Below are 55,711 nucleotides of genomic sequence, written 5' to 3' on the forward strand. Positions count from 1 at the left end.
ATCGCGATGCGCCCCTCTCAGTGCGGGCGGGATGGCGGGAAATGTGCAGGTGATTTGCCCGACGACCCAAGGGGAATCAGCACGACGGGCAGTTTGTACAGGGCTGGGATACGCTGGCCGACATACGAGTTGGCAGAAACAGCGCGAGCAGCTCAGAGACATCGCCATTGCTTGACGTATGTATCATTAAATGATACATACGTTGGCACATGATCAGAAGCTTCCGCGACAAGATCACCGAGGCTGTCTTCGACGGCGAGAACCCGAAGGGCTTTCCGTCGGATCTGTCAAAAGTGGCCCGCCGGAAGCTGCGTTACCTCAACGCTGCAGCCGATCTCCGCGACTTGCGATCGCCTCCGGGCAATCGGCTGGAGGCGCTGACGGGGGATCGTCAGGGGCAGCATTCGATTCGCATCAATGATCAATTTCGGGTGTGCTTCGTTTGGACGGCGGAAGGTCCGGCGGACGTCGAGGTCGTGGACTATCACTAAGAGGCACTGCAATGACCAAGAAGCTGAAACCCATGCATCCCGGTGAGGTTCTGCGGGAGGAGTTCCTCGATCCTCTCGGGATCTCCGCGGGCGCTCTCGCCAAGGTGTGTGGCCTGCCGCGGACACGAATCGAGCGGATCGCGAGCGAGCAGAACGGCATCACCGCCGACACCGCGCTTCGGCTCGCCAAGGCGCTCGACACGACGCCCGAGCTTTGGCTCAACCTGCAGACGGACTATGACGTCCAGATCGCGAAGCGCGACCTCGGCAAGACTCTCGACCGGATCGAGACGGTGAACAAGCCGCGAGCGGCGTGACCGGGCCACGGCCGCCGAGCGGTCGCGCACTGCGGCCCGGAGTTTCATGCAGCGTCACCGTAATGCGCAGCTTGAAACTCGCGAGAGCGCGGGTGCTATCAAAACGAAAATCAAAGACGCAATCTCACCCGAGCATCACGACACGCGAACTGACGAAGATGATTGAGGGAGTTTCGACCGTCACGATGTCAGCAATCAGGTCCAAGTTCAGGGCGGACCTCAAACGACCAAGAGAACGAGGCGTGCCGGTGTGCATGTAACGTCGAATTCGTTACCAAGTGTGCACTCCGGAATCACGGTGATTTCCTGAATGCCCTTCTTTTTTGTTGCATGCACGGCCACACTTTGGACACGGCTCTCCGCACCTTATCTCAGGAAACTCCTTCTTGGTTTGTTTCTTTGCAGTGGAGGCCTTCTTGGTAGCGGAGGTCTTCTTTGTAGCGAGGCCGCGTTTGACGCTCCTTTTGGTTGAATTCTTCATTTCAAATACTCTTCATTATTATCGTTGCAACTTTAAGTTCAATTTTGCATTCGCGTATTGATGTAGGTCAATATTTGTCGGGGCAGGGCTAGACGTCGATGTGATCTTTCTCACAGCCCGCCACGCGATGGCGCGTCAATGTCGTCCCATGTGGTCCTGGCACGCCGAACACGCGAGGTGATGACATGCGCTGGAGTGACTCAGCCAAGGGATTTGCGGTCGTTCTGGTGGTGACCGTCGCGGGGTACGTGTCCACGACCTATGTCGACCACCGGTTTGCCGCGCTTGACGCATCCGCGGATGCGACAACGAACCCGCCTCCGACATCCTCCGCTTGCGTCGGCGAAGATGGGCGCTGGCACAATTGGCCGTGGGCGAACGTGCCGATGCTCTCGCCGGCGTGTCGGCAGAATCGATAGCACGTGGCGGATGAGCGGAGCGTCATCCGCTATGCGGGATCATCGATGTCGGCCTGGACCGTCGGCCGCAAGCTCGATGAGCAACCCCTCGCCGATCAAGCTGGTTCACGGCAGGAACGAGCTTCCGCCAGGAATGAGCGCCGACGACTGTTGGCAAGCAGCGTAAGCTGGCGGATGACGCTTCGCTCATCCGCCCTACGAACTACGAACGGTCGGACTCTTTCTGACTCAAAGTCTCAGGCATCCCACGGCCGACCGCGAATCCGCCTTTGACTCCAGGTTGTCGAAGTGATCATCTTCTCCATTGACGGGAGAGGCAGGCTCCAGCCAATCACACGCACCCAGGGAGGCGATGATGAACGGCAACAACAACAAGCTCGTGGCGGAGGCGATCGGGACGTTCTGGCTGACGTTCGGCGGTTGCGGCAGTGCGGTGATCGCGGCCGGCGTGCCGGATGTCGGGATCGGCATGCTCGGCGTGGCGCTGGCGTTCGGGCTCACCGTGGTGACCATGGCCTATGCGATCGGGCACATCTCGGGCTGCCATCTCAACCCGGCCGTGACGGTGGGGCTGGCGTGCGGCGGGCGGTTCCCGACCAGCTTGATCGTGCCCTACATCATCGCGCAGGTGGTCGGCGCCATCGTTGGCGCGGCCGTGCTGTATGCGATCGCCAGCGGGGCGCCGGACTTCAGCACGGCGAGCGGCTTTGCCGCCAATGGCTATGCGGAGCATTCGCCCGGCAGATATGGGCTCGGGGCCTGCCTGCTCAGCGAGGTCGTGCTGACGATGATGTTCCTGTTCGTGATCATGGGCGCGACCCATGGCAAGGCGCCGGTGGGATTTGCGCCGCTGGCGATCGGGCTGGCGCTGACGCTCATTCACCTCATCAGCATCCACGTCACCAACACCTCGGTGAACCCGGCGCGCAGCACCGGGCCGGCGCTGTTCGTCGGCGGCTGGGCGCTGGCGCAGCTCTGGCTGTTCTGGGTGGCGCCGCTGCTCGGCGGCGCGGCCGGCGGCTTCATCTATCGCTGGCTGAGCCCGGAGCCGGCCGGCGAGGTGACCGGCGAGCGGACGGGGCAGGGCGCGGTCGCGAAAAGCGCCTAGGAGATCTCCCCACGCAGTTGGATCGGGCCGCGTCACGGCGTGGCCCGTTGCCGCGGTCGCGCCGCTCTTGATCGCCGCCGGCTCTGTTGGACAATGCGCGCCTTGTCAGCGTGCACGATTTTGCAGGTGTCGTGATGAGCCGGAGGAACAACGAGCCGCTGTCCGATCGGGTGGCGAGGGCGGCCGAGGCGCTGCTGGCCGAGGAGCATCATGTCAGCGTCGTCGACGTGTTCTGCGACCTCGGCTGGCTCGATGCGTCGATGCTGGAGCAGTGGCGGCGCGGGCAGGTTGGGTCGCTGGAGGAGGTCACACGCTCCGGACTCCCGCGCATCAGGGAGGCGATGACGCATGTTCGTGCCTGGGCGCTCGCCAAGGGGCTGAGCCCGAGCGAGACCGCCTATGTCGCACAGACGCCAAGCCGGCAGCCGCTGCGGTTCAGCCGCAGCAATGATCCGGGACTCGAGGCGCTGTTTCGGACGCATTGGGTCTCCTCTCAGCTCTCCGAGAAGAAGTACGCGCGTGTTGCGGCGAAGGCTAGCCGGGCGCCCGGAGCTGGTGGCGATCGCGCCGGCGCGGGACGGCTGGAGCTGTCATCGCTGCGGCGGGACCGGCGATGTCCTCATGATGGAGGATGGCGGTCCGGCGTGTCTCTCATGCGTCGGTCTCGGCGATCTCGTGTTTCTGCCCGCCGGCAACGCGCTGCTGTCGCGGCGGGCCAAGGCGAAGAGCAAACGCCATGCGGTGGTGGTGCGCTTCAGCCGGACGCGCGGGCGCTATGAGCGGCAGGGGCTGCTGGTGGAGCCGCAGGTGCTGGCTGAACCCGGTGAAGCCATCGCCTGAGCGATCCTGTCCGGAGACGGGTTGCGCTCACACCTTCATGTCGATCACGGTGCGGCTCATCTCGTCGCTCGCCTTCAGCACTTTCGCGTTCGCGGCGAAGCTGTATTTGGCGACGAGCTGACTGATCATCTCCTGCGCGAGATCGACATTGGGCGCGGCGACGAGGCCATCCTTGTTGGCGAACGGCGCGGTGGGATCGTAGCTCGCGGACGTACCCGAGCTCGAACGCGCGATGGTCGTCTGCGTGCCGCCGCCGGCGACGTCGCTCTGCACCAGCTCGAGCGGGTCGTAGGCCTTCGGCGCGCCGGCCGGCAGCGTGCCGTCGGCATTGGGCAGCGCGCCCGTGCTCCTGGCATTGGCGACGTTCGAGGCGGACACCTCGAGCCGGCGCGAGGCGGCTTGCATGCCGGAGACTGCGATGGTGGCGGTGGGACTCATGGCGGCGCTTGCTGATGATGTGATGCGCCAGCTAAGCCCGCGGCGCACCAAGCAAGTGTCAAGACCGCCGATGAGACTCGAGCGTCCGGCTCAAGGTTTTGTTCACCATCACGAACTCAACGCGGCCGGCTCGGATCGTCGCGCAGCAGCGCCAAGGCGCTGGGCACATCCCCGGCTGCCGAGACGAGCACATATTCGCCGCGTGCCGCGTGGACGCCGCCGGTGACCACGACCGCCCGCTTCGGACAGAGGCCGAAGCAGCTCGTCGCGATGACGCGGGCGGGCTTCTCGCCTGCGCGGTTGCCGGGGCTGTCGTGGGATTCCAGCGCGTGCTTGAGGGCCTTCTTCAAGGCCTTGTTCAATGCTTTGGGGTCATCGCTGCGCTTCAGGCAATTGCGGCAGACGAACATCGGAGCGGCGCGGTGGGGGCGGACGAGAGAGGGGAGGGCCAAGCCTGCGAGCTAAGCGGCCGGCCGAGCCGCCGCATCCCTCGGGGATGCGCAGCCGTCGTGCGCCGAGCGAGGATCCGCGACGCTGGGCGCAACCTGCCGAGATTGGGCTATTGCCCACGATCAGAGCATATGATCTGGTCTGGATGACCCTGCCGCGTTCCTCCTGGGGATGGTGGCGCGCCTCGGTTCCCGGCGCCGTGAGCGCCATGGCATAGTGCAGGCCGATCAGCGTCGGGCCGCGCTCGGCCGGGAAGACATGTTCTGAAAGGGAGGCCGGCTCGGCGTCATGGCGGGCGACAGCGACAAATCACGGCTCGACGATGCCGCTCGCGCCGGCTGGCTGTACTTCATCGCCGGCCATACCCAGGACGAGATCGCCCGGATGCTGCAGGTGTCGCGCGCCTCGGCGCAGCGGCTGGTGTCGCTGTGCCTCGCCGAGCGGCTGATCACGTTCCGGCTCGAGCATCCGATCGCCTCGTGCATGGCGCTGGCCGCGCAGCTCAAGGAGCGCTTCGCGCTTGTGCACTGCGAGGTGGTCCCGACCGATCCGGCCGCGCCGGCCGGCGCGGCGGGGATCGCCGAACGCTGCGCCAACCTGCTGGAGACGACGCTGCGCGCCGAGACGCCGGTCATCATCGCGCTCGGCACGGGCCGGGCGGTGCGCGCCGCGGTCGAGCGCGTCTCGCCGGTCGACCGGCCCGAGCACCAGATCGTCTCGCTGGTCGGCAACATCCTGGCCGACGGCTCCGCCAGCTTCTTCGACACCGTCGGCCGGCTCGCCGACCGCACCGGCGCGCGGCATTATCCGATGCCGCTGCCGTTCCTGATGGGCACCGAGGACGAGCGCGACCGCATGGTCCGGCTCGATGCCATCGCCAAGGTCAAGGCGGTCGCCGACAAGGCCGACCTCAAGCTGGTCGGCATCGGCCAGATGGACCAGAAGGCGCAGATGCATGTCGACGGCTTCGTCACCCGCGACGAGCTCACCGAGATGATGCGGCTCGGGGCCATCGGCGAGATCACCGGGTGGGCCTATGACGCCAACGGCAGGGTGATCGCCGGCGGCACCAACCGCAGGCTCACCAGCATTCCGCCCGAGGTGCCGGCCCGCGCGATGACGATCGCGGCGGCGCTGGGACCGGCGAAGATCCCGGCCATCCGCGCCGCGCTGACCGGGCGGCTCATCAACGGCCTGATCACCGACGAGGCCACGGCGCGCGCCATCCTGGCGTGAATGCCCGCGGCGCTGCTGCGCATTGTTCTATCAAAGGTCGGATCCCCGTCGCGCCGCACAACCTGTGGGCGCCGGCGCATGCTTGACAAAGCCCGATCAGTGTTGTGAACATCAGCTCAGCCCGTGAGCATATATTCAATAACCGCGGGAATGGGAGGAGACCGTGAAGACCATCTTCACTCGGACGAGCACGCTTGCCGCCCTGCTGGGCGCCGCCACGCTGCTGACACATGCGCCCGCACTGGCGGAGACGAGTCTGACGATCGCCACCGTCAACAACGGTGACATGATCCGGATGCAGGGCCTTACCAGCGAGTTCACCAAGGCCAACCCCGACATCTCCGTGAAATGGGTGACGCTGGAAGAGAACGTGCTGCGCCAGCGCGTGACGACGGACATCGCCACCAAGGGCGGCCAGTTCGACATCCTCACCATCGGCACCTATGAGGTGCCGATCTGGGCCAAGAAGAACTGGCTGGTGCCGCTCGACAAGCTCGGCGCCGACTATGACGCGGGCGACATCCTGCCCAAGATCAAGGACGCCGTGTCGGTCGACGGCAAGCTCTATGCAGCGCCGTTCTACGGCGAGAGCTCGTTCGTGATGTACCGCACCGACCTGTTCGACAAGGCCGGGCTGAAGATGCCGCAAAGCCCGACCTGGGACTTCGTCGTCGACGCCGCCAAGAAGCTCACCGACAAGCAGGCCGGCGTGTACGGCATCTGCCTGCGCGGCAAGGCCGGCTGGGGCGAGAACATGGCGTTCCTGACCGCGATGTCGAATTCGTTCGGCGCGCGCTGGTTCGACGAGAAATGGCAGCCGCAGTTCAACACGCCGGAATGGAAGAAGACGCTGACGACGTATGTCGAGCTGATGAAGGAGGCCGGCCCTCCCGGCGCCAGTTCGAACGGCTTCAACGAGAACCTCGCGCTGTTCAACTCCGGCAAATGCGCGATGTGGATCGACGCGACCGTGGCGGCCTCGTTCGTGACCAACCCGAAGGAGTCGAAGGTCGCCGACAAGGTCGGCTTCGCGCTGGCGCCGAACACCGGCCTCGGCAAGAACGCCAACTGGCTGTGGGCGTGGAGCCTCGCGGTGCCCGCCGGCTCGCAGAAGGTCGAGGCGGCGGAGAAGTTCATCGCCTGGGCGACCAGCAAGGACTATCTGAAGCTCGTCGCGTCGAAGGACGGCTGGGCCAACGTGCCGCCGGGCACGCGCACCTCGCTCTACAAGAACGAGGAGTACCTGAAGGTCGCGCCGTTCGCCAAGCTGACCCTGGCCTCGATCGATGCCGCCGATCCGAACAAGCCGACGGTCAAGCCGGTGCCTTACGTCGGCGTGCAATACGCCGCGATTCCTGAATTCCAGGGCATCGGCACCGCGGTGGGGCAGCAGTTCTCCGCTGCGCTGGCCGGCTCGATGACCGTCGATGCGGCGCTCGCGGCGGCACAGTCCTCCACCGAACGCGAGATGAAGCGCGCCGGCTACATCAAATAGGCGCGCAAAGTTATCAGCTCGACACGAAACTCCTCCCGAGCTGATCACTGGCGGCCATCCCTCCCCACAGGGATGGCCGCATTTTCTCTCCAACGTTGTTCGAGCTCTCGCCCGGACGACGGTGCGCTCCCTCTCCCCGCTTGCGGCAGGGCTATCGCATATGACCGAGGAGCTCCAAAAGGAAGCTGTCGTCCCATCCCGCGCGCTTGATTTTGCGGCGTATCGAGGCCGGGTTTGGGGATGCCTGCAAGATGTTGAGGGCGATCCTGCGCATGATGGCGAGGTTTTCCGGGGCGTTGTCTTTTCGTGCCCGATTGCTGTCTTCGGCGAAGTGCACGTCGAGGACCCAATGAAGCTTGTTCTCGATGCCCCAGTGACCGCGCGTGATCTGCAGCAGCTTTTTCGGCGCCATGTATTTCGACAGAACGTAGTAGCGCACGAGCGGCGCGTCGGCGGGTTGTCCCCGCACGCGTCGGCGCGACGTAACCCGGCCGATGGCTGCGATCCCAGGAAAGTCGTGCAGCGCGGCCAGGCTGGTGTTGCGAATGACCGTGGCACGACGGGTCTCGCTGCGGTCGTGGCCCGAATGCTCGGCTTGCTGGATGCTGCTTCGCTTGCCGGAGCGCGTAAACTGCTGGATGATCGCCTCGTGCAAGGGCGCGCGATTGCCCTTGGCTGCCAAGACATAATCGCCGCCCCGTTCGAGCACCTTGGACGCAAAGGCCCTGGTACAATGCAGGGCATCGGCCGTGACGATGCAGCCCTGGAGATCGAGCAGCGCGAGCACCTCCAGAGCGCCGGCCGTCTCGTTGCGACCGGGTGCCTTCTTCTGCGCCAGCGCCATTCGGGCGTCCACCGCGAAGACGTTGACCAAATGCAGCGGCGTGGCTTTGGAGCCGCGCTCGTAGGCTCCTCGCAAGGCTTTGCCGTCGACCGCCAGCACGCCCGACAGTTCGATCTTGTTGGCCTTGGCAAACGCCGCCATGAACTTGCGGAATGCTCGTTCGAAGGCCATCGGATCCAGCTGCCGAAAGACCCGGCTGAACGTATCGTGGCTCGGGATGCCGTGGTCGAGATCGAGAACGAGCCGCAACAGCTCTTCCTTCGCCTCTCCGAACTCGGCCATGTCGGCGCAAGACTCTGCCCCGCACAACGTGGCGGCCAGAGCGATGAACACCACCTCCAGCAGCGTGTACCTCGCGTTCCCGGCACGCGGGTCCGGCACACGCCCAAAAATCCTCGCCAACTTCCCCATCCGACGACCTCCACGGCAATGGAGTCGTCTTCAGAATCTCTCTTGCGGAACAATGCAATAGAGGCCGAAAAATCATATGCGATTCCCCTGCCGCTTGCGGGGAGAGGGTTGGGGTGAGGGGGACTCTCCACGAATACCGCGCTCGCGGAGAGTCCCCCTCACCCGGATTGCATCTGCCGATGCAATCCGACCTCTCCCCGCGGGCGGGGCGAGGTGCACCGAGCCCGAGGCTTTATTCTCACGGCGGCGTGGTCATTGCGAGGAGCCGAAGGCGACGAAGCAATCCAGAGTCCCCCCGTGATTGTGGATTGCTTCGCTTCGCTCGCAATGACGGCAGTGTTCATCGAGCAAATGGACAGCGGCAATGGCCACCAGACAGACGCAACTCCTCGCCCGCGCGCTGATGTCGCCAGCGATCATCCTGCTGTTCATCTGGATGATCGTGCCGCTGGCGCTGACGATCTATTTCTCGACCCTGCATTACAGCCTGCTCGATCCCGGCTCGGAGAGCTTCGTCGGCTTCGAGAACTTCACCTACTTCCTCACCGATCCCGCCTTCCTCGCCTCGCTGCAGAATACGCTGGTGCTGGTCGGTTCGGTGCTGCTGCTGACCATCGGTCTCGGCATTCCCCTCGCGATCCTGCTCGACCAGCCCGTGATCGGCCGCAATATCATCCGTCTGATGGTGATCGCGCCGTTCTTCGTGATGCCGACGGTCAGCGCGCTGGTCTGGAAGAACCTGCTGATGCACCCGGTGTCCGGCCTGTTCGCCTGGATCGCGACCTCGCTGGGGCTGACGCCGATCGACTGGTTCACCGACGCGCCGCTGCTCGCGGTCATCTTCATCGTCGCCTGGCAGTGGCTGCCGTTCGCGACCCTGATCCTGCTGACCGCGCTACAGTCGCTCGACGAGGAGCAGAAGGAGGCCGCCGAGATGGATGGCGCCGGCGCGCTGTCGCGCTTCATCTATCTGACCGTGCCGCATCTGGCGCGCCCGATCACGGTGGTGATCCTGATCGAGACCATCTTCCTGCTCACGGTGTTCGCCGAGATCTTCGTCACCACCGGCGGCGGGCCGGGGTTGCAGACCACCAACATCGCCTTCCTGGTCTATTCCCAGGCGCTGATCCAGTTCGACGTCGGCACCGCCTCGGCCGGCGGCCTCGTCGCGGTGGTCATCGCCAACATCGTCGCCTTCTTCCTGGTCCGCATCGTCGGCCGCAATCTGGAGGCCTGACCATGGCGCGCAAGGTCACTGGACGTCATGTCGCGATCTCGACCGTGGCCGCGTGGCTGGCCGGTTTCGTGATCTTCTTCCCGATCCTGTGGATGGTGCTGGCGAGCTTCAAGACCGAGCTGGAGGCGTTCGCGACGCCGCCGTCGTTCCTGTTCTTCCACTGGACCACCGAGAACTACGTCACCGTGCAGGAGCGCAGCGACTATCTGCACCACGCGCTGAACTCGCTGATCATCGCCGGCGGTTCGACCCTGATCGCGATGCTGATCGCGATCCCTGCGGCGTGGTCGATGGCGTTTGCGCCGACCAAGCGCACCAAGGACATCCTGCTCTGGATGCTCTCGACCAAGATGATGCCTCCGGTCGGCGTGCTCGTGCCGATCTATCTCATCTACAAGAATTTCGGTCTGCTCGACACCCGCACCGGGCTGGTCTTCATCCTGTGCCTCGGCAATTTGCCGATCGTGATCTGGATGCTGTTCACCTACTTCAAGGAGATCCCGAAGGACATCCTCGAGGCGGCTCGGATGGACGGCGCCACGATCGGGCGCGAGCTGATCTACGTGCTGACGCCGATGGCGATCCCGGGGCTGGCCTCGACCCTTCTCCTGAACCTGATCCTGGCCTGGAACGAGGCGTTCTGGACCTTGAACCTGTCGACCCTGAATGCGGCGCCGCTGACGACCTTCATCGCGTCCTATTCGAGCCCGGAAGGCCTGTTCTGGGCGCGGCTGTCGGCGGCCTCCACGCTCGCGATCGCGCCGATCCTGATCATCGGCTGGTTCAGCCAGAAGCAGCTCGTGCGCGGGCTGACCTTCGGCGCAGTGAAGTAACGAAAGGTCTGACCATGGGACGGATCACGCTGGAAGGTGTGCAGAAATCGTTCGGGCCGGTCCACATCATCAAGGGCGCCGATCTCGACATTCCCGACGGCGCCTTCGTGGTGTTCGTCGGCCCCTCCGGCTGCGGCAAGACTACGCTGCTGCGGCTGATCGCGGGACTCGAGGACGTCTCCGGCGGACGGATCCTGATCGACGGCAACAATGTCGTCGATGTGCCACCGGCCAAGCGCGGGCTGTCGATGGTGTTCCAGTCCTACGCGCTGTATCCGCATATGAGCGTGCGCGGCAACATCGCCTTCGGCCTGAAGATGGCCGGGCTGCCGAGGGCCGAGATCAACCAGAAGGTCGAGGCGGCCGCGGCCACCTTGAACCTCACGCCCTATCTCGATCGAAAGCCGCGCGAGCTTTCCGGCGGCCAGCGCCAGCGCGTCGCGATCGGCCGCGCCATCGTGCGCGAGCCCAAAGCCTTCCTGTTCGACGAACCGCTGTCCAATCTCGATGCCGCGCTGCGCGTGCAGATGCGGCTCGAGGTGACGCGGCTGCAGAAGCAGCTCGGCACCACCGCGATCTACGTGACGCACGACCAGGTCGAGGCCATGACCATGGCCGACAAGATCGTGGTGCTGAACGCCGGCCGCATCGAGCAATATGGCTCGCCGATCGAGCTCTATCAGCGCCCCGCCAATCTGTTCGTCGCCAGCTTCATCGGCTCGCCGAAGATGAACCTCATCACCGGCGCGGAAGCGGACAAACACCATGCGACCACGATCGGCGTGCGGCCCGAGCATGTCGCGGTCGTCGACGACGGCGGCGAGGGCTGGCCCGGCAAGGTGGTGATCGCCGAGCATCTCGGCAGCGACACCTTTCTCTACGTCGATGCCGGCGCGCTCGGGACGCTCACCGTGCGCGTCGTCGGCGAGAAACGACTCGGTGCCGGCGACACTGTGACGCTGCGGCCCGAGCCCAGCCGCATCTACCGCTTCGACGAGAGCGGCAATTCGATCTTCGCATGAGAGGTGACGTCCCCTCCGGGCGTCAACGACAACAACGGACCACGACGATGTATCTCGAAAAATTCAAACTGAACGGCAAGACCGCGTTGGTCACCGGCGGCGGGCAGGGCATTGGCCTGGCTTGCGTCGAGGCGCTGGCGGAGGCGGGCGCGCATGTCGTGATCGCCGATCGCGACGCCAAGGCGGCGGCGGACGGGCAGGCGGCGATGAAGGCCAAGGGCTATGACACCGAGACCGCGCTGATGGACGTCACCAACTCGGCTCAGGTCAACGAGGTGGCCGACGATCTGGTCGCGCGCTACGGCGGCATCGACATCCTCGTCAACAATGCCGGCATCGCGCGCAGCGAGACGCCGGCCGAGACCGTCACCGACGAGCACTGGCTGAACGTGCTGGACGTCAATCTCAACGGCACCTTCTGGTGCTGCCGCGCCTTCGGCAAGCACATGCTGGCGGCCAACAGTGGCGCCATCGTCAACATCGGCTCGATGTCCGGCTTCATCGTCAACAAGCCGCAGGAGCAGTGCTTCTACAACGCGTCCAAGGCTGCGGTGCACCATCTGACCAAGTCGCTGGCGGCCGAATGGGGCGCGCGCGGCATCCGCGTCAACGCGGTCGCGCCGACCTATATCGAGACGCCGCTGAACGCCTTCGTGAAGAGCAATCCGCGCATGTACGACGCCTGGATCGGCGGAACCCCGATGGGCCGCATGGGTCAGGTCGAGGAGATTGCCTCGGTGGTGTTGTTCCTCGCTTCCGAGGCGGCAAGTTTGATGACCGGCAGCGTCGTCGTTGTCGATGGCGGCTACACTTGCTGGTAAGCTCGCGTCAGAATTGACGGGAGCGAAACATGCGGCAGGCGTTCATCGGTGTCGATGTCGGCACAACCAGCACGCGCGCCGGGATTTTTGACGGCAACGGCCGGCTGCTTGCCGCGGCGCGGCATCCGATCCAGACTTGGCACGAGGCCGGTGATGTCGTCGAGCAGTCGTCCGACGACATCTGGCGTGCGTGCTGCGCGTCGGTCAAAGCCGCGCTAGCGGAGGCCGCGATCGCGCCGGAGCTGATCAAGGGGGTCGGCTTCGATGCCACCTGCTCGCTGGTGGTGCTGGACCGCCAGGGCGCGCCGGTCACCGTCAGCGGCTCCGGCGACGCCAGCCGCAATGTCATCGTGTGGATGGATCATCGCGCGCTGACGGAGGCGCGCGACATCAATGCGACCCAAGACGAGGTGCTGTGCTATGTCGGCGGCTCGATCTCGCCGGAGATGGAGATGCCGAAGCTGCTGTGGCTGAAGCGGCATCTGCGCAAGAGTTTCGATGCGGCCGGCCATTTCTTCGATCTCGCCGACTTCCTCACCTGGCGTGCGTCAGGCTCTCTGGCGCGCTCGATGTGCACCGTCACCTGCAAATGGAATTATCTGGCGCACGAGACGCGCTGGAGTGCGGCCTTCTTTCGCCGTATCGGGCTGGAGGATTTCGTCAGCGAGGATTATGCGCGGATCGGCACCGAGATCGTCGCGCCCGGTACGCCGCTCGGCCGTGGGCTGTCGCAGGACGCGGCCGAACAACTCGGGCTCGTCGCGGGTACGCCGGTCGGAGCCGCGCTGATCGATGCCCATGCCGGCGGCATCGGCGCCATCGGTGGCCGCGCGGCTGACGGCGGCGAGGTCGATGTCTGCGACCGCCTCGCCTACATCATGGGGACTTCGGCCTGCATCATGGCGACGACGCGGGTGCCGTCCTTCGTGTCCGGCGTGTGGGGACCGTATTATCAGGGCATGGTGCCTGGGTTCTGGCTCAACGAGGGTGGCCAGTCTGCCGCGGGGGCGGCGATCGATCATCTGCTGCGCTCGCACCCGGCCGCGGCCGAGGCGACCGCTGCGGCGCGCGCGGAAGGGCTCGACCTGATCACCCTGCTCGAAAAACGGATCATGGCGCGGGTGCCGAATGCCGGCAGCGCGGCGCTGCTGGCGCGTGATCTTCACATTCTCCCGGAATTTCTCGGCAACCGCTCGCCCTATGCCGATCCGGACTCGCGCGCCGTCATTGCCGGCCTCGATCTCGATGCCGATGTCTCCGCGATGGAGCGGCTGTTCATGGCCGCGTTGTGCGGGCTCGCCTATGGCCTTGCCGACGTCATCGATGCCTTCGCCGCCAACGGTGTTACCAGCCGGACGCTGGTCATGGCGGGTGGCGCCTCACGCAGCCCGCTGGTACGCCAGATCATGGCAGATACGACCGGGATGGCGGTGGCGCTGCCGGGCACCCAGGAGCCGGTGCTGCTCGGTGCGGCCATGCTCGGCGCAGTCGCCAGCGGCGCTTTCCGCTCGATCGGCGATACGATGGCCTCGATGTCCTCGCTAGGGCGTCTCAGCGACCCGACCGATCCGAACATCGCGGCCTTCCATCGCCGCAAGCGGCGCATCCACGGCATGCTGCGGACGCTTGATCGCGACAGCCGTTCCGTGATGCATGGCGTCCATGGGGAGGCATGACCATGATCCTGAGCTGCGGCGATGCGCTGATCGATTTCGTCCCGGCCAGATTGGCCGACGGGCGCGATGCCTTGCGGCCAGTGGTCGGCGGCTCCTGCCTGAACGTCGCCGTCGGCGTGGCGCGGCTCGGCGCGCCCACGGGCTTCGTCGGAGGCATCTCGACCGACCTGTTCGGCACCATGATCGCGGCGCATGCCCAAGGCTCGAACGTCGACCTCGGCTACGCCACGCGCAGCCCGGACCAGACCACGCTCGCTTTCGTGCGCCATGTCGGCAGCGAGGCGCAGTATGCCTTCTACGACGCCGAGACCGCCGCGCGGAAGTGGACGTTCCGGCCAGGCAGTATTGCCTTTGGAGACATCGACGCCATCCATGTCGGATCGACCACGCTGATCCACGATCTCGGTGCCGCGGAGACCCGTGCGCTGATCGCCGCCACGCAGGGCGCGGTGACGATCTCCTTCGACCCGAACTGCCGTCCGAATCTGGTGACTGATAAGGCCGGCTACCGCGCTGACATGGATGTGTTCGCCGCGAGCGCCGACCTGATCAAGATGTCGGATGTCGATTTCGACTATCTGCATGGCCACGATGACTACGCTGCGCGGGCGGACGCGCTGCTGGCGCGCGGCACCAGCCTGGTCGTCGTCACGCGGGGTCCCAAGGGGGCGCTCGGCTGGCATGCGCAGGCCGGCGCGGTCGAGGTCGCGGTCCCCGCGATCGAGGTGGTCGATACGATCGGCGCCGGCGACTCCTTCCAGGCGGGGCTGTTGTTCGCGCTGCGCAAGCTCGGCCGCATCGACCGGGAGGCCCTGAGCGGATTGAGCCAGACCGAAATGCGCAAGGCGCTCGCCTTTGCCGCAGCCTGTGCGGCCGTGACCTGCACCCGCGAGGGCGCCGACCCGCCGCGCTGGGACGACGTGGCTGCAACCTGGGATCGCCTGGGCTGAAGCTCCCCATTGCACTCGTCATTGGGAACTGGTTGGCTGTTCCCCCGTCATATGTGAGTACCGGACGAGGAAGCGCGATCGCGAGACTCCTCTGCCCGGGCCGCGGAAATCTTGACGCGACAAAGAGTTGCAGGGAGGAGAACCATGGCACCCGCCGCACGGACCGAGCCGCTGTCCCGTCACGCGCTGGCCTTCGTGTTGGCTGGCGGACGCGGCAGCCGGCTGCTGGAGCTGACCGACCGGCGCGCCAAGCCCGCCGTCTATTTCGGCGGCAAGTCGCGCATCATCGATTTCGCGCTGTCGAACGCCGTCAATTCCGGCATCCGGCGCATCGCCGTGGCGACACAGTACAAGGCGCACAGCCTGATCCGGCATCTGCAGATGGGCTGGAACTTCTTCCGCCCCGAGCGCAACGAGAGCTTCGACATCCTGCCGGCGAGCCAGCGCGTCTCCGAGACGATGTGGTACGTCGGCACGGCCGACGCCGTGTACCAGAACATCGACATTCTCGAGACCTACAACACGAAATACATCGTCGTGCTGGCCGGCGACCACATCTACAAGATGGACTACGAGCTGATGCTGCAGCAGCATGTCGACCAGCGCGCCGACGTCACCGTCGGCTGCCTGGAGATGCCGCGCGAGGACTCCTCAGGCTTCGGCGTCATGCACATCAATGAGGACGACACGATCCGCGATTTCATCGAGAAGCCGGCCGATCCGCCGCCGATGCCGGGCAAGCCCGACAAGTCGCTCGCGAGCATGGGCATCTACGTGTTCGACGCCAAATTCCTGTTCGAGGAGCTGAAGCGCGACGCCGCGGACCCGAACTCCAACCATGATTTCGGCCGCGACATCATTCCCTACATCGTCAGGAACGGCCGCGCCGTGGCGCACCAGTTCTCGCGCTCCTGTGTCCGCGCCGCCCACGATCAGGGCAGCTACTGGCGCGACGTTGGAACGGTGGACGCGTATTGGGCGGCCAATCTGGATCTGACGGACGTCGTGCCCGAGCTCGATCTCTACGATCGCTCCTGGCCGCTCTGGACCTATTCTGAGATCACGCCGCCGGCCAAGTTCGTCCATGACACGGATGGACGCCGCGGCGAGGCGACCTGCTCCCTGGTGTCCGGGGGCTGCATCGTCTCCGGCGCCCAGGTGCAGCGCTCGCTGCTGTTCACCGGTGCTCATCTGCATTCCTATGCCAAGCTGCAGAACGCGGTGCTGTTGCCCTACGTCAACGTCGCGCGCCATGCGCGCCTGACCAACGTGGTGGTCGATCGCGGCGTGCAGATTCCGGAGGGGCTGGTGGTCGGCGAAGATCCGGAATTCGACGCCAAGCGGTTCAGGACCACGGAGAACGGCGTGACCTTGATTACCCAGCCGATGATCGACGGGCTCAATTCATGACGCCACTGCGCGTTCTGTCGGTTGCGTCGGAGGTCTATCCCATCGTCAAGACGGGCGGCCTCGCCGATGTCGTCGGCGCCCTGCCGTGGGCGCTGATGGCGGAGGACGTCGAGGTCCGCACGCTGATCCCGGGTTATCCCGCAGTCATGAAGGCGCTGGAGCAGGCCAGCGAGATCAGCTCGCTGCCGAACTTCTTCGGCGGCAACGCCCGGCTGCTCGGCGGCAGCCATGGCGCGCTCGACCTGTTCGTGCTCGACGCGCCGCATCTCTACGACCGCGAGGGCAACCCCTATCTGGGGCCCGACGGCAAGGACTGGCCGGACAATGCGTTCCGCTTCGCGGCACTGGCCCGCGCGGCGTCCTATATCGGGCTCGGCGCGGTGCCGGCTTTCGTGCCCGATGTCGTCCACGGCCACGACTGGCAGGCTGGGCTGGTGCCGGCCTATCTGCTGTACAGCCACCGGCCGCATCCCGGCACGGTCGTGACCGTGCACAATCTGGCGTTCCAGGGCCGCTTTCCGCGCCACTTCCTGCCGCCGCTCGGCCTGCCGCCGGAATCCTTCTCGATCTACGGCCTCGAATATTACGGCGACATCAGCTTCCTCAAGGCGGGACTGCAATTCGCCGACAAGATCACGACGGTGTCGCCGACCTATGCGCGGGAAATCCAGAGCGACGAGCAGGGCATGGGCCTCGGCGGCCTGCTGCGTCAGCGTGCGTCCGACCTCGTCGGCATCCTGAACGGGATCGACACGGCGGTGTGGGATCCCGGCAGCGATCCGGCGATCGCCTCGCATTTCGGCATCGACCGGATCGAGGCGCGGGTGCCCAACAAGGCCGCGCTGCAGGCGCGCATGGGCCTGCAGGTGGCGCCGGAGACGTTCCTGCTCGGCGTCGTCAGCCGGTTGACCTCGCAGAAGGGGCTCGACCTGCTGCTGTCCTGCCTGCCGACCTTGACCAGTAGCGGCATCCAGCTGGCGCTGCTCGGCGACGGCGAGGCCGAGCTGCGCGACGCGTTCCGTGCCGCGGCCGCGAACGATCCCGCAAAGATCGGCGTCGTCATCGGCTACGACGAGGGCTTGGCGCATCTCATCCAGGCCGGCTGCGATGCGCTGGTGGTGCCGTCGCGGTTCGAGCCGTGCGGGCTGACGCAGCTCTGCGCCCTGCGCTACGGCGCGCTGCCGATCGTCACTGCGGTGGGCGGTCTTGCCGACACCGTCATTGACGAGACCGAGGCCGGCGTCGCCGCAACCGGGTTCAAGTGCGCGTCCGTGACAGCGGAGGCGCTCGATCAGACCCTGCGCCGCGCCGCTGCGGCCTTCTACGCCGCGCGCAGCAACGCCTCGAACTGGACCCGCATGCAGCTCAATGCGATGCTGACCGACGTCTCCTGGCGCCACCGCGCCGGCCGTTACGCCGAACTCTACCGGCAGATCGTCGCGCAGCGGCGTCCGGCAGGCTGAGCGCCACGGCGTACGGGTCGGGAGGCCTATGCCTCGATGAGAACCTTCAACGCATGGGTCTTGGCCGCGGCGCCGAACGTCTCGTAGGCATCGAGGATCTGATCAAGCCTGAAGCGATGGGTGATCAGCCGCTTCGGTTCGAGCTTGCGCGACTGCACCGTCTTCAGCAGCATCGGCGTCGTCACCGTATCGACCAGCCGCGTCGTGATCGCGATGTTGCGGTCCCACAGCTTCTCCAGATGCAGGTCGGCCTTGACCCCATGCACGCCGACATTGGCAATGGTGCCGCCGGGGGCGATGATGTCCTCGCAGGTCACGAACGTGGCGGGCATGCCGACTGCCTCGATCGCGGTGTCGACGCCGCGGCCATTCGTCAGCGCCAGGACCTTCTCGACGGCCTTGCCGTCGGCGTTGTTGACGACGCTGGTGGCGCCGAAGCGAGTGGCGACCTCGAGCCGGTTGTCGTCGAGGTCGATCATGATGATCTCGGCCGGCGAATAGAACTGTGCCGTCAGCAGCGCCGCCAATCCGATCGGGCCGGCGCCGACGATCGCCACCGCCGATCCCGGCTCGACCTTGCCGTTGAGCACGCCGCATTCGAAACCGGTCGGCAGGATGTCGCTCAACATCACCAGCGCATCCTCCTCAGTCCCAGGAGGCACGTGGTAGAGGCTGGTGTCGGCGTGAGGGGTGCGAACATACTCCGCCTGCGTGCCGTCGATCTTGTTGCCGAGGATCCAGCCGCCATGGCGGCAATGCGAATACATGCCGCGCCGGCAATAGTCGCAGGTTCCGCAGGCCGAGATGCAGGAGATGATGACGTGGTCGCCCGGCTTGAACGCGCGCACGGCGCTGCCAACCGCGTCGACCACGCCGACGCCCTCGTGGCCGAGAATGCGGCCCGGTGTACATGTCGGCACGTCACCCTTGAGAATGTGAAGGTCGGTGCCGCAGATCGTCGTCTTCAGGATTTTGACCACCGCATCGCCAGGCTCGATGATGGTCGGCTTCGGGCGCTCGTCGAGAGATTTCTGGCCGGGACCATGATAGACCAGGGCTTTCATGACGTACCTCCGCAGGTTGCTTCCCGGAGGATGGATGGCGCCAGAGAGGTCGCGCGCCGTTGAGGCGTATCAATCCTGGCCAGAGTCCCTATCACTATCGTGTGTCCCGGGTGGCCAGGACGAAAGGCGACGGCGGACGCGCGTCGCGCCTCCAATGCAGTCCAGCCCGGCTCGGATCACATGCGCATCGCTCTGGACGCATCGGTGCGGCTCGCGGATAGTCTCCCGGCTTCCTACAATTCCGCGTGAGATTTCATGACCGACAACCAGCCTTCGTCCGAGTCCTTCGACCTGATCATCCGCGGCGGCACCGTCATCGACGGCACGCGTGCGCCACGCTTCGAGGCGGATGTCGGCATCAAGGACGGCCGCATCGTCGCCATCGGCGGGCTTGACGGCCGGCGAGCCAGGCGGGAGATCGACGCCACCGGCCTCATCGTTGCTCCGGGCTTCATCGACTCCCACACCCATGACGACAGCGCCGTGCTGGTCGATCCCGACATGACCTGCAAGGTCTCGCAGGGGGTGACCTCCGTCGTGACCGGCAATTGCGGCGTCAGCATCGCGCCGCTGAAGCCGGGCTCGCCGCGGCCGATGCCGCTCGGCTTGCTATCGCCGAGCGAGGGACAGGTGGTCGAGTATGCCGCGTTCGCCGACTACGTCGCCGCGCTGCGCACGGCGCCCGCGGCGGTCAACGTGGCGCCCATGGTCGGCCACACCGCGCTGCGTGCGTCGGTCGTGAGCGACCTCGGCCGGGCCGCGACGGACGTGGAGATCGCCGAGATGCGCGCGCATGTGCAGGAGGCGCTCGACGCCGGCGCCATCGGCGTCTCGACCGGGACGTTCTATCCGCCGGCGGAGGCGGCGCCGACCGAGGAGATCATCGAGGTGTGCCGTCCGCTCACAGGCAGCGGCGGCGTCTATGCCACGCATATGCGCAACGAGGCGAACGAGGTGATCCAGTCGCTGGAGGAGAGCTTTGCCATCGGCAAGGCGCTCGACGTCCAGGTCGTGATCTCGCATCACAAGGTGGTGGGGCCAGCGAATTTCGGCCGCACCAGGGAGACGCTGCCGCTGATCACGAAGGCGATGAGCTGCCAATGCGTCGCACTCGACTGCTATCCCTACAACGCCTCGTCGACCATGCTGCACACCGACCCGGCCAAGCTGCAGGTCAAGGTCGTCGTCGCGGCCTCCGGACCCCATCCGGAAATGGCGGGTCGGGATCTCGCCGACATCGCCGCTGGCTGGGGCGTCGAGCGGCTCGAAGCCGCCAAGCGGCTGCAGCCGGCGTCGGCGATCTACTTCGCGATGGACGAGGCCGACGTGCAGACCATCCTCGCCTTCGAGCCCACCATGATCGGCTCCGACGGCCTGCCGTTCGGCGAGCGTCCGCATCCGCGGCTCTGGGGCACGTTCCCGCGCGTGCTCGGCTACTACTGCCGCGAGCTCGAGCTGTTCTCGCTGGAGACCGCGGTGTGGAAGATGAGCGGGCTGACCGCGCAGAATTTCGGCGTCGAGGGACGCGGCACGATCGCGGTCGGCAACCATGCCGACATCACGATCTTCGATGCCGCCAGCGTCCGGGACAGCGCGACCTATGATGCCCCCTGCGTGCCGGCCGCCGGCATCGAGGCCGTCATCGTCAATGGCGCGCTGACCTGGTGGCAGGGCACGCACCAGAAGGCGCGTGCGGGGCAGGTGATCACGCGCGGATCACGGCAGTGATCTAGCTAGATCGTGAACGGGCGCTGGCTGTCGTACTCACGATCTTCCTTGCCGATCCTGTAATGGTTCGGCGATTGCGTCGGCAGCATCTTGCGCTGAATCTGAAGGTGGAAATCGTTGTAGTTGCCCTTGAATTGACCGTTCGCCCAGACCAGCAGCAGCGCCGCGGTGAAGACGCTGTTGATGGCGCCATCGAATGACACCTGATTGTCCTGGCAGCCCGAGATCAGACGGATGCTGGCCTTGGCGACATCCCTCGACTCCGCACCCGGCGCGCCCTTTGCGGCCCGGCCGATGGCTTCATAAAATGCGCGGTTCTGCTCATAAGTACGAAGGGCGATATCCTGCGGCAAGAACTTGGGCGCATAGCTGATCCCTTTCGTCGCGGCCCTGCCGGCCACGGCGATATCCAAATTCCCCGCGAAGCCGGCGGCCTGCGCCATCTCGTAGTAGCTCACCTTGGCCACAGTGCCGCTATGGCAGGAATCGGAGAGAATCAGAACACGAACACCATCGGCGATCGCGCCGTACACGCGATAGAGTTCATCATCGATCATCTGTCCGTCATAGAGGCACCAGGTCTCATCGAGTGCGTCGATCTCGTCACCATCGAGGTCCGGAACCTGGCTGCCGTGGCCCGAATAGGTCAGCAGCAGAATGTCTCCGCTGTTCAAGTCGCGGGCGGCCATCGTCAGCATGTCGGTCACGGCGCCGCGCGTGGCCTGCTCGCTGAGCAGAATGCCGGTCCGATAGCCCGCCGTCTTCGCAATCGCCTCCATTGCGCGCGCATCATTCTCACAGGCGTTCAGCTTGCCGTCCCACCCAGCATAGTGCTTCGGATCCAGCCGATTGAGACCGATATGCAGCGAAATGCCCTTGGCCATTTCCGTCCCCCTGATGTCTCGGCTCGCAAACATCAAGCCGGCGGTTCGAGCCGATTGCCGCTTTCCGTGACCACCCAGGCGCAGACCGCGCAGATCGCATCGCCGTAGTCGCCGTGCCAACGGCAGTTCGCGCGGATCGAACACCGCGGCAGCGCCACGGTCCGCTCATTCGGCAAGAGCTCCAGCCCGTGCTCGTTCAGGATCTTGGCGACACCACAGCGCTTGCCGTCCCACTTTCCGCAGCCGCGCGCGAGGCACGGCGACGAGAAGCGGAAGCGCTGTTCCGGCGGACGTCCCTGCCGGGCGATCGCGACGAAGGCGGCGTCGACCTCGAAGCGCTCGGGAATGAAATCGATCCGGCCCTCGGCATTGACGATGCCGAGCAGCGTGTTGCCGTCGGCGCAGCGCGAACTCGGGCACATCGGCACCGACTTCGGCTTCACGGATGCTGCATCGGACATCGCCTGAACGCCTCTCGATTAGCTCTCGCCTCGCCCGGCTTGCTTGGTCTGGACATCGCCGTGATCCGAACGTGTGCCGGGCATTCGACCGCACTCAGGGATTATCCAGCTTCGGTCGATAGACAGCTCCGTAAATGTGGGAGCCAGGTCCCGCTCCGAACGCCTTGATCTGCGACAGCGGCGTCGCAACCATGTCGCCGCGCGTATCGAGCTTTGCGATTTCAGCCGTCACCGCCTTCTGAATGGCTTGCTCGATCTCAGACTTCAACTGGCCGGAGAGCGGACCGCCATCGATCTGAGCGACGAAGCGCTCCATCTCCGGCGCCGGCGCCGCCTTGGCGCCTCCACGCTTCGCAATCTCAGCGTCCAAAGCGGCCAGCGCAGCGACAAGATCACCCTGGACGCCGACGATCTGGCGCGCATGGTCGCGCAACGACACCAGATCGTCGATGGATGCGGGCCCTTTGACGGCCGCCGCCAACGCGTTGCCAATGGCAACGCCATAGACCATGATTGCTCCACCGGCGAAGGATGCGATTCCGCCAGCTGTACTCTTCTCGGTCATGATGTCCTCCTCCAGACCTTCAAGGCGCTGACTGAAGATCGATCGTGGCGATCAGACCCGCAGTGGCGCCGCCGTGCGTTCCCCCGAACGATTGGATTTGAGACAACGCCGTGATCTTCAGGTCGCCGCCGCTATCGTGAGCGGCAATGGCAGCCTTCACCGCATTATTGACGGCCTGCTCGATGCTCTGTCTCGCCTGTGGCTCGATCGGAAGGCCGGTGATCTGCACGGTGAAGCGTTCGGATGGCACGACCTCGGCAGGCGCCGCGCCCTTGGCGGCCGCCTGTCCGCCGCGCTTGACGATTTCCTCGTCGAGCGCGTTCACCGCAGAAACCAGATCGCCTTGAGCGTCGACGATCGCCTTCGCGTGCGAGCGCAATGTGACCAACTCGTCCAGAGTGATACCGCCACTTGCGAGCGCATTGCCGATCGCAAGGCCGTACAGAGGCACCACTCCGCCTGGAACGCCTTCCTTCGCCAAATTCGCCTCCCTCGTCCTCTATACAATCTAAGGTTAGTATTTTACGATACCAATCGTCAACGATGTCGCGGCAAATTTCATGTTCTCTCGTGTACCCCACGCCGATACCGAGATGCCGGTCCGATCAATCCCTTCCGGCGGCTTGCCTACCGCTCAACCGCGCTATGTGGTCTGGGAGATCACGCTCCTCTGCAACCTGAAGTGCAGCCATTGCGGGTCCCGGGCCGGCGCACCTCGCAATGACGAACTGACCACCGCGGAATGCATCGCTCTGATTGGCGAACTTGCGCGCGCTGGCACGAAGGAGATCGTTCTGATCGGCGGCGAAGCTTACCTCCGCCCCGATTGGCTGGTCCTCGTCGAGGAGATCACTCGCAACGGCATTGTCTGCGGCCTGCAGACCGGCGCCCGGGCACTCACGGAAGCGAAGATCGAAGCAGCCGCGCGCGCCGGACTCAAGACCGTCGGCGTTTCCATCGACGGCCCGGCCGCTACACATGATCGGCTCCGCGGTATCAAGGGCAGCCACGGCCAAGCGGTGGCCGCGATCCGGAACGCGCGAAAGCATGGGCTGATGGCGACCGCCAACTCGCAGGTCAATCGTCTTACCCTGGGCGGCCTGCGCGACATTTTCGATACGATCATCGACGCCGGGGCCTCCGCCTGGCAGATTCAGCTCACCGTGCCCATGGGCAATGCGGCCGATGCTCCATCCTTGCTGCTGCAGCCCTTCGATCTCGCTGCGCTGATGCCGGAGCTGTTTGCACTGTTCGAAGAGGGCCTCGATCGCGGCCTGCAGCTTATGCCCGGTAACAACATCGGGTATTTTGGCCCATACGAAGCGGCTTGGCGCAGTACCTCCGGACGATTCGAATACTACGGCGGCTGCCAGGCCGGACGGGCTGGCCTGGGAATCGAGGCTGACGGCGCCATCAAGGGCTGCCCGTCGCTCCCCACGGCCGCCTATGTCGGCGGCAATATCCGCGATCGATCATTTACCGACATCTGGAACGACAGCGCCGAACTGCGTTTCATGCGCGATCTCGACGAGAGCCGCGGGCGCCGCTGGGGGTTCTGCGCCAAATGCTACTACGGTCCGATGTGCCGCGCCGGGTGCAGTTGGACCACGCACGTGCTGTCGGGACGGCCTGGCAACAATCCGTTCTGCCACTACCGGGTATTGCGGCTGGCCGAACGCGGCTGGCGCGAGGTGATCGTGCAGCGGACGAGGCCATCGGGACGACAGCCGTTCGACCATGGCTGCTTCGACATCATGATCGAGGACGCCCACGGCCGCCGATACGGCCAGGAAGTGTACGCGAGCGACGAGTTCCAGGATCTCGCGCCTGACGCGGCGGCGAGGCTGGACCAGCTGCTGCTCTGCGAGTCCTGCAAGCACTTCTTCTATCAGGGAGAGCCGGAATGCCCGCATTGCCACGCAGGCGCGGACGCAACGAACAGTGCCGATGATCACGTGCGGGTCGTGCAACGCGTCATGCACCACCACAACGAGATCGAACAAATCCTGCGCCGTATCGCGGCGCCCGCCTGACCGAAGGGCGCCTCCGCAGGTTGAGCGGAGTCGTTCGTCGGTACCTGCGGCCGCGGGAAGGCGCTGGCGAAAGTCGTCTGGTCCAATCAAACCCAACCGAGGAGAGTATCCCATGAATGCAAATGAAGACGTCAGAGCCGCGCTGGCGAACATTCCCGTGTCCTGGCTGCACATGCCGGCTCTGGCGTTCGCTGAAGCAGGAGCAGCGGGCGCGAAGGAATTCGGGCCGAAGATCGCGCCCGCCGTGCTGGCGCTCGGCGCTGCAGCCGCAGGAGCGATCATCGGCGGTGGCCTGCAACTCACGCATCAATACCTTCACGACAGCAAAGCCGGACCTGTATCGTATCAGGGCATCGACAAGGTGATCTGCACGGCGACCTTCGCCGAGATCGAAGCAGCCGCAACGCGCATCTACCAGGAGTCCGCCCAGGCCAAGGACGGCAATGCGCTGCAGCAGATCATCGATACTGCGGCAGGCGCGAAGTTCGTTCCGGCGCTGGCGCCCGTTGCCGGAGCGGCGGCGGCCTTCATTGCCGGTGTCTATGCCGGTGCTGCGGCGGCACGTCACTGATCAACAGTGAAACTGATCAACGCTGAAGGCGGCGCGCGGCTTGCCCGTGCGCCGGTTTCACCGGCGCGGCATCGCATGATGCCGACCGAGTCGACGGGCGGCTTTGGCCCCCCGGGCATCGTGGACGGCGCGTGCGCCAGACCCGCCGCTACCAGTGGCGGCAAACCGTTCCGGTCGCAGCATAGCTCAGCGGAATGGCGATGGGCCTGAGTTTTCTTACTCGTTCGTCCATTTGAGCCTTGGCGGATTTGCCGAGTTCAAAATGCCCGCCCCGCGGCGCGCGGTGGCCTATCCATCCAATTGGCGATCCAATTTTGGCGTCGGCACCAGCATGAACAGGCGTAGCCTGGATCGCTAGCTAAGCCGCTGCAGCCATCGCGCGCGCGAATTCCGGATAGCATTCGGCGAGCTCGTCGAGGATCCGGCCGCGGATCAGCTCGACCGTCGCCCGGTCCGGCGCGGGCGTGGGCGGCACGATCTCCGGCACCGTATAATCGAATCCGGTGCGATCGCGCACGTCGTCGGCGGAGTAGCCTGGGTGCACCGAGCGCAGCCGGAAGCTGCCGCGCTCGCGGTCGAAATCGAACAGCGCCAGATTGGTCAGCAGCGCCTGCGGGCCGCCGCGCCGCTTCACCTCCGGCGTGGTCGCGGCGGCGCTGACGAAATCCACCTTCGGCACCAACACGCGCGGCGAATGCTCTTCGCGAAACAGGATCACCCGCGGAATGAGATGGTAGAGATAGGCCGAGCCGAACGAGCCCGGCCAGCGCACATCCATCCGCGGATAGTCGCCGGTGCCGACCAGGTTGATGTTGCCGCTGCCGTCGATCTGACCGCCGCCGAGAAAGAACGCGTCGACGCGGCCCTGCGCGGCGCAGTCGAACAGCTCGACGCCACCATTGGTGAAGAAATTGTGCCGGCTCGAGCCGAGGATCGAGATGCGGACCGGCGGCTTGCCCGCTTGCGAGTTCCGTGCGCGCAGCAGCATCGCGCCGGCCGCCGGGATCGGCGACGAGGCGCCGACAGCGACATGGCGGATGCCATCGAGCAGGTCGGCGATGGTGGTGATCAGCAGCTCCTTGCGCGCGCGTTCATCGTGCATGGTCATGCCACCTCCTTGCAGCGGGTCAGGAAGGCGGAGAGATAGCTGCGAAAGCCCTCGTCGGTGCGCGCCATCGCGGCGTAGCGCGCCAGCTCTGCGCCATCGGTCTCGTATTCATCCCACAGCGGCAGCGGCCAGGCCCCGTTCGCGGCCACCGCGATGGCATCGACATACAGCGCCGGCAGCACGCCGGCCGCCGAGTCTTCGGTTGCCATCAAATCGCGATCGACGATGCGCTCGACGGTGACCAGCGTGCGCTTCGCCGCATAGGCCATCGTCGCCAGCTCGCGGTAGCGACCGATGCGGACATTGCCGAAGCGGTCGGCCTCGGGAGCATGAAACAGCGCCACGTCGGGCGTGATCGCCGGCACCACGACCACCTTGCCGGGCTCGCCGACCGGACTGTCGATCACCTTCCAATCGGGGCGGACCTGCAGCAGATCGCTGCCGATGATGCCTGCGATCGGCATGAACGGCACGCCCTTCTGCCCGGCCAGCAGGCCGGCATGGATCGCAGGGCAGGTGGCATCGCGCAGGCGGATGCTGCCGTCGCGCACGGCCGAGACGAAGCGCGGTGCGCCGCCGGCCTCGCCGAGCGAGACGGCGCTGGTTTCCACCACCGCGGCCACGCCGGCGCCGATCAGCAGATCGGCCTGGAGGCCTGATATCGGCACGCAGACGAGATGCAGTCCGGTGAGGCCGGCCTCGATCATGGCCGCCGTCGCCGCCATCGAGACGCCGGCACGGTCGACCGGGATCGCGATCGATTGCCCCGGTGCGATGGATGCGACGAGCGCCTCCAGACCGACCATCTCCGTCATCGGCGTATCCTCCCGTTGTTGCTTTGCCGCGCAGTTTAGCGATGCCCCGCGGACCTGTCAGTGCTGGTATGCGATCGTCGAGCCGCGGATGATGAGCTCCGGCGCCAGGACGATGTGGTCGGTCGCTGCCTCGCGCCCGGCAAGGCGGTCGAGCAGCAGCCGCGCCGCGGCTTCCCCCATGTCGCGCTGGGCGATCCGCACCGTGGTCAGCGGCGGCGCGACCATGTCGACGAACGGCATGTCGTTGTGGCCGACCACGGAGATATCACCGGGGCAGGTCAGGCCGCGCGCGGCGAGCGCGTCATAGACGCCGAGCGCCAGCAGATCATTGGCGGCGACGATCGCGGTCGGACGCGTCCGCCGCGCGAGCAGGCGCAGCGCAGCCTCGCGACCCGCCGCCCGCGTATAGGCTTCGACGGCTTCGACCGGCGCATGGCGGGCGGACAGTCCCGCGACCCTGATGCTGGCCTCGAAGCCGGCGCGGCGCCGTGCACCGGTCGAGATGTGCTGCGGGCCCGCGACGTGACCGATGCAGCGGTGGCCGAGCGCGACGAGATGCTGGACGGCGAGACGCATGCCGGCGGCATCGTCGCTGGCTGCCGAGGGCAGGAGTCCGGCGGCATCGACGCGATTGACCAGCACCACCGGTAGCGCCGCGTCCAGGCAGTGCTTCACGACATCGTCGCGCAAGCTCACCGTCGCCAGCACCAGACCGTCGACGCCGCGGGCAATCAGCCGGTCGACCAGATCCTGCTCCGAGCCCTTGCTGCCGACGTCGACGACGATCGTCGCATAGCCCTCGGCGTTGAGATGATCGGCGATGCCGGACAGCACGGGCGGGAAGCCGGGATCGGCGATATCGGGCGCGAGCACACCGATCAGGCCGCTGCGCCCGGTGCGCAGGCCCTTGGCGGCCATGTTCAGCCGATAGCCGAGCGCGTTGGCGGCGGCCTGGATCCGCTCCACGACATCGCCCGCCACCAGATGCTTCATGGCCGGGCTGAGCGCGCGCGACACCGTGGAGGGATGCACGTCGCAGCGCGCGGCGACGTCCTTGATCGTCGGGCGTGAGGACGCCGTTGCGCGCGGGCTCCTTGTCGATGGCGACGTCCGTTTCATCCCCGCTCCCCGATGCCGCAGCGCAACGACGTTTTGATCGCGCGGTACCTTGACACATTTTGTGTGCGTGCAATAAATCCGGCTCTGCAATCGATTGCAACAGCACAATGGGAAACGTCCACATGACAGCCAGCGCGTTGAAGCCGCATCTGGTCAGTCCGGAGCATCTCGATCCGCATTGGCGCTGGGGGCGGGCGATTCCGTCGCATGGCCATGTCTCGGTGGATTTCGAGCGCCGCGTCGATTTCGACAGGTTGCGGCGCTACCGACTGGCGCGGGCGCGCGCGGCGCTGAAGGCGTCGGGCTATGGTGCGCTGCTGCTGTTCGACGTCAACAATATTCGCTACGTGTCCGGCACCAAGATCGGCGAATGGGAGCGCGACAAGCTGTGCCGTTTCGCGCTGCTGGCCGGCGACGGCGAGCCGATCGTGTGGGATTTCGGTTCGGCAGCCGTCCACCATCGTCTGTTCTGCGACTGGCTGGCGCCGGAGAACTGCCGCGCCGGCATGCTCGGGATGCGCGGCACCGTGCCGCCCGCGGTCGGGCTGATGAAGGCGCATGCCGAGGAGGTCATGAGCCTTTTGCGCGCTGCAGGTGTTGCCGACATGCCGGTCGGTGTCGACCTTGCGGAAACTGCGATGTTCTTCGAGCTGCAGAAGGCCGGCATGAAGGTGGTCGATGGCCAGCAGGTCATGCTGGACGCGCGCGAGATCAAGAACATCGACGAGATCATGCTGCTCAACCAGGCCGCGGCCATGGTCGACGGCGTCTATCATTCGATCTACGAGCACCTGAAGCCGGGCGTGCGTGAGAACGACATCGTCGCGCTTGCCAACAAGATGCTCTACGAGATGGGCTCCGACGACGTCGAGGCGATCAATGCCATCTCCGGTGAGCGCTGCAATCCGCATCCGCATAATTTCACCGACCGCATCCTGCGTCCGGGCGACCAGGCGTTCTTCGACATCCTGCAGTCCTATCAGGGCTACCGGACCTGCTACTACCGCACTTTCAACGTCGGCCGCGCCACGCCGGCGCAGCACGACGCCTACAAGCAGTGCCGCGAATGGCTCGATCATGCGATCGCGCTGATCAAGCCGGGCGTCTCGACCGACACCGTCGCCAAGGTCTGGCCTAAGGCCGAGGAGTTCGGCTTTCCCTCGGAGATGGCCGCCTTCGGCCTGCAGTTCGGCCACGGCCTCGGGCTCGCGCTGCATGAGCGCCCGATCATCTCGCGGCTGGTCTCGCTGGACAATCCGATGGAGATCAAGACCGGGATGGTGTTCGCGCTCGAGACCTACTGTCCGGCGACCGACGGCTTCTCGGCCGCGCGGATCGAGGAGGAGGTGGTGGTCACCGACAAGGGCTGTCAGGTGATCACGCTGTTCCCGGCCGAGGAATTGCCGATCGCCAACCGCTATTGAGCGAACGGACGGTGCGACCAGGAGAGTGGTCTTCGTGTTTTCGTCATTGCGAGCGAAGCGAAGCAATCCAGGGCGGCATCCGTGACTCTGGATTGCTTCGTCGCTTCGCTCCTCGCAATGACCGCATCCGTGATAAGTAGGACGAGGAGACGACAATGACCACGACGCATTCGCTCGGCTGGATCGGCATGGGGCGCATGGGCTATCCGATGGCCGAGCGCCTGCTCAAGGCCGACCACAAGGTGTCGATCTACAATCGCACCCGTGCCAAGGCCGAGCCGCTGGCGGCGAAAGGCGGCGTGATCGTCGATCATCCCCGTGATCTCGCCGCGTGCGACATCGTGTTCACGATGGTGTCGACGGGCAAGGATCTCGAGCAGGTCTATTTCGGCGACAACGGCCTGGTGGCTGCCAGTTCCGGATCGCGTCCCCGGATCCTGGTGGACTGCTCCTCGATCGGCATCGAGCAGTCGGAGGCGATCGCCGCCAGGCTCGTTCGACTGGGCTGTGAGTTCGTGCGCGCGCCGGTGTCCGGCAACGGCAAATGCGTCAAGGCCGGCAAGCTGTCGTCGGTCGTCTCCGGCCCCAAGGCCGCATTCGAGGTCATCGCACCCTATCTGGCGAAGATCGCTGTCTCCGGCGTGTCCTATGTCGGCGAGGGCGAGCTCGCGCGCATCTGCAAGATCGCGCACAATGTCTTCCTCGGCGTCGTGATCCAGAACCTCGCCGAGATCACCATCCTGGCGCAGAAGGCCGGCGTGCCGCGCCATGCCTTCCTGAACTTCATGAACGCCAGCGTCATGGGCTCGACTTTCACGAAGTACAAGAGCAACGCGCTGGTCAATCTCGACTGGACCACGACCTTCACGCCGCCGCTGCTGCGCAAGGATCTCGATCTCGGCCTGTCGGCGGCGCGCCAGCTCGACGTCGCGATGCCGGTGACGGCCGCGACGCGCGAGGCATTGCAGGCCCATGTCGGCGCGGCCTCGCTGCAGGCCGATCCTGCCGGCTATCTGGAGAAGGATTTTGCCGCGCTGCTCGAGACCGTGGCGCTCGCCGCCGGCCTCAAGCTGCAGCCCGAGAATGTGCCGATGCCGACCGGGCTGGAGACCGAGGGATAATCCGGCTCAGCTCGCGGTGAGCGCCCGCCAGCGGGTGTCGCGCGCGGAGGGGCGGCGGTGCAGGCGGGCATCGAGCAGGTCTCGCGCCTGGGCCAGCGCGCCGCTGCGGATCAGCGCCAGGATGTAGGTGTCCTCGATCACCTCGCGCTGGGCGTGGCTGCCGCCGATGCGGGGGAGATCGCCGATGACGGGCGCAAGCTCGCGCGCGCATCCGCGCCAATTGTCATCGGCGAACGCACGCAGTGCCCGCAACATGTGCGGCACGATGCGCCCGGCCGGCAGCCTGCCCTCGGCCTGCCGCCGCTCGATCGCGGCAAGGCGTCCCTTGAGCGCGGCGCTGTCATGCGTTGCTGCCGCGATCATCACCAGATGCATCTCGGCGAAGGCGAGGGTCGAACCCGTGAAGCGCGTGCTCGCATAGGCCGCCGTGTCGGCCCATGCGTTGGGCGGCACCGGTTGCTCGTCAGCCATCAGCCGCCACAGCAGCGAGGCGCAGTCGGACAGGGTGTTGAGCGGGGGCGCCGAGTCCATCGTCGGCACCAGCACGTCGGTATAGACCGCCCGCGCCTTGTCGGTATCGCCCCGGTCCAGCGCGCCGAGCGCCTGGTGCCAGCAGATATGGCCATGCAGCATTCCCGTGCGGTCATAGTCGCCGATCCACCCCTCGACGAGCGCATCGGCCTCGTCCACCGCGCCTTCCTCGAACATCGCATGCAGCAGCGCATGCACGGCATAGGCGTTGTGCCGGCGCAGCGCGAAGCTGCGCTCGGTGACGGCGCGGCCCTTCGCCAACTCGCCGGCCTCGGTCAGGGCCCAGCCATGGTTGGACATGAACCACCAGTCCTCGCCATAATCAGCGGCGAAGCGGTCGCAGAGGTCGCGGCGGGCGGCATCGTGATCGGCGCGGCCGGAGAAGGCGAGCAGGCCGAAAGCGCCGAGCGGGAGCGCCATGATCATGGCGTCCCGCGGCCAGTTCGCCAGATGCGCCAGGGTCGATGTCAGCGCGTCAGTGCCGCGTCCCTCGATGGCGAGCACCAGGGTCGCGACATGGCTCTGCTCGCGCGGGGTGCCGCGCTTGGCAGCGAGATCGCGGGCGCGTGCGATGGTCTGCAGCGCCGCCTCGCGCTGCATGTAGATCGCGTGGATGCGAGCACGCGCCGCGTGCGCCAGCGCGAACTCCGGATCGAGCATGATCGCCCGCTCGAACGCGTCAATGGCCCCGGGCCAGAATGCGAGCAGCAGATCCATGCCCTCGCGATAGGCTGCGGCCGCGTCAGTGGAGGCGGTCGACAGTGGCAGGCCGTAGCGATCCTCCTCCATCTTTAGCCCACCCGCGGCCTGCGGCCCTCGATCGGATAGGCCGGATCGTTGTAGCCCGGCGTCGAGGCGTGACCGGTCACGACCAGCCGGTCGATCAGCGCCTCGTCGTCGGCGGCAAAGGGATAGTCGAGCGCGCGGATGTAATCGTCCCATTGCGCCTCGGTGCGCGGACCCGCGATCACGGAGCTGATGAAGGCGGAGTTGAGCACCCAGGACACGGCGAACTGTCCCGGCGTGAAGCCCTTCGTCTCGGCGTGACGCTTGATCTCCTGCGCCAGCTTCAACGATTCGGGCCGCCACTCGGTCTGCATCATTCGCGTATCGTTGCGGCCGGCGCGGGTGTCCATGTCCGGCGGCGCATCGGGGCTGTACTTTCCGGTGAGCACGCCGCGCGCCAGCGGGCTGTAGGGCACGACGCCGAGGCCGTAATAGCCGCAGGCCGGCAGGTGCTCGACCTCCGGCATCCGGTTCATCGCATTGTAGTACGGCTGGCTGACGACAGGGCGGTCGATGCCGATGGCGTCGCAGAGATTGCAGATCTCGGCGAGCCGCCAGGCGCGGTAGTTGGAGACGCCGAAATAGCGGATCTTGCCGGCACGCATGAGATCGCCGATCGCGCGCACGGTTTCCTCGAGCGGCGTCGCGTGATCTTCCTTGTGCAGGTAGTAGATGTCGATGTGACCGGTGCCGAGCCGCCGCAGGCTTTCGTCGGCAGCCCGCAGCACCCAGCGCCGCGACAGGCCGGCGCGGTTGGGATCGTCGCCCATCGGGTTGGCGAGCTTGGTGGCGACGATCCAGCGGTCGCGCTCGCGCGCGATGGCGCGGCCGACCACCTCTTCCGAGACGCCTTTATTGTAGGCATCCGCGGTGTCGATGAAGTTGATGCCGGCGTCGCGCGCTTTGGCGATGATGCGGGCGGATGCCGGCTCGTCGGTGGGACCGCCGAACATCATCGTGCCCAGGCAGATCGGCGACACTTTCAGGCCGGAACGGCCGAGCTGGCGATAGTCCATTGATGCCTCATTCTTGCCACACGCGCGCATGGGTTTGATAGGACGATAAACCCATCAACGCGTCATTGCGAGCGCAGCGAAGCAATCCAGAGTCCTTTCCGCCACCCTGGATTGCTTCGTCGCTGCGCTCCTCGCAATGACGGCGGAGCGAGTGACCCCTATTCGCTCTTCAAGATCTTGAACACGCCCGAGGCCATCGCGATCACGCGAGGTCCGGCCGTGACCTCGGTGGTGATGAACACCAGGCTGCGGGTGATCCGCACCACATGCGGCCGCGACACCAGGGTCTCGCCGATCTTGCCGGACTCGACGAAATGCGTGTCGAACTGGATCGTCGCCATGTGCTCCTTGCCCGCGGCGTAGCGGGCCGTCATGCCACAACTGCGGTCGGCCAGCGTCATGATCACGCCGCCCTGGACCAGGCCGCGGCGGTTGTGGTGCTTGTCCTCGGTGACGATGGCGTACTCGTGGACACCGCCGACGACCCGCTGCCACAGCGGGCCGATCAGATGCAGGAAACCGGAGGTGTCGACGATCTCCCAGCCGTCGGACGTCATCCTGGCCGCGGCCGATTTCGTCATCGCTGAAGACCCTTCCCGTTGTGGCCCGAGCCGGCCTGGAGGTCGTTTCATCTGTCGCCGGCCTGGTGTAGTCAAGCTGCATGCCGATGCCGTTCGACGATGCCACCAGGCGGAAAATCGCAAGCTGCTGCGCGGGCTTCGTGCGGCTGGAGGCGACTGCGGCGGCGGCCTCGCTGAAGCGCGCGGCGGTGGTGATCGCGCTGGCCCCCCACCACGAGACCGGCAACACGGCGCTGCTGCTCACTCTGCGTGCCGCAGGGCTGCGCAGCCATGGCGGGCAATGGGCACTGCCGGGCGGACGCTGCGACGCCGGCGAAACGACGGTCGAGGCCGCCCTGCGCGAGCTCGCAGAGGAGCTCGGGCTGATCCTGGCGCCGGATGCGGTGTTGGGCCTGCTCGACGACTATCCGACACGGTCCGGCTATCTGATTACCCCGGTCGTGGTATGGGCGGCCAATGGCCGCACGCTGCGGCCGAATCCGGACGAGGTCTCCTCGGTGCACCGGATCGGCCTGGATGCGATCACGGCGGACGACGCGTTCGACTTCACCGTGATCCCCGAGAGCACGCGGCGCGTGATCCGCTTTCACGCCCGCGAGGGCCTCATTCACGCGCCCACCGCAGCGCTGATCTATCAGTTCCGCGAGGTGCTGTCCGGCCGCGACACCCGGGTGCATGAGCTGGAACAGCCGGTGTTTGCCTGGAAGTAGCCGCCGTTTCGGCTACAAGGGCGGCATGCTTCATCAGCCGATTCGCACGCTTGTCCTGATTGTCGCCTGCGCGGTCGCGGGCGCACCGCCATTGCTGGCCGGGGAACCCGCGCCAGTCGCAGCTCCGCGCGATGCCTTGGCCCAGATGGCCTCGCCCGCCGCGATCGCGGAGTACCAACGCAGGCTCGCCGAATATCAGCAGGCGCGGGCGGTGTTCGACCAGGAGGCGGGCGCCTATTGGAAGGCGATCTCCGATAAGCGCCGCATCCGCAACGCCAAGCGTCGCGACCGCCAGCCGATTGGGCTCGACGACTATGTGCTGGAGCAGCCGCCGGTCTACACCGGGCCGAAGCGGCCGGTGAACCCCGAGCCGGAACCTGAGGGCGAGCCGCGCGAGCGCAAATACATCCCCGTGGTCGCCGACCTCGTCAAGGCGGCACAGGAGCATTTCCAATGGTCGCCGCAGCGCCCTGCCAACGACATCGATTTCAAGCGCGCCTATGCGCGCTTCGCCGCGGCGTCGGGACTGACGCGCGAGCAGGCGGTGCGCGTCTATGCCTTCGAGACCGGCGGCAACGGCAAGCACGACTCGCAATCGGGCTTCAAGGGCAACCGCGCGATCTCGACCGCGATCGGCTACAATCAGCTCTTGACCACCAACAGCGTCGAGCTGCTGGCCGAGCAGGGCCCGCTGTTCATCCGCCTGCTCGGCGAACGCGTGGCGCGGACGTCCGGCCCGGCACGCGGCGCGATGGAGCACAAGCTCGCGGTCCTGAAGAAGATGGTCGCGATCGCGCGCTCCGTGCCGGACGACTGGTCGGCGCATGAGAAGATCGGCAACACGCCGCAAGGCTGGGCCATGCATGCGATGGTGCTCGACATCGACGTCGGGCCGATGCTGCAGACCCACAAGCTCTTGACCTCGGTGCTGTTCGCACGCGCCAAGGGCTACACGCGGCCGCTTTCGGCCGCCGAGCTCGAGATGATGAATCTCACCGGCGACGGCACGGGCTTCGACATGGTGACGATGCCGCTCGAGATGCGCGATCAGGTTCCGACCGCCAACTTCTTCCAGCGCGGCGGCTACGAGCGCAATCCGGTCGCCGTTCGCCACAACACCGTGGCGAAGCTGCTTGCGGTGACGGATTCCAGGATGGACTCGCTCAGCAGCCTGCCCGGCGCCAAGGAGCTGGCGGCCGCGTTCTGAGGCTGCGCTCGCTCGCCCTTACTCATCCGCGCCGAACGAGAAGCTGCCGTCGCCGTCGAGATAGGGGGCCGTCCGCATGTAGAGCTGACCGTTCTGGCCGACGAAGAACAGCGTGCCCTTCGGTACCTTCTTGGCGCCCTTGAGCAGCATGTCGGCGTTCTTGGTGCCCATCTTGTAGGCGAGCGTCCGGCCATCCTTGCCATAGGCGTAGCCCATGTCGGGCTTCAGCTCCCACGGCTCCGGTGGCGCCGCGCGCACCGCGCTGGTCAGTGCACCCAGCGCACCGAGGGCGATCAGGGCTTTCAGAACCAAGCTCTTCATGTCCTCCTCCAATCGATGTCGCCTCGAACAAATCACGAACGCTGACGCGACGTCAACGTCGCCCCGTCGCAGTGCAGTGATCGTTGGGCGGATTTTCCATTCGCCGATCTCGCGATTATCCTGCAGCGTGGTTTAGAAACATAGGCCAAGAAAACAATTTGGGGATGATTCGGATGAGCCTTGTCACGAAGATCGGTTGGGTTGCGGCGTTGTCGCTGGTGACGTTGGCATCCGCCCGGGCCGACGACTTCAAGCTGTCCAACAACCAGCGCATCGCCTGCAGCCGCGGTCTCTCCGCCGGCAAGCTCAATACGGCCGTCTGCAAGTCCTACGCCTACCTCTTCAACGTGAAGACCTCGGAATATTTCCGCTGCCAGGTCTCACTGTCGCTGACCCGGGACAACAAGGAAGTCATCAACGTCCAGACCGACGGCGGCTGCACCAGGAAGCCGCGCGTGTTCGACACCGATTCCAAATATGAGTTCGACGCCACCGAGACCGAGCCGGCGAACACCAATTCCTTCTTCGGCAATGGCGGCTATTCGATCTGGGTGGCGGATACGACCCAGCAGAAGGTGCGCGGCTGCATGACGATCTCGTCCGGGCTCGGCTCGGACATCTCCAAGTGCCTCGACATGACGTTCCAGTGACCGGCGGCCTTGCGAGCGAGGCGGCCCGCTCCTCTGGGCTGCACCTGCGGTTCAAGCTGGTGGTGCTGTCAATGTAAGATTGAACGCGGGGCGCATCGGTCCCGGCCTCGCGCCGTGGGAGCGGGAGAGGCTGGTGCGCCAGTCTTTCGGATGGGTTGACCCCGCGCCCGCAGCCGTCCAATTTGCGGCAAAATCAATGGGAGGATCCATGCGCTTCTCGAAAATCTCTGGCACTGCAACCGGTTTCATTCTGGCAGCCGCCTGTCTGCTCGCGGCGCCAGCGGCGCAGGCCCAGAGCTTCATCAACGTGCTCACCGGCGGCACGTCGGGCGTCTACTATCCGCTCGGTGTCGCGATCGGGAAGATCTACGGCGACAAGATCCCCAATGTGAAAACCCAGGTGCAGGCGACCAAGGCCTCCGTCGAGAACCTGATCCTGCTGCAGCAGGGCCGCGGCGAGCTCGCCTTCGCGCTCGGCGACTCCCTGAAGGCCGCCTGGAACGGCGAGGAGGAGGCCGGTTTCAAGACCAAGCTGGACAAGCTGCGCACGATCGGCGCGATCTATCCGAACTACATCCAGATCGTCGCGACGGCCGAGTCCGGCATCAAGACGCTGGCGGATCTCAAGGGCAAGAGTCTGTCGGTCGGCGCGCCGAAGTCCGGCACCGAGCTCAACTCGCGCGCGATCCTCGCCGCCGCCGGCATGAGCTACAAGGATCTCGGCAAGGTGGAGTATCTGCCGTTCGCCGAATCGGTCGACCTGATGAAGAACCGGCAGCTCGGCGCCACCTTGCAGTCGGCTGGCCTTGGCGTCGCATCGTTGAAGGATCTGTCGACCTCGTCGCCGATCACCGTGGTGTCGGTGCCGAAGGAGGTCGTCGACAAGATCGGGCCCCCGTTCGTCGCGGCGACCATCCCGGCCAACACCTATACCGGCCAGGACAAGGACGTGCCGACCGCGGCCGTGATCAACTATCTCGTCACCAGCTCGGCGGTATCCGACGATCTCGCCTATCAGATGACCAAGCTGATCTTCGAGTCGCTGCCGGAGCTCGCCAATGCGCACGCCGCCGGCAAGGAGATCAAGCTGGAGACGGCGGCGCAGGACAGCCCGGTGCCGCTGCACCCCGGCGCGATCCGCTACTACAAGGAAAAGGGCATCCTGAAATAAGGACGCTGCTCGCCCGGCCTGCCTTGTAGGCCGGATCATTCGCAACCGGCTGCGTGGGAAACATTCCGCGCAGTCTTGTCGTTCAGGTGATTGCGGCCATGGTCAGCAGCGCCTGATGGGCGCGTTGGGGGGATCATGACGATCGAAGCCGTGAACATGGAAACGCCGGTCAAGGTCGAGTTCGACAATTTCGAGCACGGCTTTCCGGAAGGCTTCGGCCCCGGCCGCTGGGGCTATCTCGCCTACGGCATCGGGCTCGCCTTTGCGATATTCCAGCTCTACGTCGCCGCCTTCAACTATCTGCCGAGCCAGGTCGTGCGCGGCGTCCATGTCGGCTTCCTGCTGCTGCTGACCTTCGGCCTGATCGGCAACTTCACCGCCAAGACCGACGCCGGGCGCATCGCCGGCTGGACCATCGGCGCCATCGGCTTCCTGTGCGGCCTCTATCAGTGGATCTTCTATGCGGACCTGATCGCGCGCGACGGCGATCCGACGCGCACCGATCTCGTGGTCGGAACCCTGCTGGCGATACTGATTTTCGAGGGCACGCGCCGGCTGATGGGACTCGCGCTGCCGCTGATGTGCGGCGCCTGCCTGTTGTACTGGTTCTTCGGCCAGTATCTGCCGGCGCCGCTCAACCATCGCGGCTATGATTTCGATCAGGTGATTACACACCTCTCCTTCGGCACCGAGGGCTTCTACGGCGTGCCGATCTACGTCTCGGCGACCTACATCTTCCTGTTCATCCTGTTCGGCTCGTTCCTCGAGCATGCTGGCATGATCCAGCTGTTCACCGACGTCTCGCTCGGCCTGTTCGGTCGCACCCGCGGCGGTCCTGCCAAGGTCGCGGTGTTCGCCTCCGGCATGATGGGCACGATCTCCGGCTCGGGCGTCGCCAATGTCGTCACTGTCGGCCAGTTCACGATTCCGCTGATGATCCGGTTCGGCTACCGCCGCGCCTTTGCGGCCGGCGTCGAAGCCACCGCGTCGATGGGCGGACAGATCATGCCGCCCGTGATGGGCGCGGTCGCCTTCATCATGGCCGAAACCCTGGGCGTCGACTACTCGGTGATCGTCAAGGCGGCGGTCATTCCAGCCATTCTCTATTTCGCCTCGGCGTTCTGGATGGTGCATCTGGAGGCCGGCAAGCACGGCCTGACCGGCATGAAGCCGTCGGAGATCCCGAGCGCCTGGAAGGCGCTGGTGGCGCGCTGGTATCTCGTGCTGCCGCTCGCCGCGCTGGTCTACATGCTGTTCGAGGGGTTCACGCCGCTGTATGCGGGCTCGATGGGACTCGCGCTGACGGTGGCGCTGATCCTGGGCACCTCGATCACCATGGGCTTCTCCAACCAGGTGCTGCGCTACGTCTTCTGGATCGGGCTCGCGCTCGTCGTCGGCGCGCTGTCGCGCAACGGCCTGCAGATCATTCCCGTCGCCTCCGTCGTCGTCGCGCTCATCGTCATCACCGGCTTCGTGCGCGGCGGAATGGGCACCTTGCACGCCTGCCGCGATTCCCTGGCCGAAAGTGCGAAGTCGGCGCTGACCGTCGGCATGGCCTGCGCCATCGTCGGCGTCATCATCGGCATGATGACGCAGACCGGCGTCGGCTCGATCTTCGGAGGCTGGGTGATCGGCCTCGGCAAGACCAGCCTGTTCGCGGCGCTGATCATGACCATGCTGCTGTCGATCCTGCTCGGCACCGGCATCCCGACCATCCCGACCTACATCATCACCGCGGCACTGGCGGCCCCCGCGCTCGCCAAGCTGGGCGTGCCCCTGATCGCGAGCCACATGTTCGCGTTCTACTACGGCATCATGGCCGACCTTTCGCCGCCGGTCGCGCTGGCCGCGCTGGCGGCCGCCCCGATCGCCAAGGAGAATCCCGACAAGATCGGCTGGGAGGCGATGCGGATCGCGCTCGCCGGCTACGTCATTCCGTTCCTGTTCGTCTACTCGCCCGCGCTGATGCTGCAGCCGGGTGACCCGATGGAGGCGCAACTCGGCTTCATCGGCGCGGTGGCGTATGCCTCCGTCAAGGCGCTGATCTCGATCGGCCTGTTCGGCATGGTGGCGATCGGCTTCCTGTACGTGCGCATGACCCTGGTCGAGCGCTTGCTGGCGTTTGTCGCGTCCGTCTGCCTGCTCGGCGAATTTCCCTACAGTGACGTGCTGGGATTTGCCCTGGCGGTGGTGATCGTGGCGTGGCAGTGGCGGCAGCGGCCGCCGGCTGCCGTGGCGGCCTCCGCTTGAGCCTCTGCCTCGCGTCATCGGGTGTGGTGAAGGCGCTGACGCTCGCCGGATTCACTTTGGCTTGGACCCACTCGGTTGAGAAGACCGCGTGGCAGGAGGATTGGCGCGTCACGGCCGATGGTCTCGAACTGGTGCAGGCGCGCGTCAAGGGCTCGGGCGCGGGCATGGAGCCGCCGCCGGAGGCGCGGCTGGTCGACGGCTGGTTCCAGTGGCAGACCCAGCGGGGGCCGCTGTCGCGGATCGTGCTCGCCAATTCCGGCGCGGCCGGCGAGTGGCGCATCTGCGCGGACGGGCAATGCCGGACGCTGTCGGACATCTTCGGCCATGACATCGGCGCAGCGACCATCACGATGAGCGCCTGTACCGAATAACGAATAAGCGACGGGAGAACGCGATGGATCGTCTCAGGGGCAAGGTGGCGCTGGTGGTCGGTGCGGGCTCGATCGGGCCGGGCTGGGGCAACGGCAAGGCCACGGCCGTGACCTTTGCGCGACAGGGCGCCAAGGTGTTCTGCGTCGACCGCAACAAGGCCGCCGCCGCGGAGACCGCCTCGATCATTTCAGGCGAAGGCGGGCAGGCCGAGGCGTTCACCGCCGATGTCTCGAAGGCCGTCGAGGTCGAGGCGATGGTGAAGGCTTGCGTTGCCGCCTATGGCCGTATCGACGTGCTCGACAACAATGTCGGCATCGCCGAGATGGGCAGCGTCGTCGATGTCGAGGAGGCCGAGTGGGATCGCGTGTTCGCGGTCAACCTCAAGAGCGCCTATCTCGCCATGAAGCACGTCATTCCGGTGATGATCGGGCAGGGCGGCGGCTCCATCATCAACATCTCTTCTGTCGCCTCGATCCGCCAGGTCGGCATCTCCTATGTCAGCTATGGCGCCAGCAAGGCGGCGATGAACCAGATGACGCGCACGACCGCGGTCGAGTTCGCGCCGAAGCACGTCCGCGTCAATGCGATCCTGCCCGGGCTCATGAAGACGCCGATGGTCGAGCACTCAGCGGGGCTGGCCGCGAGCTACGCCAAGGGCGATGTCGAGGAGATGTGGCGCAAGCGTGATGCGCAGGTGCCGATGGGGCACATGGGCGACGCCTTCGACGTCGCCCATGCCGCCTTGTTCCTCGCCTCCGACGAGTCGCGCTATGTCACCGGCACCATGCTGGTGGTGGATGGCGGGCTGACCTGCCGGAGTTAGGTCTCGCCGCGCGCGTCATTGCGAGCAACGCGATGTGTCCGCCGTCGCTCGAAGAGCGAAGGCGGAAGTCTCCAGGAAGCCCTGGATTGCTTCGTCGCCTTCGGCTCCTCGCAATGACGCGTGTTACAGGAGAGATCAGCGCTGCGGCTATTGCGCCATCGCCAGCATGCCGCCTGCAATCGCATGCCACGTCGAGGTCATGCTGATCGGCCAGTTCAGGAGCTTCACGGCGATCAGCGCCAGCCCGCCATAGACGTAGACCCGGTGGACGCGTCCGAACGTGCGGCGGTCGTGGACGATCGCGACGACGAGCAGCAGGTAGGCGACGAAGGCCGGTGGGATCGTCACGAACACCGGCGGCGGGCCGAGCGGGCCGGGCGGCGCCAGGAATGTCAGGAACCAGCGCGCCACGGCGGCGTCGAGCAGCGAGATGCCGGCGAGCAGCATCAGCCGCTTGTGCGTTTCCGGCCGGCGCAGATGGACAACCGCGAGCGCAAAGACCACGGCGAAGAAGGCGATGCCGCTGAGGGGCACGATGGCAAAGGCGATGCCCTCATTGGTCTGCCCCATCGCCGCGGAGCGCTTCATCGCCTCGATGGCAACGAGGAAGCCAAAGATCGTCATCGCCGTGGCGAGCGATACGCCGAAGATGCCGAGCGAGCGGTGCCACGCCGTGCGTCGGGATGCAGCAAGCCAGCTCTGCAGCGCAAAATACAGAGTCCAGGTGAAGAACAGGAAGCCGTGGAAATGAATCACGGGCGCGCCGGAGAATGAGCCGCGGGCCAGTGGCAGCCAGTAGGTCGGTGCGAAGCCGAGGATAGCCGTGGCCATGCAGGCCAGGGCCATGTTGAAATAGAAATAGCGCGCAGGGGACGCAACGACGCCGCGTGCGCGCGAATTGTCGGTCAGAATAGTCATGCGGTTGTGTCTGCGGGGACCGCAACAGGTTCAAATGGCGACCGAGGGCTTCGCCGGTGCGCGCATCCACAACATCGCGAGGGGACTGCGCGGCACGATCACCCGCATTTTTGCCGGGGCCGCAATCAGTTCGCGAGCGCCCGTCCGCAAGGATCCCCTTATGCAGGAAAGAACTGTCGCAGCGCTGCTGCCGCTGTATAGTTGAAGTCGCCGCGGAGGCGGTTACGCCCCGCGCGCCGTGCCGGATCGCCCACGACCTGAGAGAGCCATCTGTCTTGACCGCATCCGTCTCCTCATGGGCTGCAGCAGATCGCCGGGATGGGATGCTGTGCCTCGCTGCGCTTGTCACGCTCGGATGGCTGGTCTCGACCCAGGCCCATGCGGTCGGCGCGGCCGAGCCCGGCAAGGAGCCGGCGGTGGATGCCGGTGCCTGTATGGCGGCCTCGGAGGCGCGCGATGGCGACAAGGTGCTCACCGAATGCGGCGCCGTGATCGACAATCCCAAGGCCGCGAGGGCCGACCGCATCAACGCGCTGATCGCGCGCGCCTCGATCTTCATCACCAGGGGTGAGATCGATCGCGCCATCGCCGACTACGGCGTTACCTTGCAGCTCAACCCGACGCTCGCCAGCATCTTCAATGCGCGCGGCGAACTGCATCGCAAGAAGGGCGACCGTCCGAAGGCGCTGGCCGATTTCGCCGCGGCGCTGCGGCTCAATCCGGATCACGCCAGTGCCCGCAGCAACTACCACGCGCTCGCAGTGGAGCTCGAGCGCCTGGGCGCGCAGATGGCCGTCGCGGGCAGGCCGAGCTTCAATTGCGCCATGGCGCGGCGCGCCGTGGAGAAGGCGATCTGCGCCGATCCGGAGCTCGCCAATCTCGATCGCGAGATCGACGGCGCGCAGGCCCGCGTCGTTCGCGAGGCGGCCGGCCCCGCCGCGGCACGCGCCCTGCAGCGCGAGCAGGACGCGTTCATCGCGCGGCGCAACGCCGGCTTTGGCAAGCCCGGCTACGATCTCAAGAAGGCGATGCAGGACCGCCTGCGGCGGCTGAACGGCGTCGACGGCTATTGACCATCGGCGTGGCCGCTTGAACCGGGTTCCGGCCGGAGACGACAACGGGGGAGATCAGCGTCTCACCCGCAACAGTCGAAATTCGAGCCGAGTCCATGCCGATGCACGCTTTCATTCGTTCGATTTCATCCTGCTCATCCTACCTCGCGCTGGGTCTTGCAGCCGGTCTTGTCCTTGGCCTCGGGGCCCAGCCTGCATTCGCCGCGGACCCCGAATGCGCTTTGGGCAGCAAGGCGCCCCCGTCCGAGCTCATCACCGCCTGCTCGACCGCAATCGAGCAGGCATCGAGTTCGCCGAAGGATCAATCCATCGCCTTGGTTGCCCGCGCCGATGCCCGTGCGCGTACCTCGGGCGGCCTGACCCAGGCCCTGAAGGACCTCGACCGTGCCATCGCGCTCGACGGCAAGAATGCGCGCGCCTATCGGCTGCGTGGCGACCTGATGCGCGAAGCCGGTGGCGATGCCGGCAGGGCGGCGGCCGATCTGAGCATGGCGATCTCGCTCGATCCGAATGACGCCGAAGCCTATGAGCTGCGTGGCGTTGTCTATACCGAGCAGCGCCGTCTTGATCGCGCTCTGGCCGACTACGACCAGGCGATCCGGCTGAAGCCCGACTACGCGCAGGCCTTTGCCGACCGCGGCGTCGCCTTCTACCTGCGCGGCGACAACGAGAAGGCCGTGCGCGACTATGACGAGGCGATCCGGCTCGACCCGAAACGGCCGCGCACATTCACCAACCGTGCCGCGGCCTACAAGAAGCTCGGCCAGATGGACAAGGCGCTGGCCGATGACGATGAGGCGATCCGGCGCGATCCGAAGGTGTCGGAATATTACGACAATCGTGGCCTCACCTACGCCGCCATGAAGGAGTACGACAAGGCGATCGCCGATTATGATCAGGCGATCAGGATGGAGCAGCGGGCAAATTTCTTCACCAACCGCGGCGATTCCCATCAGTTCAAGGGCGAGCTCGGCGCGGCGCTCAGCGACTACGACGCCGCGCTGCGGCTCGATCCGAATTTCGCGCTCGCCTACAACAACCGGGCGGTGCTGTACAAGAAGATGGGCGAGCGCGCCAAGGCGCTGGCCGACTACGAGGCCGCGCTGCGGCTGGATCCCGGCAACGACAATGCCACCGCCGGCCGGCGCGTCATGCTGGCCGAGATCAAGAAGTTCGGCGCCGAGCCGCCGCGTCCGTTGAACGCGCCGTCAGAGCGAAGCGGTCCGTCGTTCGATTGCGCCACGGCCGCGCGCGAGGTCGAGAAGGTCATCTGCGCCGACCCGCAGCTCTCGGTGCTCGATCTCGGCATTTCCGAAAGCTATGCCCGGCGCTTGAAGTCCTCCCGCGGCCGCGCCGCTGCCGAGCTGCGCGGAACGCAGCGTGACTTCATCGCGGAGCGCAATGCCCGGTTCGGCAAGCCCGGCTACGACCTTCGTCTAGCCCTGCAGCGTCGCCTGGATACCCTCCGCGATGGAGCGCATTGATCCGGCCCGGAAAATGGCGCGGACGTCCGGGCCTGCCTGATCTGGATCAATTCATGACGGCTTGAACTGTCGCTTTGTCCCGTGACAATACTCGGGAATAAACACAGATCTTGGGGAAACGTCATGAGCGCTGCGAGCCGCTATCACGAGGTCCATGCACGGTCGCTGCAGGACCCGGAAGGGTTCTGGGCCGAGGCCGCCCGCGCGATCGACTGGATCGAGCCGGCCAAGACCATCTTCGATCCCGCGATGGGCGCCTACGGCCGCTGGTTTGCGGGGGCCGTCGTCAATACCTGCTACAACGCGCTCGACCGCCACGTCGCCGCCGGCCGCGGCGATCAACTGGCGCTGATCCACGATTCGCCGCTCGCCAGCTCGGTCACGAAGCTCACCTATGCCGAGATGCTGAAGGAGGTGCAGACGCTCGCCGCGATCATGCAGGATTTCGGCGTCGGCAAGGGCGACCGCGTCATCCTGTATATGCCCATGGTGCCCGAGGCGATGGTCGCGATGCTGGCCTGCGCGCGCATCGGCGCGGTGCATTCGGTGGTGTTCGGCGGCTTCGCGGCCAAGGAGCTCGCGACCCGCATCGACGACGCCACGCCCAAGCTCGTGCTGTCGGCGAGCTGCGGCATCGAGCCCGGCCGCATCGTGCAATACAAGCCTCTGCTCGATCAGGCGATCGAGCTCGCCGACAACAGGCCCAAGGCCTGCATCGTCCTGCAGCGTCCCGAGCATGTCTGCGAGCTGAAGCCCGGCCGCGATTACGACTGGGCGGCGCTGCGCAAATCTGCGCTCGCCAATGGCAAGCTGGCGCCGTGCGTGCCGGTGCTGGCGACCGATCCGCTCTACATCCTCTATACCTCCGGCACGACCGGCAAGCCGAAGGGCGTGGTGCGGGACAATGGCGGGCACCTCGTCGCGCTGAAATGGTCGATGGAGAATCTCTACGGCATCAAGCCGGGTGAGGTCTGGTGGTGCGCCTCCGACATCGGCTGGGTGGTTGGCCACAGCTACATCATCTACGGCCCGCTGATCCATGGCGCGACCTCGGTGATGTACGAGGGCAAGCCGGTCGGAACGCCCGATGCCGGCGCGTTCTGGCGCGTCATCAGCGATCATAAGGCGGTCGCTCTGTTTACCGCGCCCACGGCCTTCCGCGCCATCCGCAAGGAGGATCCGGAAGGTACTTTCTTGCGCAAATACGATCTATCGCATTTCCGCACCCTGTTCCTGGCCGGCGAGCGCGCCGATCCGCCGACGGTGGAATGGGCCGAGCAGCAATTGAAGGTGCCGGTGATCGATCATTGGTGGCAGACCGAGACCGGCTGGTGCATCGCCGGCAATCCGGTCGGCCTTGGCCTGTTGCCCGTGAAGCACGGCTCGCCGACGGTGCCGATGCCGGGCTACCAGGTCGACATCGTCGACGAGGCCGCCAAGCCCGTGCCCGCCAACACCATGGGCTCGATCGTGATCAAGCTGCCGATGCCGCCCGGCTGCCTGCCGACCCTGTGGCAGCAGGAGGACCGCTTCAAGGAATCCTATCTCAGCGAATTCCCCGGCTACTACAAGACCTCAGACGCCGGCTACAAGGATGAGGACGGCTATGTCTTCGTGATGGGCCGCACCGACGACATCATCAATGTCGCCGGCCACAGGCTGTCGACCGGCGGCATGGAAGAGATATTGGCCTCGCATCCCGACGTCGCGGAATGCGCCGTGCTCGGCATCAAGGATGCGATCAAGGGCGAGGTGCCGTGCGGCTTCATCGTGCTCAAGGCCGGTGTCTCGCGCAGCCCGTCGCAGATCGAAAAGGAGATCGTGGCGCTGGTACGCGACAAGCTCGGACCGGTCGCTGCGTTCAAGCTCGCCATCACCGTCGGCCGGTTGCCGAAGACGCGCTCCGGCAAGATCCTGCGCGGCACGATCAAGAAGATCGCCGACGGCGAGCAATGGAGCATGCCGGCCACGATCGAGGATCCCAAGGTGCTCGAGGAAATCGGCGAGGCGCTGAAGAGCCGCGTCTGACACGACGCCGCTGAACGTGCCCCGGGCTTGACCCGGGCGCCCATTCTCGTCAAGCAACGGCGTCAGACCAGCCCGATTGACGAGAATGGAACGTTCGATGCGACAGACCTCCGCCCGCCTGGCCCTGGTGCTGATGGCCGTATTTTCGCTCTCGGCCTGCGCCTCCCGCAACCAGGGTCCCGCGGTGGCGCTCGGCAATGACGACGATGATGCGGTCTGTCAGGCCGGTGGCAAGGTCGCGCCGGGCTCCGCCGAATATGTCGCCTGCCGCAAGGACCGCGACGTGCAGCGGCAGCGCGCCGAGGCACGTGCCGACCGCCGGCAGCGCGATCTCGGCGAATACATGATGAACCACCCCGACCGGCCCTGAGCGCCAGTGCAAGCGCCTCTCATGGCGCGTGACTTCGATGCAACAGTTGCGTGACATCGGCGCTGCAACAATGCCGATTGATTGAGATCAAATCCAACTCCATGGCGTCCCTGCCACATCTGTGACCGCAAGGCGCGGCCGTGCCCGCGCAGATGTTGCTCAAGGGTGGCTATGGGGATCTCGATGAACAGGATGTTGAAACTCTCGTCGTCGCTGCTGGTGCTGGCGGCGATCTGCGGAGCCATGGGCTCGGCGCAAGCGGCCGACCTGCAGGCGGCGCCGGTCTACACCAAGGCGCCGGTGGTCGAGGCGTGGAATCCGTGGATGCTTCGTGTGCGCGCGCTCGGCGTGCTGCCGGATGCTGGCGGCTCCACCGTGAACGTGACCGGCGTGCCGGCGCTGTCGTCGCCGAACTCCGGCCTGTCGATCTCCAACTCGGTCGTGCCCGAGCTCGACATCAGCTACTTCTTCACCAAGAACATCGCGGCCGAGCTGATCCTCGGCGTCACCCGGCATTCCATCGGCGGCACCGGCTCGCTCGACGGCCTCAACATGGGCAAGGCCTGGCTGCTGCCGCCGACGCTGACCCTGCAATATCACTTCACCGATTTCGGCGCGTTCAAGCCGTATGTCGGCGCGGGTGTGAACTACACGGTCTTCTTCAACCAGAGCGCCGCGAACCAGGTGTGGAACGGTCTTGCCGTCACCAACCTGCACATCTCCAACCAGTGGGGCGCCGCGGTCCAGTTCGGCTTCGACTACATGCTCGACAGGCACTGGGGCCTGAACGTCGACGTCAAGAAGCTGTGGCTGCAGCCGAACTACTCGGCGACCGTCAACGGCGCAATTCCGGTCACCGGCCGCGCCAACATCGATCCGTGGCTGGTCGGCGTCGGCGTCACCTACAAGTTCTGATTTTTTCAGTTCCTCCCAAGACTGTCATGGCGCCGGCATTCCCGGCGCCATTTTTTTTGGACTGTTTGCGGGTCGCGAAGCTCGGGCTCGGGCCTGTAAAACAGGTGTCGTCCCGGCCTTGAGCCGGGACCCATACGCCGCAGCGGGAGTGAGGAAAGACGCGCTGAGTTACAGCCAGCTTGGGCCGTCACGCAATCCTGTGGTTATGGGTCCCTGCGTTCGCAGGGACGACACCGATGGTGGGGCAGTCGCGGGTGAATTGACCCGAGGACAGGAGGTGCCCGTCCTACTCCTCCTCGTCGTTCTGCTTCTTGCCGCCGATGGTCTTGAGCTTGGCGAACACGGCGTCGACGTTGAGATCGTCCTCATCGCGGCCCGCCGGCTCGTACTCGTCCTTGCGCGTGGTCTCGGAGGCCGGGAGCAGGGTGGCGCCGCTGTAATTGGCGTCGAGCGGCTTTTCCTTGGCGGCACGCTGGACCTCGAAGTCGAGCTCGATCTGCGAGCACAGGCCGAGCGTCACCGGATCCATCGGCGTCAGTGTCTGCGCGTTCCAATGGGTGCGGTCGCGCACGCTCGCGATCGTGGTCTTGGTGGTGCCGACCAGGCGCATGATCTGGGCGTCCTTGAGCTCGGGATGGTTCCGCACCAGCCAGAGAATGGCGCTCGGGCGCTCGTGGCGGCGCGAGACCGGGGTGTAGCGGGGGCCCTTGCGCTTGGGCTGCGGCGGCAGCACCACCTTGCTCTCCTGCAGCCGGAGCCGGTAATTCGGGTCGCGCTCGGCCTTCTCGATCTCCTCGCGGGTGAGCTGCCCGGTCGAGATCGGATCCATGCCCTTGATGCCCTGGGCGGCGTCCCCGTCGGCAATGGCGCGCACCTCCAGCGGGTGCATCTTGGTGAAATCGGCGACCTGGTCGAAGGTCAAGGCGGTATTGTCGACCAGCCACACGGCAGTTGCCTTCGGCATCAGCGGGGCGTTGCTCATGGCAAATCTCCTTTGTGCTCCGCCCCGGCCCTGGAGGCGAAACCTGCGGTCATCGGCGATGACGGGAATTGGCCCTATATAAGCCGTCCCGGGGGCAGGGCGCAATGGCCTGGAGAAAACGGCCTTGACAGCGCTCGAAAGCAGTCCCAAGTCCTACCCAAACGAGTGTCAGACCCAAGTTCTTCGCGTATCGACCGCCCCCGCTTGCCGGCCCGGGGGTCCGTGGTCGCCGAAACCAGCCCGCATAGATCAGCTCAGACCAGCCCCATGGCAGCCAAACCAGACCTCAAAATCGTGCTTTGCTCGCCGCGCGGCTTCTGCGCCGGCGTGGTGCGCGCCATCGACACCGTGGAACGGGCGCTCGCCATCTATGGCGCCCCGGTCTATGTCCGCCACGAGATCGTGCACAACAAATACGTCGTCGACAGCCTGAAGACCAAGGGCGCCATCTTCGTCGAGGAACTGGCGGAGATTCCCGACAGTACCAACGCACCGGTGGTGTTCTCGGCCCATGGCGTGCCGAAATCGGTTCCGGCCGAGGCCCAGGCGCGCAACTTCTTCTCCCTGGACGCGACCTGCCCGCTGGTGACCAAGGTCCACCGCGAGGCGGCGATCCACTTCAAGCGCGGCCGCGAGATCCTGCTGATCGGCCATTCGCACCATCCGGAGGTGGTCGGCACCGTCGGCCAGCTTCCGGCCGGCGCCGTGACGCTGATCGAGACCGCCGAGGACGCGGCGACCTTCACCCCGAAAGACCCCAACAACCTCGCTTTCGTCACCCAGACCACGCTGTCGATCGACGACACCAAGGATATCGTCGCGATCCTCAAGGGCCGTTTCCCGAACATCTCGGGCCCGCACAAGGAAGACATCTGTTACGCCACCACCAACCGCCAGCTGGCGGTCAAGAAGGTGGCCCCGGTGGTCGATGCGCTGATCGTGGTCGGTGCGCCGAACTCGTCGAACTCGCAGCGCCTGCGCGAGGTCGCCGAGCGCGAGGGCTGCCCGATTGCCGTGCTGGCGCAGCGCGCCTCGGACATCGACTGGGCGCGCTTCGAGGGCATCAAGAGCCTCGGCATCACAGCCGGCGCCTCGGCGCCGGAGGTGATCGTCGAGGAGATCATGGGCGCCTTTGCCGAGCGCTACGTGCTCCATGTCGAGACGGTCTCTGCGGCGGAAGAGAACGAATTCTTCCCGCTGCCGCGCTCGCTCCGGCCGGAAGCGGCAGCCGAGTAAGTCGGCCGGTTCTTTTCCGCCCTCGGCGGCCTCTCGGCCTTGAACGCGGCGCCCGCATGCGCGATGAAGGGCGCTACGGGCCTGTTCGGTGACGAAGTTCGCATCGGAGAGGCGGGGGCAGGCGAACTTCGATAACTGGGATAGCGCATGGCGGTCTATACCGACGTCGCCGCCGACGAGCTTGCGGATTTCATCAAGACCTACGACATCGGCGAGCTGCTCTCTTACAAGGGCATCGCCGAAGGGGTCGAAAACTCCAACTTCCTGCTCCACACCACCAAGGGCTCCTTCATCCTCACGCTGTACGAGAAGCGCGTGGCGGTGGATGACCTGCCGTATTTTCTGGGCCTGATGGCCCACCTCGCCGAGCGCGGCGTGAGCTGTCCGCAGCCCGCCCGCAACCGCGACGGGGCGGTGTATTCGAGCCTGTCCGGCCGGCCCGCGGCGATCATCAACTTCCTGGAAGGCATGTGGCCGCGCAAGCCGAACGTCACCCACTGCGCCGGCGTCGGCGCGGCGCTGGCGCAGATGCATCTGGCCGGACGCGACTTCCCGCTGGTGCGCAAGAATCCGCTCTCGGTCGCCGGCTGGCGGTCGTTGTTCGCGCAGGCCGCCGACCGCGCCGACACGGTGCAGGCCGGCCTCTCCGCGCTGCTCTCCGCCGAGCTCGATCATCTCGGGCGCTCCTGGCCGACGCATCTGCCGGAAGGCGTCATCCACGCCGACCTGTTCCCGGACAACGTGTTCTTCCTCGGCGACAAGCTCTCGGGGCTGATCGACTTCCCGTTCTCCTGCAACGACATTCTGGCGTATGACGTCGCGATCTGCCTCAACGCCTGGTGCTTCGAGGCCGATCATTCGCTGAACGTCACCAAGGCGCGCGCCTTCTTCAACACCTATGGCCGCGTCCGGCCGCTGTCGGAGGCCGAGCTGGAGGCGCTGCCGCTGCTGGCGCGCGGCGCCGCGATCCGCTTCCTGCTGACGCGGCTGGTGGACTGGCTCAACGTGCCTCCCGGCGCGCTGGTGAAGCCCAAGGATCCGCTCGAATATGTCCGCAAGCTGCGCTTCCACCAGGCGGTGACCAGCGTGCGCGACTATGGCATCGGCGGAGCATTGGCGTGAGCGAGCATCCGGTCGTCAGCATCTACACCGATGGCGCCTGCTCGGGGAATCCGGGGCCGGGCGGCTGGGGCGCGATCCTGCGCTTCGGCGACAACGAAAAAGAGCTGAAGGGCGGCGAGCCGCACACCACCAACAACCGCATGGAGCTGATGGCCGCAATCTCGGCGCTGGAGGCGCTGAAGAAGTCGTGCCAGGTCGAGCTCTACACCGACAGCCAATATGTCCGGCAGGGCATCACCGGATGGATCCACGGCTGGAAGCGCAATGGCTGGAAGACCGCCGACAAGAAGCCGGTCAAGAACGCCGAGCTGTGGCAGCGGCTCGACGCGGCGCTGAAGCCGCACAAGGTCAACTGGCACTGGGTCAAGGGCCACGCGGGCCACCCGGAGAACGAGCGTGCCGATCAGCTCGCACGCGATGGCGTGGCTATGGCCAGGATGCAGAAGAACGTGCGGGGCTGACGGGTTGGTTAACCGAATCATCGCCCCACACTCGACTTTCGTCGCCCGGCTCGAGACCGGGCGATCCAGTACTCACCACCGGTCGTGTTCAATCGGCGTACTGGATATGAATCAGGGCGGGCCCCTAATTTGCACCGCGCCGATGCCAGGTCTCAACTGCCGCTGCGAAGAGCCGCTTATGTTCCTCCGAGTCGAATGCTCGGCGCGGAATCAAGAGGGCATTTCCGTTCTTCCCGGTGATTGTGACTAGCTCTGGCGTCTCTTCGATCGTGGATATCTCTCTCCAGCTCCATGCACGGCTCTTGTTGCCGATCTTGGTGTAGAGGCCATCTTCGCTGGCTGTGAGCTCTCGGTGCTGCGGCTTGAACATCAGCTGTGGGAAAGCGACGAGAAACGCCACGAAAACGCCAGCGGCAAGCAGGCCATAAAGCAGTTTTGCGTAATCATGCGGTGGCCAATGGCCATCCCAAATGAGTGCGAGCGCAATGAAGAAAAGAGCGGAATATGCGTGCAGCACCCAGAGTTTCTTGCGCCAGGCGCGCCAATACCAATCCCAGACCTCAGCCCGAGTACTGGCGTATTTCAGCGTGACGGCCATCTGAACTTTCGACGCTGGCGAGAGGCGGGGCGGGCTGGCGCAGATGTTCGTCGGTGATATCGTCGATGAGCTGCACCGGCGCTCAATCCCACCCGTTAGTCTTATTATTCAACCGTCATCGCCCGGCTTGACCGGGCGATCCAGCACTCACCGGCCGTCGTGTTCTGGCGATAGGCCGAGGCTTACTGGATTCCCCGCTTTCGCGGGGAATGACACTGGTGAGTCGGGAGGCGGTGTGCCTCGTATCGGAGGCCGGCGCGGCTTTACAGCTGCCCGAGCAGCGTGTCGCCGCCGGAAACCTCGACCTTGCCCGGCGCGGCTTCGAGGTTCAGCTTGGTGACCTTGCCGTCCTCGACCAGCATCGAATAGCGCTTGGAGCGGATGCCGAGGCCGGCGCCGGACGCGTCGAGCTCCATGCCGATCGCCTTGGTGAACTCGGCATTGCCGTCGGCCAGGAACACGGCCTCGTCGCGCTGGTCGGTGTCGCGCTTCCAGGCGTTCATGACGAAGGCGTCGTTGACCGAGACGATCGCGATGGTGTCGACGCCCTTGTCCTTCATCGCATAGGCGTTGAGGAAGATGCTGGGCAGATGCATCTTGTGGCAGGTGCCGGTGTAGGCGCCGGGCACCGCGAACAGCGCGACCTTCTTGCCCTTGAAGATGTCGTCGGTGGTTTTGACCTGCGGGCCTTCGCCGGTCATGATGCGGAATTGGGCCTGCGGCAGCTTATCGCCAACCTGGATGGTCATTCGAGTTACTCCTTCCCCTGGATGTGTCTTGCGCGGTGCGCGCTACACTATTCGGCGGGCCGGAAACGGCAACGGCCCGCCGTGATCACGTATCCGTCATCGCACGTCCCTCATCGCGCGCCGGGGCTTGCGGCGCCAATGGACTCAGGCCGCTGCTGCCGGCTTCTTCTTCTCGTCGCGCAGCTCCCGGCGCAGGATCTTGCCGACATTGGTCTTCGGCAGCTCGGTCCTGAACTCGATCTGCTTCGGCACCTTGTAGTTCGTGAGCTGCTCGTGGCAGTGCTTGATGATGTCCTCGGACGTGAGGTTGGGGTCCTTCTTCACCACGAACGCCTTGACGACCTCGCCGGTCTTCTCGTCCGGCAGCCCGATCACGGCGGTCTCCAGCACGCCCGGATGGGTCGCGATGACCTCTTCGACCTCGTTCGGATAGACGTTGAAGCCGGAGACCAGGATCATGTCCTTCTTGCGGTCCACGATCTTGACCGAGCCGTCCGCGGCCATGACGCCGACGTCTCCGGTGCGGAAGAAGCCGTCCGCCGTCATCACCTTGGCGGTCTCGTCGGGACGATTCCAGTAGCCTGCCATCACCTGCGGGCCCTTGGCGCAGATCTCGCCGGGTTGTCCCAGCGGCACTTCGTTGCCGTCGTCGTCGCGGATCGAGAGCCAGGTCGACGGCAGCGGCAGGCCGATGGTGCCGGTGAATTCCGTCGAGGTCGGCACGTTGCAGGTCAGCACCGGCGCGGTCTCCGACAGGCCGTAGCCTTCGGCGATGCTGCAGCCCGTCACCTGCTTCCACTGCTCGGCCACCGGGCGCTGCACGGCCATGCCGCCGCCGTTGGAGACCTTCAGCTTGGAGAAATCGATCTTGCGGAAGTCAGGATGATGCAGCAGGCCGTTGTAGAGCGTGTTGACGGCCGGGAAGGTGGTGACCTGATACTTCATGAGCTCCTTGATGAAGCCGGGGATGTCGCGCGGATTGGGGATCAAGAGATTGGCGCCGCCCGCGCGCACCGCGAGCAGGAAGCAGCAGGTCAGCGCGAAGATGTGGTAGAGCGGCAGCGCGCAGACGATCAGCAGCTGATCGACATGCGGCGGCTTGTCCATCACCGGCTGCAGCCACGCATCGTTCTGCAGCACGTTGGCGACGACGTTGCGGTGGAGCAGCGTGGCGCCCTTGGAGACGCCGGTGGTGCCTCCGGTATATTGCAGGAAGGCGACGTCGTCCGGACCGATGGTGGGCTTCTGGAAGCGCTTGCCGCGGCCGGCGGCGAGCGCATCGTTGAAGGGGACCGCGCCCGGCAGCGAGAACGCCGGCACCATCTTCTTCAGGCGGCGGACGACGAGGTTGACGATCACGCCCTTGAAGCCGAGCAGGTCGCCCATGCTGGCGACGACGATGTGCTTGACCTGGGTGTGGCCGACCACCTGCTGCACCGTGTGGGCAAAGTTCTCCAGCACGATGATCGCCTCGGCGCCAGAATCCTTGAGCTGGTGCTCGAGCTCGCGCGGCGTGTAGAGCGGGTTGACGTTGACGACCGCGTAGCCCGCGCGCAGCACCGCGGAGATCGCGATCGGATATTGCAGCACGTTCGGCATCATCAGCGCGACGCGCGCGCCCTTTGCCAGCCCCAGGCCCTGCAGATAAGCGCCCATCGCGACCGACATATCGTCGAGCTCGCGATAGCTGATCGCCTTGTCCATGCAGATGAAGGCGCGGCGATCGGCGAATTTCCTGAAGCTCTCTTCCAGCAGGTCGACGAGCGACGGGTATTTGCCCGGATCGATATCGGCGGGAACGCCGGCCGGATAGTGCTTGAGCCAGATGCGCTCCATGACCCTTCCTCTCTGATCGTCTCTTGTTCGTCTATCGGCAGCCGCCGGCCTCGCTCGGGCCGGCGGCGCCAATATCGAATTTCCGGCCGTTCAAGGCAAGCGGTCGGCGCGGCGACGAAAGGGGAGGGACGGGCGGTCCGGGCCGAGGGCCCGTGCCAATTGCTGGCTACCGCCGTATGCGACGCGCGGGATCAGCCGTCCTTCGGCGCGGGCTTGCCGTCCGTCTTCGGCTTTGCGGCAGCCTTGGGTTTGGCGGGCTTGGGCGCGTCGGAGCCGGCTTTTTCCGCCGTTTTTCCGCCGGCTTCGTGCTTGGCGGCGACGTGGCGGGCCGCGCCCGGCTTGGCCTCAGCCGGCTTGGCCTGCGGCTTCGCAGCGGCCTTCGCATCCGCATCGGTCTTGGCGGCGGTCCGGGTCGCCGCCTTGGCGTCCTTCCGGGCGGCGGCATGCGCCTTCTTGCCGCGGTGCTTGGTCGCGGTCTGCGCGTCGGCATCGGCGGCGACGGCGGCGATCAGCGCCGCGCCGGTGCGCGTCGGGCCGGTGTAGACCAGCACCGGCTCGGACGGGGCGGGCGCCGCCGCCAGCAGCTCGGACGGCTTCATGGTCGGCGTCTGCAGGCCGGCGAGCAGGGTGCCGCCGGTCGCTTCGCCGTCCGCACCGGCAATGGTGTCCTCGTCGTCGTCGCTGGC

At 65.8% G+C, this 55,711-nt stretch carries 56 protein-coding genes (1 of these 56 running past the window's edge); 35 read left to right on the top strand and 21 right to left on the bottom strand.

Features of this window, described 5'->3' with window-relative positions; translation table 11 throughout:
- The first annotated feature begins 209 nt into the window (after positions 1-209).
- The 4 genes from ACQR0W_RS28460 to ACQR0W_RS28475 all read left to right on the top strand — a co-directional run bounded on the left by ACQR0W_RS28460 (position 210) and on the right by ACQR0W_RS28475 (position 3,656).
- Positions 210-491 (top strand): type II toxin-antitoxin system RelE/ParE family toxin, encoded by a 282-nt coding sequence (locus ACQR0W_RS28460; protein ID WP_315751358.1) that lies wholly within the window; start codon positions 210-212, stop codon positions 489-491.
- Between the two features lie 11 nt (positions 492-502).
- Positions 503-808 (top strand): HigA family addiction module antitoxin, encoded by a 306-nt coding sequence (locus tag ACQR0W_RS28465; protein ID WP_315751360.1) that lies wholly within the window; start codon positions 503-505, stop codon positions 806-808.
- Positions 809-2,063: 1,255 nt separating this feature from the next.
- Complete coding sequence (gene aqpZ, locus ACQR0W_RS28470; RefSeq protein WP_316170751.1) at positions 2,064-2,816, top strand: aquaporin Z; 753 nt, start codon at positions 2,064-2,066, stop codon at positions 2,814-2,816.
- A 519-nt stretch (positions 2,817-3,335) separates the two neighbouring features.
- Positions 3,336-3,656, top strand: coding sequence for a hypothetical protein (locus ACQR0W_RS28475; RefSeq protein ID WP_316170752.1), 321 nt, complete (start codon positions 3,336-3,338; stop codon positions 3,654-3,656).
- Between the two features lie 27 nt (positions 3,657-3,683).
- Here the strand turns inward: ACQR0W_RS28475 and ACQR0W_RS28480 are convergent, their stop codons facing one another.
- Positions 3,684-4,094 carry a flagellar basal body rod protein FlgC gene (locus ACQR0W_RS28480; RefSeq protein ID WP_316170753.1) on the bottom strand — a complete coding sequence of 137 codons (411 nt, stop codon included), beginning with the start codon at positions 4,092-4,094 and terminating at the stop codon, positions 3,684-3,686.
- Between the two features lie 116 nt (positions 4,095-4,210).
- Entirely contained in the window at positions 4,211-4,444 is a 234-nt protein-coding gene (locus ACQR0W_RS28485) for a hypothetical protein (protein WP_316187194.1), read from the bottom strand.
- A 388-nt stretch (positions 4,445-4,832) separates the two neighbouring features.
- Here ACQR0W_RS28485 and ACQR0W_RS28490 point away from each other — a divergent pair, with 388 nt between their 5' ends.
- Together ACQR0W_RS28490 and ACQR0W_RS28495 are read left to right on the top strand one after the other, a co-directional pair.
- Positions 4,833-5,780 (top strand): sugar-binding transcriptional regulator, encoded by a 948-nt coding sequence (locus tag ACQR0W_RS28490; protein ID WP_315716342.1) that lies wholly within the window; start codon positions 4,833-4,835, stop codon positions 5,778-5,780.
- A gap of 163 nt (positions 5,781-5,943) precedes the next feature.
- A complete protein-coding gene (locus ACQR0W_RS28495; RefSeq protein ID WP_316170755.1) occupies positions 5,944-7,275 on the top strand; it encodes an ABC transporter substrate-binding protein in 1,332 nt (443 codons plus the stop codon).
- Between the two features lie 151 nt (positions 7,276-7,426).
- On the opposite strand, the gene ACQR0W_RS28500 is transcribed toward ACQR0W_RS28495, so the two are convergent.
- Entirely contained in the window at positions 7,427-8,530 is a 1,104-nt protein-coding gene (locus ACQR0W_RS28500) for an ISAs1 family transposase (protein ID WP_316169166.1), read from the bottom strand.
- 364 nt (positions 8,531-8,894) lie between these two features.
- On the opposite strand from ACQR0W_RS28500, the gene ACQR0W_RS28505 reads away from it, so the two are divergent.
- From ACQR0W_RS28505 to glgA, 8 genes are all read left to right on the top strand, one after another.
- The gene (locus tag ACQR0W_RS28505; RefSeq protein ID WP_316170756.1) at positions 8,895-9,767 is read left to right on the top strand and encodes a carbohydrate ABC transporter permease; all 873 of its coding nucleotides are present in this window, start codon (positions 8,895-8,897) and stop codon (positions 9,765-9,767) included.
- A 2-nt stretch (positions 9,768-9,769) separates the two neighbouring features.
- Positions 9,770-10,600, top strand: coding sequence for a carbohydrate ABC transporter permease (locus tag ACQR0W_RS28510; protein WP_316170757.1), 831 nt, complete (start codon positions 9,770-9,772; stop codon positions 10,598-10,600).
- Between the two features lie 14 nt (positions 10,601-10,614).
- Positions 10,615-11,622 (top strand): ABC transporter ATP-binding protein, encoded by a 1,008-nt coding sequence (locus ACQR0W_RS28515; RefSeq protein WP_316170758.1) that lies wholly within the window; start codon positions 10,615-10,617, stop codon positions 11,620-11,622.
- 47 nt (positions 11,623-11,669) lie between these two features.
- Complete coding sequence (locus ACQR0W_RS28520; protein ID WP_315826535.1) at positions 11,670-12,443, top strand: SDR family NAD(P)-dependent oxidoreductase; 774 nt, start codon at positions 11,670-11,672, stop codon at positions 12,441-12,443.
- Positions 12,444-12,472: 29 nt separating this feature from the next.
- Positions 12,473-14,119, top strand: a complete 1,647-nt coding sequence (locus ACQR0W_RS28525) for an FGGY-family carbohydrate kinase (RefSeq protein ID WP_316170759.1) — start codon at positions 12,473-12,475, stop codon at positions 14,117-14,119.
- 2 nt (positions 14,120-14,121) lie between these two features.
- A complete protein-coding gene (locus ACQR0W_RS28530; protein WP_316170760.1) occupies positions 14,122-15,069 on the top strand; it encodes a carbohydrate kinase family protein in 948 nt (315 codons plus the stop codon).
- Between the two features lie 144 nt (positions 15,070-15,213).
- The gene (gene glgC / locus ACQR0W_RS28535; RefSeq protein WP_316170761.1) at positions 15,214-16,479 is read left to right on the top strand and encodes a glucose-1-phosphate adenylyltransferase; all 1,266 of its coding nucleotides are present in this window, start codon (positions 15,214-15,216) and stop codon (positions 16,477-16,479) included.
- A complete protein-coding gene (glgA, locus tag ACQR0W_RS28540) occupies positions 16,476-17,942 on the top strand; it encodes a glycogen synthase GlgA (RefSeq protein WP_316170762.1) in 1,467 nt (488 codons plus the stop codon). Before glgC ends, glgA begins: the two co-directional genes overlap by 4 nt.
- A gap of 26 nt (positions 17,943-17,968) precedes the next feature.
- Here the strand turns inward: glgA and ACQR0W_RS28545 are convergent, their stop codons facing one another.
- A complete protein-coding gene (locus ACQR0W_RS28545) occupies positions 17,969-19,006 on the bottom strand; it encodes a zinc-dependent alcohol dehydrogenase family protein (RefSeq protein ID WP_315826538.1) in 1,038 nt (345 codons plus the stop codon).
- Between the two features lie 255 nt (positions 19,007-19,261).
- Here ACQR0W_RS28545 and ACQR0W_RS28550 point away from each other — a divergent pair, with 255 nt between their 5' ends.
- Positions 19,262-20,734 (top strand): N-acyl-D-amino-acid deacylase family protein, encoded by a 1,473-nt coding sequence (locus ACQR0W_RS28550; RefSeq protein ID WP_316170763.1) that lies wholly within the window; start codon positions 19,262-19,264, stop codon positions 20,732-20,734.
- A gap of 5 nt (positions 20,735-20,739) precedes the next feature.
- Here the strand turns inward: ACQR0W_RS28550 and ACQR0W_RS28555 are convergent, their stop codons facing one another.
- The 4 genes from ACQR0W_RS28555 to ACQR0W_RS28570 all read right to left on the bottom strand — a co-directional run bounded on the left by ACQR0W_RS28555 (position 20,740) and on the right by ACQR0W_RS28570 (position 23,125).
- A complete protein-coding gene (locus tag ACQR0W_RS28555) occupies positions 20,740-21,618 on the bottom strand; it encodes a caspase family protein (protein WP_316187192.1) in 879 nt (292 codons plus the stop codon).
- Between the two features lie 32 nt (positions 21,619-21,650).
- Positions 21,651-22,079: a hypothetical protein gene (locus ACQR0W_RS28560; protein ID WP_315826541.1), complete on the bottom strand. Its 429-nt coding sequence runs from the start codon at positions 22,077-22,079 to the stop codon at positions 21,651-21,653.
- Positions 22,080-22,173: 94 nt separating this feature from the next.
- A complete protein-coding gene (locus ACQR0W_RS28565) occupies positions 22,174-22,560 on the bottom strand; it encodes a hypothetical protein (RefSeq protein ID WP_434840872.1) in 387 nt (128 codons plus the stop codon).
- 103 nt (positions 22,561-22,663) lie between these two features.
- Positions 22,664-23,125, bottom strand: a complete 462-nt coding sequence (locus tag ACQR0W_RS28570; protein WP_315716327.1) for a DUF1843 domain-containing protein — start codon at positions 23,123-23,125, stop codon at positions 22,664-22,666.
- A 79-nt stretch (positions 23,126-23,204) separates the two neighbouring features.
- On the opposite strand from ACQR0W_RS28570, the gene ACQR0W_RS28575 reads away from it, so the two are divergent.
- Together ACQR0W_RS28575 and ACQR0W_RS28580 are read left to right on the top strand one after the other, a co-directional pair.
- Positions 23,205-24,677 carry a radical SAM/SPASM domain-containing protein gene (locus ACQR0W_RS28575; protein WP_316170765.1) on the top strand — a complete coding sequence of 491 codons (1,473 nt, stop codon included), beginning with the start codon at positions 23,205-23,207 and terminating at the stop codon, positions 24,675-24,677.
- 112 nt (positions 24,678-24,789) lie between these two features.
- Complete coding sequence (locus ACQR0W_RS28580; protein WP_315716325.1) at positions 24,790-25,248, top strand: hypothetical protein; 459 nt, start codon at positions 24,790-24,792, stop codon at positions 25,246-25,248.
- A gap of 358 nt (positions 25,249-25,606) precedes the next feature.
- On the opposite strand, the gene ACQR0W_RS28585 is transcribed toward ACQR0W_RS28580, so the two are convergent.
- The 3 genes from ACQR0W_RS28585 to ACQR0W_RS28595 are packed head-to-tail and all read right to left on the bottom strand — an operon-like array spanning position 25,607 to position 28,290.
- Entirely contained in the window at positions 25,607-26,356 is a 750-nt protein-coding gene (locus tag ACQR0W_RS28585; protein ID WP_316170766.1) for a CoA-transferase, read from the bottom strand.
- Positions 26,353-27,171 carry a CoA transferase subunit A gene (locus tag ACQR0W_RS28590; RefSeq protein ID WP_316170767.1) on the bottom strand — a complete coding sequence of 273 codons (819 nt, stop codon included), beginning with the start codon at positions 27,169-27,171 and terminating at the stop codon, positions 26,353-26,355. The genes ACQR0W_RS28585 and ACQR0W_RS28590 overlap by 4 nt, the downstream gene beginning before the upstream one ends.
- Before the next feature lie 57 nt (positions 27,172-27,228).
- Positions 27,229-28,290, bottom strand: coding sequence for a LacI family DNA-binding transcriptional regulator (locus ACQR0W_RS28595; RefSeq protein ID WP_316170768.1), 1,062 nt, complete (start codon positions 28,288-28,290; stop codon positions 27,229-27,231).
- A 122-nt stretch (positions 28,291-28,412) separates the two neighbouring features.
- Between ACQR0W_RS28595 and ACQR0W_RS28600 the strand changes: the two genes are divergently transcribed.
- Positions 28,413-29,714 carry a M24 family metallopeptidase gene (locus tag ACQR0W_RS28600; RefSeq protein WP_316170769.1) on the top strand — a complete coding sequence of 434 codons (1,302 nt, stop codon included), beginning with the start codon at positions 28,413-28,415 and terminating at the stop codon, positions 29,712-29,714.
- A gap of 155 nt (positions 29,715-29,869) precedes the next feature.
- The gene (locus tag ACQR0W_RS28605) at positions 29,870-30,835 is read left to right on the top strand and encodes an NAD(P)-dependent oxidoreductase (protein ID WP_316170770.1); all 966 of its coding nucleotides are present in this window, start codon (positions 29,870-29,872) and stop codon (positions 30,833-30,835) included.
- A 6-nt stretch (positions 30,836-30,841) separates the two neighbouring features.
- On the opposite strand, the gene ACQR0W_RS28610 is transcribed toward ACQR0W_RS28605, so the two are convergent.
- From ACQR0W_RS28610 to ACQR0W_RS28620, 3 genes are all read right to left on the bottom strand, one after another.
- Positions 30,842-32,155, bottom strand: coding sequence for a tetratricopeptide repeat protein (locus tag ACQR0W_RS28610; protein ID WP_316165539.1), 1,314 nt, complete (start codon positions 32,153-32,155; stop codon positions 30,842-30,844).
- 2 nt (positions 32,156-32,157) lie between these two features.
- Entirely contained in the window at positions 32,158-33,168 is a 1,011-nt protein-coding gene (locus ACQR0W_RS28615) for an aldo/keto reductase (protein WP_316170771.1), read from the bottom strand.
- Positions 33,169-33,326: 158 nt separating this feature from the next.
- Positions 33,327-33,749, bottom strand: coding sequence for a PaaI family thioesterase (locus ACQR0W_RS28620; protein WP_315716316.1), 423 nt, complete (start codon positions 33,747-33,749; stop codon positions 33,327-33,329).
- An 80-nt stretch (positions 33,750-33,829) separates the two neighbouring features.
- On the opposite strand from ACQR0W_RS28620, the gene ACQR0W_RS28625 reads away from it, so the two are divergent.
- Entirely contained in the window at positions 33,830-34,459 is a 630-nt protein-coding gene (locus ACQR0W_RS28625) for an NUDIX hydrolase (RefSeq protein ID WP_316170772.1), read from the top strand.
- A 25-nt stretch (positions 34,460-34,484) separates the two neighbouring features.
- Positions 34,485-35,666, top strand: coding sequence for a hypothetical protein (locus ACQR0W_RS28630; RefSeq protein WP_316170773.1), 1,182 nt, complete (start codon positions 34,485-34,487; stop codon positions 35,664-35,666).
- Between the two features lie 18 nt (positions 35,667-35,684).
- Here ACQR0W_RS28630 and ACQR0W_RS28635 read toward each other — a convergent pair whose 3' ends face one another.
- Positions 35,685-35,987, bottom strand: coding sequence for a hypothetical protein (locus ACQR0W_RS28635; RefSeq protein WP_315716313.1), 303 nt, complete (start codon positions 35,985-35,987; stop codon positions 35,685-35,687).
- A 173-nt stretch (positions 35,988-36,160) separates the two neighbouring features.
- Between ACQR0W_RS28635 and ACQR0W_RS28640 the strand changes: the two genes are divergently transcribed.
- From ACQR0W_RS28640 to ACQR0W_RS28660, 5 genes are all read left to right on the top strand, one after another.
- Positions 36,161-36,637 (top strand): hypothetical protein, encoded by a 477-nt coding sequence (locus ACQR0W_RS28640; protein ID WP_315716312.1) that lies wholly within the window; start codon positions 36,161-36,163, stop codon positions 36,635-36,637.
- Between the two features lie 208 nt (positions 36,638-36,845).
- A complete protein-coding gene (locus ACQR0W_RS28645; RefSeq protein WP_315716311.1) occupies positions 36,846-37,808 on the top strand; it encodes a TAXI family TRAP transporter solute-binding subunit in 963 nt (320 codons plus the stop codon).
- Between the two features lie 156 nt (positions 37,809-37,964).
- The gene (locus tag ACQR0W_RS28650; protein WP_316187200.1) at positions 37,965-40,058 is read left to right on the top strand and encodes a TRAP transporter permease; all 2,094 of its coding nucleotides are present in this window, start codon (positions 37,965-37,967) and stop codon (positions 40,056-40,058) included.
- Positions 40,055-40,429 (top strand): DUF1850 domain-containing protein, encoded by a 375-nt coding sequence (locus ACQR0W_RS28655; protein ID WP_316170774.1) that lies wholly within the window; start codon positions 40,055-40,057, stop codon positions 40,427-40,429. Before ACQR0W_RS28650 ends, ACQR0W_RS28655 begins: the two co-directional genes overlap by 4 nt.
- A 23-nt stretch (positions 40,430-40,452) precedes the next feature.
- Positions 40,453-41,253, top strand: coding sequence for an SDR family NAD(P)-dependent oxidoreductase (locus tag ACQR0W_RS28660; protein ID WP_316170775.1), 801 nt, complete (start codon positions 40,453-40,455; stop codon positions 41,251-41,253).
- A gap of 147 nt (positions 41,254-41,400) precedes the next feature.
- On the opposite strand, the gene ACQR0W_RS28665 is transcribed toward ACQR0W_RS28660, so the two are convergent.
- On the bottom strand, positions 41,401-42,171 hold the full coding sequence (locus tag ACQR0W_RS28665; protein ID WP_316170776.1) for a hypothetical protein: 771 nt from the start codon (positions 42,169-42,171) through the stop codon (positions 41,401-41,403).
- A 34-nt stretch (positions 42,172-42,205) separates the two neighbouring features.
- On the opposite strand from ACQR0W_RS28665, the gene ACQR0W_RS28670 reads away from it, so the two are divergent.
- The 6 genes from ACQR0W_RS28670 to ACQR0W_RS28695 all read left to right on the top strand — a co-directional run bounded on the left by ACQR0W_RS28670 (position 42,206) and on the right by ACQR0W_RS28695 (position 48,041).
- On the top strand, positions 42,206-42,376 hold the full coding sequence (locus ACQR0W_RS28670) for a hypothetical protein (protein WP_316170777.1): 171 nt from the start codon (positions 42,206-42,208) through the stop codon (positions 42,374-42,376).
- A 118-nt stretch (positions 42,377-42,494) separates the two neighbouring features.
- On the top strand, positions 42,495-43,244 hold the full coding sequence (locus ACQR0W_RS28675) for a tetratricopeptide repeat protein (RefSeq protein ID WP_315758898.1): 750 nt from the start codon (positions 42,495-42,497) through the stop codon (positions 43,242-43,244).
- A 101-nt stretch (positions 43,245-43,345) separates the two neighbouring features.
- A complete protein-coding gene (locus ACQR0W_RS28680; protein WP_410051256.1) occupies positions 43,346-44,728 on the top strand; it encodes a tetratricopeptide repeat protein in 1,383 nt (460 codons plus the stop codon).
- 123 nt (positions 44,729-44,851) lie between these two features.
- Complete coding sequence (locus ACQR0W_RS28685; RefSeq protein ID WP_315716306.1) at positions 44,852-46,756, top strand: propionyl-CoA synthetase; 1,905 nt, start codon at positions 44,852-44,854, stop codon at positions 46,754-46,756.
- A gap of 97 nt (positions 46,757-46,853) precedes the next feature.
- The gene (locus tag ACQR0W_RS28690) at positions 46,854-47,126 is read left to right on the top strand and encodes a hypothetical protein (RefSeq protein ID WP_315716305.1); all 273 of its coding nucleotides are present in this window, start codon (positions 46,854-46,856) and stop codon (positions 47,124-47,126) included.
- A gap of 183 nt (positions 47,127-47,309) precedes the next feature.
- Positions 47,310-48,041 (top strand): OmpW/AlkL family protein, encoded by a 732-nt coding sequence (locus ACQR0W_RS28695; RefSeq protein WP_315751420.1) that lies wholly within the window; start codon positions 47,310-47,312, stop codon positions 48,039-48,041.
- Between the two features lie 286 nt (positions 48,042-48,327).
- Here the strand turns inward: ACQR0W_RS28695 and ACQR0W_RS28700 are convergent, their stop codons facing one another.
- Positions 48,328-49,023 carry a DUF1013 domain-containing protein gene (locus tag ACQR0W_RS28700; RefSeq protein ID WP_316170779.1) on the bottom strand — a complete coding sequence of 232 codons (696 nt, stop codon included), beginning with the start codon at positions 49,021-49,023 and terminating at the stop codon, positions 48,328-48,330.
- Positions 49,024-49,290: 267 nt separating this feature from the next.
- On the opposite strand from ACQR0W_RS28700, the gene ispH reads away from it, so the two are divergent.
- The 3 genes from ispH to rnhA all read left to right on the top strand — a co-directional run bounded on the left by ispH (position 49,291) and on the right by rnhA (position 51,842).
- Positions 49,291-50,259 carry a 4-hydroxy-3-methylbut-2-enyl diphosphate reductase gene (ispH, locus tag ACQR0W_RS28705; RefSeq protein ID WP_315716301.1) on the top strand — a complete coding sequence of 323 codons (969 nt, stop codon included), beginning with the start codon at positions 49,291-49,293 and terminating at the stop codon, positions 50,257-50,259.
- 147 nt (positions 50,260-50,406) lie between these two features.
- Complete coding sequence (locus tag ACQR0W_RS28710; protein WP_316170780.1) at positions 50,407-51,381, top strand: homoserine kinase; 975 nt, start codon at positions 50,407-50,409, stop codon at positions 51,379-51,381.
- Positions 51,378-51,842, top strand: a complete 465-nt coding sequence (gene rnhA, locus ACQR0W_RS28715) for a ribonuclease HI (protein WP_315826554.1) — start codon at positions 51,378-51,380, stop codon at positions 51,840-51,842. Before ACQR0W_RS28710 ends, rnhA begins: the two co-directional genes overlap by 4 nt.
- A gap of 124 nt (positions 51,843-51,966) precedes the next feature.
- On the opposite strand, the gene ACQR0W_RS28720 is transcribed toward rnhA, so the two are convergent.
- The 4 genes from ACQR0W_RS28720 to ACQR0W_RS28735 all read right to left on the bottom strand — a co-directional run.
- Positions 51,967-52,440 (bottom strand): YcxB family protein, encoded by a 474-nt coding sequence (locus ACQR0W_RS28720; RefSeq protein ID WP_315826555.1) that lies wholly within the window; start codon positions 52,438-52,440, stop codon positions 51,967-51,969.
- A gap of 263 nt (positions 52,441-52,703) precedes the next feature.
- Entirely contained in the window at positions 52,704-53,189 is a 486-nt protein-coding gene (locus ACQR0W_RS28725; protein WP_316170781.1) for a peroxiredoxin, read from the bottom strand.
- Between the two features lie 144 nt (positions 53,190-53,333).
- A complete protein-coding gene (locus ACQR0W_RS28730; protein WP_316170782.1) occupies positions 53,334-55,025 on the bottom strand; it encodes a long-chain fatty acid--CoA ligase in 1,692 nt (563 codons plus the stop codon).
- A 191-nt stretch (positions 55,026-55,216) separates the two neighbouring features.
- On the bottom strand, positions 55,217-55,711 hold the 3' portion of the coding sequence (locus ACQR0W_RS28735) for a D-alanyl-D-alanine carboxypeptidase family protein (RefSeq protein ID WP_316170783.1). Its footprint extends 921 nt past the window's final position; 495 of the gene's 1,416 nt are visible here — the last part of the coding sequence; the start codon falls outside the window, past its right edge; the stop codon is at positions 55,217-55,219.

It is taken from the genome of Bradyrhizobium sp. HKCCYLRH1034 (assembly GCF_051168375.1).
Lineage (GTDB): Bacteria > Pseudomonadota > Alphaproteobacteria > Rhizobiales > Xanthobacteraceae > Bradyrhizobium.

Bases quoted from the DNA above. Each gene is read 5' to 3' on its own strand.
- aqpZ (WP_316170751.1), top strand. From the start codon at position 2,064: ATGAACGGCAACAACAACAAGCTCGTGGCGGAGGCGATCGGGACGTTC.
- glgA (WP_316170762.1), top strand. From the start codon at position 16,476: ATGACGCCACTGCGCGTTCTGTCGGTTGCGTCGGAGGTCTATCCCATC.
- ACQR0W_RS28730 (WP_316170782.1), bottom strand. From the start codon at position 55,025: ATGGAGCGCATCTGGCTCAAGCACTATCCGGCCGGCGTTCCCGCCGAT.
- ACQR0W_RS28460 (WP_315751358.1), top strand. From the start codon at position 210: ATGATCAGAAGCTTCCGCGACAAGATCACCGAGGCTGTCTTCGACGGC.
- ACQR0W_RS28505 (WP_316170756.1), top strand. From the start codon at position 8,895: ATGGCCACCAGACAGACGCAACTCCTCGCCCGCGCGCTGATGTCGCCA.
- ACQR0W_RS28610 (WP_316165539.1), bottom strand. From the start codon at position 32,155: ATGGAGGAGGATCGCTACGGCCTGCCACTGTCGACCGCCTCCACTGAC.
- ACQR0W_RS28720 (WP_315826555.1), bottom strand. From the start codon at position 52,440: ATGGCCGTCACGCTGAAATACGCCAGTACTCGGGCTGAGGTCTGGGAT.
- ACQR0W_RS28500 (WP_316169166.1), bottom strand. From the start codon at position 8,530: ATGGGGAAGTTGGCGAGGATTTTTGGGCGTGTGCCGGACCCGCGTGCC.
- ACQR0W_RS28685 (WP_315716306.1), top strand. From the start codon at position 44,852: ATGAGCGCTGCGAGCCGCTATCACGAGGTCCATGCACGGTCGCTGCAG.
- glgC (WP_316170761.1), top strand. From the start codon at position 15,214: ATGGCACCCGCCGCACGGACCGAGCCGCTGTCCCGTCACGCGCTGGCC.
- ACQR0W_RS28725 (WP_316170781.1), bottom strand. From the start codon at position 53,189: ATGACCATCCAGGTTGGCGATAAGCTGCCGCAGGCCCAATTCCGCATC.
- ACQR0W_RS28660 (WP_316170775.1), top strand. From the start codon at position 40,453: ATGGATCGTCTCAGGGGCAAGGTGGCGCTGGTGGTCGGTGCGGGCTCG.
- ACQR0W_RS28605 (WP_316170770.1), top strand. From the start codon at position 29,870: ATGACCACGACGCATTCGCTCGGCTGGATCGGCATGGGGCGCATGGGC.
- ACQR0W_RS28640 (WP_315716312.1), top strand. From the start codon at position 36,161: ATGAGCCTTGTCACGAAGATCGGTTGGGTTGCGGCGTTGTCGCTGGTG.
- ACQR0W_RS28580 (WP_315716325.1), top strand. From the start codon at position 24,790: ATGAATGCAAATGAAGACGTCAGAGCCGCGCTGGCGAACATTCCCGTG.
- ACQR0W_RS28620 (WP_315716316.1), bottom strand. From the start codon at position 33,749: ATGACGAAATCGGCCGCGGCCAGGATGACGTCCGACGGCTGGGAGATC.
- ACQR0W_RS28530 (WP_316170760.1), top strand. From the start codon at position 14,122: ATGATCCTGAGCTGCGGCGATGCGCTGATCGATTTCGTCCCGGCCAGA.
- ACQR0W_RS28670 (WP_316170777.1), top strand. From the start codon at position 42,206: ATGGCGACCGAGGGCTTCGCCGGTGCGCGCATCCACAACATCGCGAGG.
- ACQR0W_RS28520 (WP_315826535.1), top strand. From the start codon at position 11,670: ATGTATCTCGAAAAATTCAAACTGAACGGCAAGACCGCGTTGGTCACC.
- ACQR0W_RS28695 (WP_315751420.1), top strand. From the start codon at position 47,310: ATGAACAGGATGTTGAAACTCTCGTCGTCGCTGCTGGTGCTGGCGGCG.
- ACQR0W_RS28615 (WP_316170771.1), bottom strand. From the start codon at position 33,168: ATGGACTATCGCCAGCTCGGCCGTTCCGGCCTGAAAGTGTCGCCGATC.
- ACQR0W_RS28675 (WP_315758898.1), top strand. From the start codon at position 42,495: ATGCTGTGCCTCGCTGCGCTTGTCACGCTCGGATGGCTGGTCTCGACC.
- ACQR0W_RS28680 (WP_410051256.1), top strand. From the start codon at position 43,346: ATGCACGCTTTCATTCGTTCGATTTCATCCTGCTCATCCTACCTCGCG.
- ACQR0W_RS28595 (WP_316170768.1), bottom strand. From the start codon at position 28,290: ATGAAACGGACGTCGCCATCGACAAGGAGCCCGCGCGCAACGGCGTCC.
- ACQR0W_RS28490 (WP_315716342.1), top strand. From the start codon at position 4,833: ATGGCGGGCGACAGCGACAAATCACGGCTCGACGATGCCGCTCGCGCC.
- ACQR0W_RS28575 (WP_316170765.1), top strand. From the start codon at position 23,205: ATGTTCTCTCGTGTACCCCACGCCGATACCGAGATGCCGGTCCGATCA.
- ACQR0W_RS28700 (WP_316170779.1), bottom strand. From the start codon at position 49,023: ATGAGCAACGCCCCGCTGATGCCGAAGGCAACTGCCGTGTGGCTGGTC.
- ACQR0W_RS28465 (WP_315751360.1), top strand. From the start codon at position 503: ATGACCAAGAAGCTGAAACCCATGCATCCCGGTGAGGTTCTGCGGGAG.
- ACQR0W_RS28585 (WP_316170766.1), bottom strand. From the start codon at position 26,356: ATGACCATGCACGATGAACGCGCGCGCAAGGAGCTGCTGATCACCACC.
- ACQR0W_RS28550 (WP_316170763.1), top strand. From the start codon at position 19,262: ATGACCGACAACCAGCCTTCGTCCGAGTCCTTCGACCTGATCATCCGC.
- ACQR0W_RS28645 (WP_315716311.1), top strand. From the start codon at position 36,846: ATGCGCTTCTCGAAAATCTCTGGCACTGCAACCGGTTTCATTCTGGCA.
- ACQR0W_RS28560 (WP_315826541.1), bottom strand. From the start codon at position 22,079: ATGTCCGATGCAGCATCCGTGAAGCCGAAGTCGGTGCCGATGTGCCCG.
- ACQR0W_RS28555 (WP_316187192.1), bottom strand. From the start codon at position 21,618: ATGGCCAAGGGCATTTCGCTGCATATCGGTCTCAATCGGCTGGATCCG.
- ACQR0W_RS28480 (WP_316170753.1), bottom strand. From the start codon at position 4,094: ATGAGTCCCACCGCCACCATCGCAGTCTCCGGCATGCAAGCCGCCTCG.
- ACQR0W_RS28625 (WP_316170772.1), top strand. From the start codon at position 33,830: ATGCCGATGCCGTTCGACGATGCCACCAGGCGGAAAATCGCAAGCTGC.
- ACQR0W_RS28525 (WP_316170759.1), top strand. From the start codon at position 12,473: ATGCGGCAGGCGTTCATCGGTGTCGATGTCGGCACAACCAGCACGCGC.
- ispH (WP_315716301.1), top strand. From the start codon at position 49,291: ATGGCAGCCAAACCAGACCTCAAAATCGTGCTTTGCTCGCCGCGCGGC.
- ACQR0W_RS28590 (WP_316170767.1), bottom strand. From the start codon at position 27,171: ATGACGGAGATGGTCGGTCTGGAGGCGCTCGTCGCATCCATCGCACCG.
- ACQR0W_RS28510 (WP_316170757.1), top strand. From the start codon at position 9,770: ATGGCGCGCAAGGTCACTGGACGTCATGTCGCGATCTCGACCGTGGCC.
- ACQR0W_RS28665 (WP_316170776.1), bottom strand. From the start codon at position 42,171: ATGACTATTCTGACCGACAATTCGCGCGCACGCGGCGTCGTTGCGTCC.
- ACQR0W_RS28650 (WP_316187200.1), top strand. From the start codon at position 37,965: ATGGAAACGCCGGTCAAGGTCGAGTTCGACAATTTCGAGCACGGCTTT.
- ACQR0W_RS28515 (WP_316170758.1), top strand. From the start codon at position 10,615: ATGGGACGGATCACGCTGGAAGGTGTGCAGAAATCGTTCGGGCCGGTC.
- ACQR0W_RS28635 (WP_315716313.1), bottom strand. From the start codon at position 35,987: ATGAAGAGCTTGGTTCTGAAAGCCCTGATCGCCCTCGGTGCGCTGGGT.
- ACQR0W_RS28600 (WP_316170769.1), top strand. From the start codon at position 28,413: ATGACAGCCAGCGCGTTGAAGCCGCATCTGGTCAGTCCGGAGCATCTC.
- ACQR0W_RS28630 (WP_316170773.1), top strand. From the start codon at position 34,485: ATGCTTCATCAGCCGATTCGCACGCTTGTCCTGATTGTCGCCTGCGCG.
- ACQR0W_RS28545 (WP_315826538.1), bottom strand. From the start codon at position 19,006: ATGAAAGCCCTGGTCTATCATGGTCCCGGCCAGAAATCTCTCGACGAG.
- ACQR0W_RS28690 (WP_315716305.1), top strand. From the start codon at position 46,854: ATGCGACAGACCTCCGCCCGCCTGGCCCTGGTGCTGATGGCCGTATTT.
- ACQR0W_RS28710 (WP_316170780.1), top strand. From the start codon at position 50,407: ATGGCGGTCTATACCGACGTCGCCGCCGACGAGCTTGCGGATTTCATC.